The organism is Stenotrophomonas sp. 99219_Sma, from assembly GCF_056480785.1.
Map to the genome: position 1 here is coordinate 1,963,274 of NZ_CM151117.1, position 56,698 is coordinate 2,019,971.

Consider the following 56,698-nt stretch of genomic DNA (forward strand, 5'->3'; position numbering starts at 1 on the left):
GCCGCCCAGATAGTCCGAGACGATGCGCAGTTCGGTGCTGATCTGCAGTGGCTCGGACACGGCACGCAGGTTCTGCATCAGCTGTGCGGTGCAGGCGGCATCCGCGCGCGCCTCGTGGTCGAGCGCGGCGGCGATGCCGGCACCGCGCGCAAAGCCGTTGGCGATGTCGGTGGGATGCTGGGCGGTGGAGACCGCGACCAGATGGGCCTGCTGTGCCTGCGCCAGATGGGCGGCGATGTTGAGAACGCGGTCCCCGGTGTCGCTGGCGTCGAACAGCACAGCGATATCGCGTAGTGGATGCAGCATGGCGTTGTCTCCTTCGATGCCTGTGACGCGTTCCCTGCCGTGCACCGACCCGGGTGCACCGGACGCATCCCTGTTTTAGCGCACCGGTGATCCGAATGAATCATCTTTGATTCAGTTTATTAATTGGTGATTCATGCTAGCGTGAGGGCGAACCCATACCTCAGCGCTTTCATGCGACCTGCCGCAGCACGCACCCGCCGCGACCTGCCCCATGCGCTGGCGGCCACCCTGGTCAGCCATCCACGCTGCACCCTCAGCGAACTCGCGCGCGGGGCCGGTATCAGCCGCGCGACCCTGTACCGGTTTGCGCCCACCCGGGAGGCGATCGACGAGGCACTGTTCGCGGCCGGCTTCGAGCGCGTGGAAGCGGCGGCGGTCTGGTTCGATGAGGGCGGTGATGCACACCACGTGCTGGAGCAGGTCACCGCCACGCTGCTGGCGGACTGGGAACTGGTAACGCTGCTGTTCGCGCGGATGATGGAAGAGCAGCAGCGCCAGGGTGACCTGCATCTGCTGCCGGAGCGCTGGGCGCCGATCGGCGAGCGCTTCGAGGCCTTTTTCCTGAGAGGTCAGGCGGCCGGAGAGTTCAACGTCGGTTTCACCGCAGTGTGGCTCGCGGACTTCTACTGGACCTGCTTCTACGGCATCACCTGGTCACTGGCGCGCGGTCGGCTGGCGCCGGCAGCGGCAGCCTCTACGCTGCTGGCTTCGTTCCAGCGGGGGGCGATGACGGGTTGACCGCAGGGCCCTGCTGCCGGGGCACCGTGCCTTACGCCTGCTTCAACAACTGCACCAACTGGCGCAGCCGATACGGCTTGGGCAGGAATTCCACCTGTTCCGGCAGGGGCGGCAGTTGCGAGCGCGCATAACCGGACGACAGGATCATCCGCGCCTGCGGCTGTTCGCGCGCCACGTGCTCGCTCAGTTCGATGCCAGACATGCCGTTGGGCATGCTGACGTCACTGAACACCACGTCGAAACGCGCTTCGCCCTTCAGCAGGGCGGCGGCCTCATGCGCATCGGCGGTCGTGGCCACGTCGATGCCGAGGTCGCGCAGGGCCAGGCCGATCATTTCACGCAGATCGGTCTGGTCTTCCACCATCAATACGCGGATCGGGTCATCGGTCATCGGCAGGGTCCTCCATTGCGGGGAGCAGCAGGCTGACCGTGGTGCCGACACCGGGCGTGGTGGACACGTCGACGAAGCCGCCGCTCTGGGTAGTAAATCCGAACACCTGGCTCAGGCCCAGGCCGCTGCCTTTGCCGATGTCCTTGGTGGTGAAGAACGGCTCGGTCGCCCGTTCGGCGATGTCGGCCGCCATCCCGTGGCCCTCATCGCAGACGCTGAGGGTGACATAGCCACGTTGCAGCGTGGAGTCCGCATCCGGGTCGAGGCGATGCTCCAGCGCGGTGCCGATCAGGATGCGGCCGCCTTCAAGGGTAGCATCCGCGGCATTGGCGACCAGATTGGCCAGCGCCGTCTGCAGCTGCAGCGCATCGGTGTTGATCGCAGGCAGGCCGGGCGCCAGCTGGGCATCCAGCACCACCGTGGGCGGGCAGGCGCGTTGCAGGTCCGGCAGCCACTGCCGTATCAGCGCATTGATATCCAGTGGTTCGCGGATCAGGGTCTGGCCGGTGCTGAAGGCCAGCAGCTGGCGGGTCAGCAGCGCACCACGATCGGTCGCGGTCTGCGCCGCATCAAGCAGCTCGGCGGCGCGTGCATCGTCACCGTTCACGCGCAGGGACAGCAGGTCCAGGGCGTTGCCGATGGTGGTCAACAGATTGTTGAACTCGTGCGACAGCCCGCGGCTGAGGCGGCCGACGGTCTCGAACTGTTGGGTATTGCGCAGCGCACGCTGGGCATCACGCAGCAGCCGCTGTGCCTGCCACTGCTCGGTGATGTCGCGGGTGATCTTGACGAAGCCGAGCAGCTCGCCTGCTTCGACGACCGGCTCGATGACCACGCTGGCACGGAAAGACGAGCCATCGCGGCGCACCCGCCAGCCTTCACTGGCGACGTGACCGTGCTGCGCTGCGAGGCGGAGCAGGCGCTGCGGTTCCCCGGCTTCGCGATCGGCAGCCAGATAGAAACGGCCAAAGTGCGTGCCGACCACTTCACCGGCTGAATAGCCCTTGATGCGCTCCGCGCCCGGGTTCCAGCTGCAGACGATGCCATCAGGATCAAGCAGGTACAGCGCATGGTCGCGCACGCTGTCGATCAGCAGTCGCAGTTGGCGGGAAGGGTCCGTCAGCACGGACGTCGTAGAAGCAGCTGCGTCCACGTGGAAATGAGCATTACCCCTGGAAGGGACGTGAAGCTAGGCAGTGCAGTGTGAAGAGTGCGTGCAGGCGCGGCACGTGCCAATGGTCCTGTGCGGCTGAATACGACACGGAGTACCATCACCCACCCTTTGTGCTCTGGAACCGACCTGCATGCGTCCTGGTGCGACTACGCGTGACCGCTGGATCTGGATGACCTCCGCCGTACTGCTGGCAGCGACCATTGCGTTGGAACTGGTGGTTCCGCTGGGCTACGCCGTCTGGCTGGCGTACTTCCTCGCTGTTGGCGTCACGCTGTTCCAGCGCAGTGCACGCGCGCCGTTCATCGTGGCCGTCGTCGCCTGCATCCTGTTGATCATCGGCTACAACGTTGCCCCGGCCAGCTCCAACTCGGCGTTCTCGTTCGTCAACCGCAGCATTGGCGGGTGTGCGTTCCTGATGATCGCGCTGATCGTCTCCCGCGCCATCCAGGCGCGACGCGACGCGATGCGGGCGCTGTGGCTGCAGGAGGCCGAGAACGCGGTGGCGATGAGCCTGCGCGGTGACCTGGGTCCGGAGCAGATCGCCGAGGCGGCGGCAACCAGCCTGGGGGCCCAGCTGCAGGCCGACGTCGCCGCCGTCTACCGTCTGGAAGGGGGAAGACTGCAGCTGACCGGCGGTCTGGCATTGCCGTCCGGCATGCCGGCGTCGCTGGCATTGCAGGAAGGCGTGGCCGGGCAGGTGGCACGGGACGAGCGCATCCGCCACCTGCATGGGGGTGATGATGCGGTGCTTGAGCTGCAGACCAGCCTGGGGCGGTTGCCGGTGCGCGAGCGCATCCTGGCGCCGATCAGCAGCGATGGCGCGGTGGTGGGCATCATTGAACTGGGACGCACCCGCGCCGGCGAACAGGATCGACTCGATGTCGAGCTGCTGGAGCGCTGTGGGGAGACCATCGGCATGGCGCTGCGTGCATCGCTGCTGCGCGCACAGTTGGTGGTGCTGCTGGAGGAATCGCAGCGTCAGGGCGAGGAACTGCAGGCCCAGCAGGAAGAGCTGCGCGTGGCCAATGAGGAGCTGGAAGAGCAGAGCCGCAGCCTGCAGCACTCGCAGACCCATCTGGAAGAACAGCAGGCCGAGCTGGAACAGAGCAACGTCCAGCTGGAGGAGCGCACCCATGAGCTGGAAGCGCAGAAGCAGGCGCTGCTGGTCGCGCAGAGCCAGCTGGTGCGCAACAGCAACGAACTGGCCGCCACTTCGCGCTACAAGTCCGAGTTCCTGGCCAACATGTCGCATGAACTGCGCACGCCGCTGAACAGCTCGCTGATCCTGGCCAAGCTGCTGGCCGACAACAAGGACGGCACGCTCACCGAAGAACAGGTGAAGTATGCGCGCGCGATCCTGTCGTCCAACAACGATCTGCTGGCGCTGATCAATGACATCCTGGACCTGTCGCGTATCGAGGCCGGCCACGTCGAGCTGGCCGATGAAGTGGTGGTGACGGGCAGCGTACTGCAGCGCCTGCGTGAGACCTTCGAGCCGATGGCGCGGCAGAAGGGCCTGGCCCTGCAGATCGAGGCCGATGCGCTGGCCCCCAGCCAGCTGGTGGTCGACAGCCAGCGCCTGCAGCAGATCCTGAAGAACCTGCTGGCCAATGCGGTGAAGTTCACCGAGCATGGAAAGGTCAGCCTGCACGTGCGTGCCGGTGGCCAGGGGCGTGTTCGGTTCGAGGTCTGCGACAGCGGCATCGGCATTGCCCGCGAGCAGCTGCAGGTCATCTTCGAAGCCTTCCGCCAGGCCGATGGCAGCACCCGCCGCCGTTACGGTGGCACCGGCCTGGGCCTGTCGATCTCGCGCGATCTGGCCGAGCGCATGGGTGGCAGCATCCAGGTCGACAGTGAACCGGGTCGCGGCAGCTGCTTCATCCTGGAACTGCCGTTGCAGGGCGCGCCGGTTTCGGAACCGGGCGAAGTGCCTGCCGCCGCCTCAATAGCGCCTGCGCCGCAGCCTGCGCCGCCGATCGCTGCGCGTACCCCTGTCGCACCGACCGTTGCATCCGTGGCGCCCGTCACCGCCAGCGTGGCCGATGACCGCGGCCGTCGCCAACGCGCCGGCCGCTTGATCCTGGCCGTCGAGGACGACGCCACCTTCGCCGAAGCGCTGGTGGCCCTGGCCCATGAACTGGACTTCGACTGTGTGGTGGCCGGGACCGCCGAAGAGGCGCTGACCCTCGCCAGCGAACTGCGCCCCAACGGCATCCTGCTCGATATCGGCCTGCCGGACGTGTCCGGCCTGAGCGTGCTGGAGCGCCTGAAGCGCAACCCCGATACCCGGCATATCCCGGTGCACGTGGTTTCGGCGATGGACCGCAGCCAGGTGGCGCGCGAGCTGGGTGCGATTGGTTTCGCGATCAAGCCGACCACGCGCGAGCGGCTGGTGACGGCCATCGAACAGCTGGAACAGACCAGCCAGCGCGACGTGCGGCGCCTGCTGATCGTCGAGGACGACAGCGAGCTGCGCCACAACCTGGAACTGCTGCTGGGCCGTGATCAGCTGCAGATCGTTGCAGTGGGAACGCTGGCGGGGGCGCTGGAGCAGCTCAGCACGGTTACCTTCGACTGCATGGTGATGGACCTGTCGCTGCCCGACGGCAGCGGCTACGACCTGCTCGAGCACATGGCCGGCAATGATGATGTCGGCTTCCCGCCGGTGATCGTCTATACCGGTCGCGCGCTCGGCCGCGAGGAAGAGCAGCGCCTGCGCCGCTATTCGAAGAGCATCATCATCAAGGGCGCGCGTTCGCCCGAACGCCTGCTGGATGAAGTCACCCTGTTCCTGCACAGCGTGGAAGCCAGCCTGCCCACCGACCAGCAGCGCCTGCTGCGCGAGGCCCGCCGTCGCGACACCGTGCTCGATGGCCGTACTGTTTTGCTGGCCGAGGATGACGTACGCAACATCTTCGCGCTGTCCAGCGTGCTTGAGCCGCTGGGCGTGACGCTGGAGATCGCGCGCAACGGCCAGGAAGCGGTGGATCGCCTGGCTGAGCGCGAGGTCGACCTGGTGCTGATGGACATCATGATGCCGGAGAAGGACGGCCTGGCAGCGATGCGCGAGATCCGCGCGCAGCGTCACCTGCAGGACCTGCCGATCATCGCGCTGACTGCCAAGGCCATGCCGGATGACCGCGAGCGGTGCCTGCAGGCCGGTGCCAACGACTACATCGCCAAACCCATCGACGTCGACAAGCTGGTGTCGCTGTGCCGGGTCTGGTGCTCGCGGCAATGAACGAACAGGCGTTGTTCGACCTGGAACTGAAGGTCCTGCTGGAGGCGCTGTACCAGCGCTACCACTACGATTTCCGCAGCTACGCGGTGTCGTCGCTGCGCCGGCGCATGCGCCAGGCGATGCAGCGCTATGAGTGCGAACGGCTGGTTGACCTGCAGTACCGGCTGCTGCACGAGCCGGAGCTGTTCGCCCAGGCCATGCAGTTCTTCACCGTGCAGGTCTCGGAGATGTTCCGTGATCCCGCGTACTTCCGTGAACTGCGCGAGCAGGTGGTGCCGGTACTGCGCACCTATCCCTCGGTGAAGCTGTGGGTGGCCGGTTGCAGCACCGGTGAGGAAGTGTGGTCGCTGGCGATCCTGCTGCATGAGGAAGGTTTGCTTGACCGCAGCATCGTCTATGCCACTGACATCAATCCGGCCGCGTTGGCCACCGCCGAGGCGGGCGCCTATGGCATCGACCGGATGGCCCAGTTCAGCCGCAACTATCTGGCGGCCGGTGGCACGGCGTCGCTGTCCGACTACTACGCCACGGCCTACGATGGCGCGGTGTTCGACCGCCAGCTGCGTCGCAACGTGGTCTTCGCCGACCACAGCCTGGCCACCGATACCGTGTTCTCCGAAGTGCACCTGGTGTCGTGCCGCAACGTGCTGATCTATTTCAACCGCGACCTGCAGGACCGCGCGGTCGGCCTGTTCCGTGAGGCGCTGGTGCATCGAGGCTTCCTCGGTCTTGGCAGCAAGGAATCGCTGCAGTTCGGATGCCACCATGACGCCTTCGAGGTCTGTTCGCGCGAGCACCGCCTGTACCGGAAGGTGGCCTGATGGCGCTGCCGGCGCGTCCTGCCGTGCTGGTGATCGGCGCGTCTGCCGGTGGCGTGGCGGCCCTGCAGGCGGTACTCGGTGCGCTCCCGGCGACGCTGCAGGTGCCGGTACTGGCCGTGCTGCACCTGCCGCGTGACCGCACCAGCCGCATCGCCGAGGTGCTGGCGCCGTACTGCGCGCTGCCGGTGCGCGAAGCCGAAGACAAGCAGCCGTTGCAGCTGGGCACGGTGACGTTCGCGCCGCCGGATTACCACCTGCTGGTGGAGGACGAGGGGGCGGTGGCGTTGTCGGTGGATGCGCCGGTGCTGTTCTCCCGTCCGGCCATCGATCCGCTGTTCGACTCCGCTGCTGCGGTGTTCGGCAGGCGGGTATTGGCCCTGCTGCTGACCGGTGCCAGCAGTGATGGAAGCGAGGGCGTTGCCGCCGTGCGCCGTGCCGGTGGCCGTGCCTGGCTGCAATGTCCCGAGGAAGCCGAAGCGTCGATGATGCCGGCCTCCGCCCTGCAGTACGCCGGCGCCGATGCCGTGCTGCCCCTTGAACTGATGTGTCGTCGCCTGAAGGAGTTGTTTGCATGAACCTGCTGCCACCGGACCCTGCGCAGTCGCAGTCCCCGGTCAACCTGCTGATCGTCGATGACGTGCCGCAGAACCTGGTGGCCATGCAGGCGCTGCTGCAGCGCGAGGGCGTGAATCTGCTGCTGGCCGGTTCCGGCGCGCAGGCGCTGGAGCTGCTGCTCGAGCACGAGGTGGCACTGGCCCTGCTGGACGTGCACATGCCGGAGATCGATGGCTTCACCCTGGCCGAACTGATGCGCGGTTCGCATCGCAGCCGCGACGTGCCGATCATCTTCCTGACCGCCTCCCCGGATGATCCCCTGCGCGTGTTCAAGGGCTACGAGAGCGGTGCGGTCGATTTCCTGCACAAGCCGGTGGCGCCGCAGGTGATCCTGAGCAAGGTCAACGTCTTCATCGAGCTGTACCAGCAGCGGCAGCTGCTGAAGGCGCGCAACGAGGCGCTGGAACGCGCGCTCAAGCTCAACGAAACAATGGCGGCGGTGCTGACCCACGACCTGCGCACGCCGCTGTCGGCGATCCTGCTGTGCAGTGACAAGCTGGCGATGGAGATCCCGCAGGACAATGCGGGTGCGCAGCAGACCCTGCAGTACCTGGAGGCCAGCACCCTGCGCATGGCACGCATGGTCGAACAGCTGCTGGACTTCTCGCGGATCCGCAGCGGTGGCCTGCGGCTGCAGGCCAGTGCCTGCGATCTGGCCGACGTGACCCGCGCGGTGGTGGCCGAAGCGGGCAGCGCGCATGGCGCGGACCGGATCCATCTGGACATGCACGGCGATACGCGGCTGCAGGGCGATCTGGACCGTCTCGGCCAGGTTGCCGCCAATCTGGTCGGCAACGCGCTCACCCATGGCAGCGAGGCGAGGGTGGAGGTGGACGGTCGCGATCCGCGCAGCGTGCTGCTGCGGGTCAGCAATGCCGGCCGGATCGACGACGCGCTGCTGCCGCGGCTGTTCGAACCGTTCAAGGCCAGCTTCCACCAGAGCAAGGGCCTGGGGCTGGGCCTGTACATCGTCGATCAGTTCGTGCGTGCGCACGGGGGGCGCATCGCAGCGCGCAACGAGGCCGGGCAGGTGGTGTTCGAAGCCCTGCTGCCGAGACGCGCAGAAGGGCTGCCTGCAGCGGCATACTGAATTCTTCAGGAAACATCCACGGGCACTGAGACGGACTCGTCCGCAACTGCTACCGTGGGTGTACATCTTGTCAAGGAAGCACCATGCCACTGCGTGCCATCGCCTACGTCAGCCAGGCGTTGCCGGATCTTTCCGCTGAACGGTTGCAGGCGCTGGTCGACGATGCCGCCCGCTTCAACAAGATGGCGGGCGTGACCGGTGTGCTGCTGCATGACGGCGGGCGATTCCTGCAGTACATCGAGGGGCCGCCGGACGGTATCGATTCGGTGTACGAGCGCATCCTGCAGGCCGGCAGCCATGTCGACATCATCGAGCTGGCGCGCGGCCGCCTGGGCCAGCGTCAGTTTCCGTACTGGTCGATGCGCGCGTTGCCGGTGGATGCAGCGCTGCTGCGCCAGCTGTCGGCCAGCGACTGGTCGGGTTTCAGCCGGGCGCTGGAAGGTGATCGTTCGGCGCCGACCCCGGTGGATCTGCTCGACAACGTCGTGCAGCCCGCCCTGCACGCCGGCTGAGCGTCAACGCGAAGTGCCACCGCAGTAGGCGGCATGCAGCGCCTGCAGCACGCCCAGTGCGGGCCCTTCAATCACGCGGTAGTGGATGGCCTGTGCTTCGCGACGCGTCGCGACGATATCCAGTCCGCGCAGCACCGCCAGATGCTGTGACAGCGCTGATGCGCTGAGTCCGGTCAGTGCCTGCAGTTCCGGCACTGGTGCCTCACCTTCGACCAGGCGGCACAGCACGCGCAGCCGCGCAGGATGGGCCAGGCTTTTGAGCAGGGCTGCAGCCTCGGCGGTGTGTTCGGCCATGGCGGCGCTGTCGAGCGGGGTGCGGGCCATGGTTGACCTTTTTGTTTAGAAGTGTCTAATTTAGATAAATCTAAATCAAGGGGCAATCCCATGAGCGGCGTGAAAGAGGGCAGGGCATGAACCTGCCATGGACTGCGGTGGCTGGCGGAGCGCTGATCGGCGCCGCCGCGGTGTTGCTGCTCGCCACTGTCGGGCGCGTGGCGGGTATCAGTGGGATCGCTGCGGGCAGCCTGCGCGCAGCGGAAGGCGAGCGTGGCTGGCGCTGGGCATTCCTGCTGGGGCTGCTCGCAGCAGCGGGGCTGGTGCTGTGGTGGCAGTCGCTGCCCGAGGCCTCGCCACGTGTGCTGCTGCGCGATGCCTTGCCTGCCTGGCAGTTGATCGGCGCTGGCCTGCTGGTGGGCTTCGGCACGCGCCTGGGGAGTGGTTGTACCAGTGGTCATGGCGTCTGTGGCATGGCCCGCGGCTCGAAGCGCTCGCTGCTGGCAGTGCTGGTGTTCATGGCCTGCGCGATGCTGACCACGTTCCTGGTCCGTCACGGCGGAGGCCTGGCATGAGCCGCGCGGTCGTGGCCGCCGCGGTGGCAGGTGCGCTGTTTGGCGCGGGGCTTGCGCTCTCGGGCATGACCGACGCGCGTCGCGTACTCGGCTTCCTGGATGTGGCCGGTGATTTTGATCCGACGTTGATGTGGGTGCTGGGCTCGGCACTGCTGGTCAGTGCCGTCGGGCAGCGCTGGGTACTGCGACGCGCGCAGCCGTGGTTCGCGCTGCGCTTCCAGCTACCCAATGCACGTGATGTCGATGCTCGCCTGCTGCTGGGCGCTGCACTGTTCGGTATCGGCTGGGGATGGGCTGGTTACTGCCCCGGACCGGCCATCGCCGGGCTGGCTGTCGCATCGCGTGAAGCGCTGTGGTTCGTGCCTGCCATGGTGGTGGGCTTCTGGCTGCACGATCGCTTCGTGCGCTGAGGCTTCACCCCTGTGTCACCATGGATCGGGTCAGATCGACGGACCACGGGGAAAGGAGCGTAACGACATGGCACGGATGAAGTGGAAGGGAAAGGCAATGCTGGCCATGGCGCTGGCATCTGCGATCACGCCGGCACTGGCCTGCACGCGTGCGGTGTATCGGGGCGACAACGGCGATGTGATCACTGCGCGCTCGATGGACTGGAAGGTCGATGTAGCGACCAACCTCTACGTGTTGCCGCGTGGCATCGCACGCACCGGCCTGGCCGGTCCGAAATCGCTGGCCTGGACTGCGCGCTACGGCAGCGTGGTGGCCACCGGCTACGACGTGTCGACCACCGATGGCATGAACGAGAAGGGGCTGGTGGCCAACCTGCTGTGGCTGGTGGAATCGGAGTATCCGCAGCAGCGTGGCAACAAGCCGGGACTGGCGATCTCGCTGTGGGCGCAGTATGTGCTGGACAATTTCGCCACCGTGGACGAGGCGGTCGCGGCGCTCAAGCGTGAGCCGTACTCGATCGTCACCGACAAGGTGCCGGGCGAAGACCGCCAGGCGACGCTGCACCTGTCGCTGTCCGATGCCACCGGCGACAGCGCCATCGTCGAGTACATCGGCGGTCGCCAGGTGATTCACCATGACCGCCGCTATCAGGTGATGACCAACTCGCCGATCTTCGAGCAGCAGCTGGCCCTCAACAGTTACTGGCAGCAGATCGGCGGCACGGTGATGCTGCCGGGCACCAACCGCTCCGCCGATCGTTTCGCGCGCGCCTCGTTCTACATCAACGCCATTCCCAAGGCCGAAGATCCGGTGGAGGCGCTGGCCAGTGTGTTCAGCGTGATCCGCAATGCGTCGGTGCCGTATGGCATCACCACGCCGGGTGAGCCGAACATCTCATCCACGCGCTGGCGCACGGTGGCCGATCACAAGCGGCGGCTGTACTTCTTCGAGTCGGCGTTGACCCCGAACACCTTCTGGGTCGATCTGAACAAGGTCGATTTCGGCGGCCAGGTGCTCAAGCTCGATCTTGGCAAGGACCAGCGCAACACCTTTGCCGGCGATGCACTGGGCCAGTTCGTGCCCAGCGCACCGTTCACCTTCCTTGGCGTCGACGGTTAGTTCGACGCCTGGCTGGAGGCCGGGTAGACCGCCTGGATCGTGCAGCTGCCGCGGGTGTACTGCGGCAGTGGGGCGATGCTTTCACCGCGCAGATCGTCTGTCTCGAACTCGGCAGTCATGATCCGATCGCCGGGATTGCCACAGATCAGGCCGTTCTGCAGGCCCGAGTGGAAGCTCAGCTGCGGCGCACGGTCGAGCTGGCGGCAGTGGCTGCCGAGTTCGACCCGGTAGTAGCGGTGGCCGCCATTGCGGCGCGGATTGGTCTCCACCAGCATGCCCTGCGGGTCGGATGACCAGGCACGCACGTTGCGGGTGGCAAAGCAGTACGACGGTGAGCCGCCGAAGCTGCGGCGGATTTCCCTGCGCTCGCGGATGGTCACGGCGGGCAGGGTAGCCGTGCGCAGGCGGTCGCTGTCGCGGGCGACGCTGGCGTAATCGCGATCCTGCAGCGGGGTGACCGCGGTGATGCCGCAGTGGCGGCCGTCGACCACGACGCGTTCGCTGGGACGACCACAGGCCCAGCCGGCAGGTACTTCCAGCTTAAGCGAGGTGGCACCGCGGACGCCGGGGCAATCCTCGCTGAAGTCGATGCGATAGGCTTGTCCGGAGGCGGCGCGCAGTGCGATCGAGCGCGGTGATGCCTGCTCCACTTCCTGCACGCCGACCGCGTCCATGCAGTGCGGGGCCGGGGGCGTACGCTCCTGTGCGGAGACCGAAGCTGCGAGCGCCAAGCCGAGGCTGGTGGCGAGCATCAGTGACACCTGCCGATGGGTCATGTCCTGCACTCCCTGCGTTGGATGACGGCTCGACTATAGCAGCGGTTTGCACGGCCGTTGCTACACGCGCACACTGCGCGGATGGGCGCCATCTTCCATCTGCGGCACTACGGCCAGGCCACCGGCCTGGACCGCCATGACTACGCGCAATGGGTGCTGCCGCTGCAGGGCGAACTGCACTTCGAGATGGAAGGCCGCGGTGGCCGCCTGGACCTGCTGCAGGGGGTTTTCGTTGCGGCCGGCGAAGCGCATGACCAGATGGCCGATGGCCCGAACGGTTTCGTGATCGTCGATTGTCCTCCCGGCGTGCTTGATGACGGCACGCAGGAGCATCTGTGCCGGCAGCGCTGGCTGCACCTGCCGCATGCGCTGCGACAACGCCTGGCGGGCGTGCAGGACGGGCAGCCGATGCCGGCCCTGCTGCCGCAGCTGCTGCAGGTATTTGCACCGGCCGGCAGTGGCGCGCGCATGCAGGGACTGTGTGCGGCAGTGCAGGCCGATCCGGGCCAGGCGTGGCCGGTGGCGCGCATGGCCGCGTCTGTCGGGGTCAGCGAGAGCCGGTTGCACGCGCTGTTCCAGCGTGAGTTCGGGCTCAGCCCGCAGGCCTGGCTCAGTGCAAGCCGGTTGCGCTGGGCCAAGCACCAGCTGCGCACCAGCACGGCGCCGATCAGTGATATCGCGCTGGCCGCAGGCTATTCCGAGCAGAGCGCACTGACCCGCGCGCTGCGCCGTGAGTGTGGGCAGACCCCCGCCGCGTGGCGCAGGAACGCCGGACTGTAGCGTCGAGCCATGCTCGACTGCTTCTGCACCGACCACCTCGCGAACGGCAGTCGAGCATGGCTCGACGCTACAAAGGCGGGAGGGCAGTAGCCTCGGTCAAGAGCGCCCAGCGGCCAGCGCTTACACTGCGCGGCCTGTTCTCTCCCCCCGAAGAACCCGAATGCGCAACAACCCGATGGCCCTGGGCATCGCCAATGGCGTTGCCGCTGGCGCGCTGTGGGGCGTGGTCTTCCTCGCGCCCGCCGTGCTGCAGTCGTTCAATGCCCTGCAACTGTCGGCCGGCCGCTATCTGGTCTACGGTCTGATCGCTGTAGCCCTGCTGCTGCCGCGCTGGAAGCGGCTGGCACCACGGCTGGGCCGCGCCGAGTGGATCGGCCTGTTGTGGCTGAGCCTGGCCGGGAACCTGGTGTACTTCCTGCTGCTGGCGACGGCGGTGCAGTGGGCCGGCGGTGCGGCGGCGTCCTTGATTGTCGGCCTGATTCCGGTGGTGGTGACCCTGGTCGGTGTGCGCGAGCAGGGCGCGGTGCCGCTCAAGCAGCTGCTGCCGGCACTGGGCCTGTGCGTGCTGGGCGTGGCACTGGTTGGCTGGGAAGCACTGATGTCTGAGCACCTCGCGACACCGTGGCGGCAGCGCCTGATCGGCCTGCTGTGCGCGTTCGGCGCGCTGTTCTCGTGGGCGTTGTACTCGATCGGCAACAGCCGCTGGCTGGCGCGCCGACCGGATCTGTCCAGCCACGACTGGTCGCTGCTGACCGGTGTCACCACCGGCGGCCTGGCTCTACTGCTGGTGCCGATGGCCTTCATCGGCCACACCGGCGGGCACACGGCGGCGCAGTGGAGTGGTTTCTGGGCGATCAGCGCGGGTGTGGCGGTGGTCGCCTCGATCCTTGGCAATGCGTTCTGGAACCGTGCCAGCCGCCTGCTGCCGCTGACCCTGACCGGCCAGATGATCGTGTTCGAGACCCTGTTCGCGTTGCTCTACGCATTCGCCTGGCAGCAGCGCTGGCCCTCGCTGCTCGAAGCGCTGGCGATCGTGTTCCTGGTGGCCGGCGTGATGCTGTGCGCGCATGCGCATCGCACGCCCCGCGCGATCGCCGAACATGCCGGCTGAATGCGGCCGTCAAGCATACTGATGGCCGCTTTGTCTCAGATGCAACCAAATGTCGGCACGTTGGCCGATGATCGCGGCAACGACTTTTTGCACCGCAGCACTTGACAGCGGCCCGGCGCACGGTGTTTTCTGTGCGTCATGGTTCTTGATGCCGCCCACGCCAGCCTGATCGCCCCCGCTACTGCGGGCCGTTCGACTGCGCCGGTCGCCACCACCACCATTACCACCACCACCGTCACCACTGCCCTGGTGCGGCCCGTCGTCTTCGTGTAACTCCCGAAAACCACGGCCCCGCACCATACAGGTGGCGGGGAAACTCGACACCTGCATGCGACGGGGCCTCCTACCGAGGTCTGCATGTCTTCCCACGCCCCCGCTCATCCCGTTGCCCCGGCCGATCTGGCTGCACCGTCCATCGTCGTGCACAAGTTCGGCGGCACCTCGGTGGCCGATGCCGAACGCTACCGCCATGTTGCCGGCCTGCTGCTGGCCCGCCCCGAATCGCTGCAGGTCACTGTCGTCTCGGCGATGAAGGGCGTCACCGACGCACTGATCGATCTGGCCCAGCTGGCAGCCAAGAGGGACGAAGGCTGGCGCGAGGCCTGGCATGCGCTGCGCGCGCGCCATCGTGGCGCCGCTGTGGCGCTGCTGGGCGAGCAGGTGGGCGAGACCGTCGAATGGATCGACGCCCGCTTCGATCAACTGGCCGACGTGCTGGCAGCGTTGGCGGTGATCGGCGAGCTGCCACGCGAAGTACTCGACCGCGTGCAGGGCCTGGGCGAAGTGTTTTCCGCGCAGCTGCTCGGCACGCACCTGCAGGCGCTGGGCGCAGACTGTGCAGTGCTGGATGCGCGCGACGTACTGGTGGTGGGGCATGGCGAACTGGGCGTGGATGTCGACTGGGAAGCCAGCGCCGACCGCCTGGCCAAGTGGCGCCTGCAGCATCCGCAGCCACGCCTGGTCGCTACCGGCTTCGTCGCCCGTGACCGTCATGACCGCATCACCACGCTCGGCCGCAACGGCAGCGATTACTCCGGCGCGATCTTCGCCGCGCTGTTCAACGCCGATGAACTGCACATCTGGACCGATGTCGACGGCGTGCTGTCGGCCGACCCGCGGCTGGTGCCCGAGGCGGTGCAGCTGGAGTCGCTGAGCTACGACGAGGCCTGCGAGCTGGCTTATTTCGGCGCCAAGGTGGTGCACCCGCAGACGATGTCGCCGGCGATCCGCCTTGGCCTGCCGATCTTCATCCGCAATACGTTCCAGCCGGCGCATCCGGGGACGCGCATCAGTGCCGAGCGCTCGCCGCGTGGGCCGGTGAAGGGCCTGACCCTGAGCCCCGGCTTGGCCCTGCTGAACCTGGAAGGCACCGGGCTGATCGGTGTGCCCGGTACCGCCGAGCGTGTGTTTGCCGCCCTGCGTCAGGCGCAGGTGTCGGTGGTGATGATCTCGCAGGGTTCGTCGGAACATTCGATCTGCTGCGTGGTGCGTGCTGCTGAAGCCGGCCGTGGCCGCGAGGCACTGCTGCACGCGTTCGCGCATGAGCTGTCGGTGGGCCAGGTGCAGCGCGTGCAGGTCAGCGAAGGCGTCAGCGTGCTGGCCGCGGTCGGTGACGGCATGGCCGGCCAGCCCGGTGTGGCCGCACGTCTGTTCGAGGCGCTGGGCCGTGCGCAGGTGAACATCCTGGCGATCGCGCAGGGCTCGTCCGAACGCAACATTTCGGTGGCGGTGGACAGTGCCGATGCCACCCGCGCCTTGCGCGCTGCACATGCCGGCTTCTGGCTGTCGCCGCAGACCTTTGCGGTCGGTGTGATCGGGCCGGGCAACGTCGGTGCCGCACTGCTGGACCAGCTGCTGGCCGCACGCCCGCAGCTGCTGGCCAAGGCCAATGTGGATCTGCGCCTTCGCGCGCTGGCTTCGCGTTCGCGCATGCGCCTGGAAGTGGATGGCCTGCACGCCGACTGGCGGGAGGCCTTGCGCGAAGCGGGCGAGTCCAGCGATCTGGATCGTTTCACCGAACACCTGCTGGCCGCCCACCTGCCGCATGCGGTGGTGATCGACTGCAGTGGCAGTGCCGAGGTGGCCGAGCGCTATGAGGGCTGGCTGGCCGCCGGCATCCACGTGGTCACCCCGAACAAACAGGCCGGTGCCGGTCCGCTGGCGCGCTATCAGCGCATCCGCGCTGCCGCCGCTGCCAGCGGTGCGCGTTTCCGCTACGAGGCCACGGTCGGCGCCGGGCTGCCGGTGATCACCACGCTGCGCGATCTGGTCGATACCGGTGACGAGGTGCTGGCGATTGAAGGCATCTTCTCCGGCACGCTGGCCTGGCTGTTCAACCGCTTCGATGGCAGCCAGCCGTTCTCGCAGCTGGTCGCGCAGGCGCGGTCGATGGGCTACACCGAGCCGGACCCGCGCGATGATCTTTCGGGCGTGGATGTGGCGCGCAAGCTGGTGATCCTGGCCCGCGAAGCCGGCCACGCGCTCAGCCTGGAACAGGTACAGGTGGAAAGCCTGGTGCCGGCGCTGCTGCGCGATGGCAGCGTGGATGAGTTCATGGCGCGGCTGGGTGAGTCTGATGCCAGCCTGCTGCAGCGCCTGCAGGACGCGCGGGCGCGGGGGGCGGTGCTGCGCTATGTGGCACGGCTGGGTGCCGACGGCGCCTCGGTCGGCCTGCAGGAACTGCCGGCCGATCATGCCTTCGCCAACCTGCGGCTGACCGACAACGTGGTCCAGTTCCGCACCCGCCGTTACTGCGACAATCCGCTGGTGGTGCAGGGTCCGGGCGCCGGCCCGGAAGTCACCGCGGCGGGTGTGTTTGCCGACCTGCTGCGGGTCGCGGCCGGTGAAGGAGCGCGCCTGTGATCGCACGTGCGTTCGCGCCTGCCTCGGTGGCCAACGTGGCGGTGGGCTTCGATATTCTCGGCCATGCCATTGCCGGCATTGGCGATACCGTGAGCGTGCGCCGCATCGATGAGCCGCTGGTGCGCATCGAGGCGATCCGCGGCAGTGCCATTGAGTTGCCGCTGGATGCGGCTGGAAACACTGCGGGTGCGGCGTTGATGTCGCTGCGCGCAGGGCTGGGCCTGGACTTCGGTTTCGCGGTGGAGATCGACAAGGGCATTCCGTTCGGTTCCGGCATGGGCGGTTCGGCAGCGTCGAGTGTTGCGGCGCTGGTCGCCGCCAACGCGCTGCTGGATGTGCCGCTGTCGCGCGAGGCGTTGTATCCGTTTGCGCTGGATGGCGAGGCGGTGGCCAGTGGTGGCCGCCACGGTGACAACGTGGGGCCGCTGCTGCTGGGTGGTCTTGCGCTGTGCACGGCCGACCGGCTGCTGCCGATTCCGGTGCCGGCTACCTGGCACAGCCTGCTGGTGCATCCGCATGCGGTGCTGGAAACACGCCGCGCACGCCAGGCCCTGCAGGGCAGCTATGCGCTGGGCGAGTTTGTGGCGCAGAGCGCGAACCTCGCACTGGTGCTCAGTGGTTGCCATCGCAGCGATGCCGCACTGGTGCGCGCGGGACTGCGCGACGTGCTGGTGGAGCCGCGCCGGGCCGGATTGATTGCCGGCTTCGAAGCCGCACGTGATGCGGCGCTGTCGGCCAATGCAATGGGCGCGGGCATTTCCGGTGCCGGTCCCAGCGTGTTCGCCTGGTTCGAGGATGCCGACCAGGCGCGTACCGCCGCCACACCGGTGCAGGCCGCATTTGCAGCCGCAGGTTTCGACAGTGACGCCTGGGTGTCGCCGCTGGATGCACCGGGAGCTCGCTTGTGCTGAATCCTTCCCTTTTACTGGATACCGAACCCATGCAATTTGTTTCGACCCGCGGCCAGTCTCCGGCCGTTGGCCTCAGCGCGGCGATCGCCGCCGGATTGGCGCCCGATGGCGGGCTGTATGTTCCGCAGATGCTGCCGGCGCCACGCGAGCTGCAGGCCGGGGCGACCCTGGCCGATACCGCCGCCGATCTGCTGATGCCGTTCTTTGCTGGCGATGCACTCGAGACTGCGCTTCCGGCGATCTGTCGTGAGGCGTTCGACTTTCCGGTGCCGCTGCGTGCGCTCGGTGACGGCGACCACGTGCTGGAGCTGTTCCACGGGCCAACGGCGGCGTTCAAGGATATCGGCGCGCGCTTCCTGGCCGGTACGCTGTCGCGGCTGCAGGCCGGCAAGGACCGTGACCTGACCATTGTCGTGGCCACGTCCGGCGATACCGGTGCCGCCGTTGCGGCGGCGTTCCATCGCCAGCCCGGCGTGCGCGTGGTGGTGCTGTATCCGGATGGCCGCGTATCTCCGCGCCAGGCGCATCAGCTCGGTTGTTTCGGCGACAACATCCAGGCCCTGCGTGTGGCGGGTGCGTTCGACGATTGCCAGGCGATGGTCAAGCAGGCACTGGCTGACCGCGAACTGCAGGCGCAGGTGCCGTTGAGCTCGGCCAACAGCATCAGCCTGGGCCGACTGCTACCGCAGATAAGCTATTACGCGCATGCGGCGTTGAGCCACTACGCGGCGCATCGTCGCCGGCTCAATCTGGTGGTGCCGACCGGCAACCTGGGCAATGCGATGGCGGCCGTGCTGGCGCGCGCGCTGGGTGTGCCGATCGGCCAGATCGTGCTGGCCACCAATGCCAATGCCGTGCTGCCGGTGTACTTCAATGGCGGCGACTACCAGCCGCAGGCCAGTGTGGCGACGGTGGCCAATGCAATGGATGTGGGGGCGCCGAGCAACTTCGAGCGAATGCGCTGGCTCTACCACGGCGACGACGCGGAACTGCGTGCTGCGTTCCGTGCGTTCGCGGTGGATGACGTGACCATCCGCGCGACGATTGCGGCGGCGCATGCCAGCAATGGCGAGCTGTTCTGTCCGCACACGGCGACGGCGGTGAAGGTGCTGCAGGACCTGCGTGCACGCGGTGCCAAGGGCGACTGGGCGGTGGTGGCCACGGCGCATCCGGCCAAGTTCGAGGCCGTGGTCGAGCCGCTGATCGGCGAAGGGGTGGCGGTGCCGCCTGCGCTGGATGCGTTGCTGCAGCGGCCGGCGCACGCCGAGCCATTGGCGGCCGATTACGCGGCGTTGCGTGAGGTACTGCTGCGCTGATCGGAGAGGGACGCGGTTGCCGGCCAGCGGCCGGCACTACCAGGGAAATGCATTCGGGTAGTGCCGGCCGCTGGCCGGCAACCCCACGGACCGCGATACGGTCAGATCAACCCTTCACCGGCCAGCGTGCGCAGCCCATCCTCGTCGAGGATCTCCACCACGTTCAGGTGGGGCAGGGCGATCAACCCCTGCTGGCGCAGCTTGGTGAAGGTGCGGCTGACCGTTTCCATGGTCAGGCCCAGATGGTCGGCAATATCGCCGCGGCCCATCGGCAGCGATACGCGCAGGCCGTCGCCGCCCAGCTTGGCCTCGCGCGCGGCCAGGCGCAGCAGGAAATCAGCCAGCTTCTCGGCCGGCTGCAGGCGCGCCAGTGCCAGCGCGGCGTCCTGCGCGGCATCCAGTTCCTGGCAGGCACGCTGCAGCAGCTTGCGCTCCAGGTGCGGGAAACGGCTGCGCAGTGCCTTCATCTGTGGCAGCGCGACGCGGCATACGCGGCTGTCGGCGATAGCCTCGATGTCGTAGCGATGGTGGTCGCTGCCGCTCAGGCCCAGATAGTCGCCGGGCAGCACGAAGCCGTTGATCTGACGGCGGCCGTCGGCCAGGGTGCGCACCAGGCGAAGTGCGCCGCCGGTCAATGTATAGACATGGTCGCGCTCTTCGCCGGTGCGGGCCAGCGTGCTGCCCATGCTGACCTGCTGCGAGACGGTGACCTGCTCCAGCGCCTGCACTTCATCGGGCGACAGCGCCGAGCACACCGCAAGGTGGCGAACCGAGCAGTGCAGGCAGTCCAGCGTGGTGCAGGACGGCGAGGCGGGATCGTTGGTGGCGGGCGGAGCGCCGGAAGGCCGTGACATGTTGCGGGGGGCGTATCGCGGGCGGGGAGGGCCTTATGATACTTCAAGCGGCCGTTCGACCCTGCCCGTGGCGGGGGCGCTAGAATGTCGCCCCCTCCCACGTCCCGTTCCAGCAGGAGTTCCGCCCGTGATCAAGCCCCGTACCCCGCCCGGCACCCTTGAACTGCTGCCGCGCGAGCAGATTGCGTTCCAGCGCATGCTGGACGTCATCCGCCGCAACTACGAGCGCTTCGGGTTCCTGCCGGTGGAGACGCCGGTGTTCGAGCTGTCCGACGTGCTGCTGACCAAGTCCGGTGGCGAGACCGAGCGCCAGGTGTACTTCGTGCAGTCCACCGGGGCGCTGGCGAACGCGGCCGAGTCAGGCGATCGCTCGCTGCCGGAAATGGCGCTGCGCTTCGACCTGACCGTGCCGCTGGCGCGCTACGTGGCCGAGCACGAACACGAACTGACCTTCCCGTTCCGCCGTTACCAGATGCAGCGCGTCTACCGCGGCGAGCGCGCCCAGCGCGGCCGTTTCCGCGAGTTCTACCAGTGCGACATCGACGTGATCGGCAAGGACAGCCTGAGCGTGCGGTACGACGCCGAAGTGCTGGCGGTCATCCATGCGGTGTTCTCTGAACTGCGCATCGGTGATTTCAGTATCCAGTTGAACAACCGCAAGCTGATGCGCGGCTTCTTCGAGAGCCTGGGCGTGGCCGAAGGCGAGCGCCAGCTGGCGGTGCTGCGCGAAGTGGACAAGCTGGACAAGCGCGGCGCCGATTATGTGCGCGAGACGCTGGTGGGCGAGGGCTTCAACATCCCGGCAGAACAGGTCGAGAAGATTCTGGCGTTCGTCGCCGTGCGTTCGCAGGGCCATGCCGATGCGCTGGCGCAGCTGGCGACGCTGGAAGCCGACGCCGGTTCTTCGGAGATCCTGCGCACCGGCGTCGCCGAACTGCGCGAAGTGCTGCAGCTGGTGCAGGCGCTGGGCGTGTCGGAAACCGCGTACTGCCTGAACTTCTCCATCGCGCGCGGTCTGGATTACTACACCGGCACCGTCTACGAGACCACGCTGACCGACCACCCGCAGATCGGCTCGATCTGCTCGGGCGGCCGCTACGAAGACCTGGCCAGCCACTACAGCAAGTCGAAGCTGCCGGGCGTCGGTATCTCCATCGGCCTGTCGCGCCTGTTCTGGCAGCTGCGTGAGGCCGGCCTGATCGACGGCATCGAAGCCAGCAGCGTACAGGCGCTGGTTGCACTGATGGACGAGCAGGGCATACCGCAGTCGCTGGACATTGCCCGCCGCCTGCGTGCCGGTGGTATCAACACCGAAGTGCAGATGGAGCCGAAGAAGATCGGCAAGCAGTTCCAGTACGCGGCCAAGGCAGGCATCCGCTTCGTGGTGCTGGCGGGTGAGGATGAACTGGCGCGCGGTGTGGTTGCGGTGAAGGACCTGCTGCGCGAGCAGCAGTTCGAAGTGTCGCGCGACGAACTGGCCAGCACCCTTCTGGTGGAGCTGGAGCAGTCCAAGGCGATGGTGTGAAGCCTGCCGCCGCAGGAGTGCTGAGCGTGCTTCTGCTGGCGGGCTGCCAGAGTGATCCGGTGCTGCGCAGTGCGCGGATCGGGCCAGGGCAGTATCGGCTGGTGGTTGATCGCTGCCATGCGATCGATCGCGCGCAGCTGGAGGACGATCTGCAGGCCCTGGCCTCGCGGACGTGCCGGGCGGGAGCGGGGGCGTTGGAGAACATCCAGTCCCTGCCGAGCCGGCAGGGCAGCCTGTTCGGCGAATGCCTGCGGCGCGGAGCGCTGCAGGCCGAGGTGCGCTGCCTGCCCTGAGTCGGGCCAGGTTGTTGATTTGAAAGCAGAACGCCCGCCTTTTGGTGGGCGTTCTGCGTTTTAGGGCGAACAGCAGTCGAGCATGGCTCGACTCTACAAAAGCCGGTTTCGATCCGACCCACGCCGTTCTGAAAGATCACGGGAAACTGTCGAAGGCGGGGTGGGGCCGGTGGCAGGGGTGTGAGCGGCATGGATGCCGCGACCAAGCCCCCATGGACGGGTTTACGGCGTCCCCTGCCACCGGACCCTGCCCGCCAACGCTCAGGAAACCGGCTTTTGCTGTTGCTCTGGCTCTTGCCTCTGCGGGTGCAGGGCAGCAGCCCTGCCGCCCCCTCAACCCTCGATTTGACGCACTGCGCAAGAATGCGTTAATGTACTAACGCGCTATTACATTGATGCATGGAAACAACCCCGTGAAAGCCCGCCCCGAGATTGCCGCCAAAGACCCGAAGGCCGACCTGGAAGCCCTGGCCCAAGCCTTTGCCGCCCTGCGCGAGCCGGAACAGGTCGAAGCCTTCCTGCGTGACCTGTGCACCCCGGCCGAGCTGGAAGCCATGGCCGACCGCTGGAAGGTGGTGCCGCTGCTGCAGCAGGGCGTGCCGTACCGCGAGATTCACGAGCGCACCGGCGTCAGCGTGACCACCACCGGACGGGTGGCACGCACGCTTGAGCATGGCCATCGAGGCTATGCCGCCGCCATCGACCGCCTTGCTTCGCGCTGATCCGCGCCCCGTTCCGAACTTCGAGACCTCCCCCATGAGTGCAACCCAGGCAGCGCCGGCACGAGACCGGTTGCGTATCGCCATCCAGAAGAGTGGCCGGCTGGCCGAACCCGCGCGCAACCTGCTCAGCGCCTGCGGCCTGAGCTGGCGCGAGAGCCGCGACAAGCTGTTCTGCTACGGCGAATCGCTGCCGGTGGACCTGCTGCTGGTGCGCGACGACGACATCCCCGGCCTGATCGCCGACGGCGTCTGCGACCTCGGCATCGTCGGCCGCAACGAGCTGGACGAACAGGCCGCGGCACGCCGTCAGATCGGCCTGCCGGACGCCTACCAGGCGCTGCGCGGGCTGGGCTTCGGCCAGTGCCGGCTGATGCTGGCGGTGCCCGAGGAATGGCAGTGGCAGGGTCCGGCGCAGCTGGCCGGCACCCGCATCGCCACCAGCTACCCGGCCATCCTCAAGCAGTGGCTGGCCGAGCAGGGCGTGGACGCACAGGTGGTCGAGCTGTCCGGTTCGGTGGAAATCGCCCCGCGCCTGGGCACCGCCGACCTGATCTGCGATCTGGTCTCCAGCGGCGCCACCCTGCGCGCCAATCAGCTGACCCCGGTGCACAACCTGCTCGACAGCGAGGCGGTGCTGGCCGGCGCGGTGCGCGCGCCGGATGATGCACGTGCATCGCTGCGCGCGATGCTGCTGCGCCGCCTCGACGGCGTGGTTCAGCGCCAGGACCGCAAGCTGCTGATGTTCCGTGCCAGCGAGGACCGCGTCGACGCGCTGGCGCAGCTGCTGGCCGATGCCGAGCCGTTGGTGCGGTTGCCGGCCGATGGCGGTGCGCTGCGCCTGCAGACCATGTGCCCCGGCCCGCTGAGCTGGCAGCGCATGGAAGAACTCGAGCGCGCGGGTGCGCAGGGCCTGATGGTACTGAGCGTGGAGCGGTCGCTGGCATGAACCGTCTGATCTGGTCCCGACTTGATGAGGCCGCGCGCAGCGCGGCATTGACCCGCCCGGTGCAGACCGTGGCGCAGCAGACCCGTGACGCGGTGGCGGCCCTGATTGCACAGGTGCGCGCGCAGGGCGACGACGCATTGCGTGCGATTACTGCACGTTTCGACCGTGTCGAGCTGGCCTCGTTTGAAGTTTCCGAAGCCGAATTCGCCGCTGCCGAAGCCGCCGTGCCCGCCGAACTGCGACAGGCGATGGTCGAAGCCGCCGAACGCATCGCGCGCTTCCACGCCGCTGGCATGGGCAAAGGCTATGCAGTTGAAACCGCGCCGGGCGTGGTCTGCGAACGCATGTTGCGCCCGATCGGCCGGGTGGGCCTGTACGTACCGGCCGGCAGCGCGCCGTTGCCGTCCACCGCGTTGATGCTGGGCGTTCCGGCGCAGCTGGCCGGCTGCCCGCAGGTGGTGCTGTGCACGCCGCCGCGCGCCGATGGCAGCGCCGATCCGGCAGTGCTGGTGGCCGCGCGCCTGACCGGCGTGCAGCGCGTGTTCAAGCTGGGCGGCGCGCAGGCGATCGCCGCGATGGCCTATGGCACGGCCAGCATTCCGGCCTGCGACAAGCTGTTTGGGCCCGGCAACAGCTTCGTCACCGAAGCCAAGCAGCAGGTCGCACAGGATGGCGCCGCCGCCATCGATATGCCGGCTGGTCCCTCCGAAGTACTGGTGATCGCCGATGCCGGCGCCAATCCGGCGTTCGTTGCCGCCGACCTGCTGTCGCAGGCCGAGCACGGTCCGGATTCGCAGGTACTGCTGCTGACCGACGACCCCGCGATGCTGGCGGCGGTCGAGGCAGAGGTGGAGCGCCAGGTGGCCCTGCTGCCGCGCCAGCAGATCGCGCGACAGGCGTTGTCGGCGTCGCGGCTGATCCAGGTCGATTCGCTGGACGAGGCCTTCGCGATCAGCAACCGCTATGCGCCCGAGCACCTGATCCTGGCCCTGCGCGATCCGCGCGCGTGGCTGGACAAGGTGCAGGCGGCCGGCTCGGTGTTCCTGGGCGATTACACCCCCGAAGCGCTGGGCGACTACTGCAGCGGCACCAATCACGTGCTGCCCACTGCGGGTGCCGCGCGTGCCTACAGCGGCGTCAGCGTGGCCAGCTTCCAGAACCTGATCAGCGTGCAGAGCGCCAGCGCTGCCGGCCTGGCGGCAATCGGCGGCTGCGCACGCATCATCGCCAGCGCCGAAGGCCTGGATGCGCATGAGCGTGCGGTTGCGCTTCGCATGGAGGCGGCGGCATGAACGCGGATATCGATGATGTGCTGGCGCTGGTGCGCCCCGATCTGCAGGCCTTCGCCGGCTACAGTTCGGCGCGCAGCGCGGCGGTGCAGGGCGAGGTCTGGTTGAATGCCAACGAGTCGGCCTGGGCCAATCCGGCTGATGCGGCGGGCAACAGCCGGCGCTATCCGGAACCACAGCCGCTGGCGTTGCGTGAGGGCCTGGCGGCGCTGTACGGCGTGACGCCGCCGCAGCTGCTGATCGGCCGTGGCAGCGACGAAGCCATTGATCTGCTGGTGCGTGCCCTGTGCGTGCCGGGCCGCGATGGCGTGCTGGTCACGCCGCCGGTGTTTGGCATGTACGCGGTCTGCGCGCGCCTGCAGGGCGCCGCACTGATTGAAGTGCCCCTGGTGGATACCGAAGACGGCCTGCGTGCCGATCTGGATGCTGTGATCGATACGGCAAAGTCGCGCAACGCCAAGCTGGTGTTCCTGTGCGCACCGTCCAACCCGGCCGGCAGTGACATCGCCCTGGACGAGATCGAGCGCGTGGCCACTGCTCTGCGTGGGCAGGCGCTGGTGGTGGTGGACGAGGCCTATGTCGAGTATGCGCAGCGCCCGTCAGCGGCCACGCTGCTGGCCGCGCATGCCAACCTGGCGGTGCTGCGCACGCTGTCGAAGGCGCACGCACTTGCGGCCGCGCGCATCGGCACCCTGATCGCCGCGCCGGAACTGATTGCCGTACTGCGGCGCTGCCAGGCGCCGTACCCGGTGCCGACCCCGTGCGCCGAGCTGGCCGTGCAGGCGCTGCAGCCGGCCGCACTGGCACGCACCGCCGAGCGCGTGGCCACGGTCATCGCCGAGCGCGAGCGCCTGTTCGCGGTGCTGCCGGGCCTGCCTGGCGTTCGCCGCGTGTACCGCTCGGCCGGCAACTACCTGCTGGTCCGCTTCGCTGATGTGCAGGCAGCGTTCGACACCTTGCTGGATGCCGGTGTGGTGGTGCGCGACCAGCGCGCCGCGGCGCAGCTGGGTGATGCACTGCGCATCAGTATCGGCAGCCCCGAAGAGAATGACCGCGTGCTTGCGGCCCTGTCGGCGCGGAGGGCCGCAGCATGACACCGATCCTGTTCATCGACCGCGACGGCACCCTCATCGAGGAGCCGTCCGATTTCCAGATCGACGCCTACGAGAAGCTGCGCTTCGTGCCGCAGGTGATTCCGGCGCTGCTGAAGCTGCGCGATGCCGGCTACCAGTTCGTGATCGTCACCAATCAGGATGGCCTCGGCAGCGACAGTTACCCGCGCGCCAGCTTCGATGGCCCCAACGACCTGATGCTGCAGATCTTCGAAAGCCAGGGCATCACCTTCCGTGACGTGCTGATCGACTGCAGCTGGCCGCAGGACAAGGCGCCGACCCGCAAGCCGGGCATCGGCTTGATGACAGGCTACCTGCAGGACCGCAGCATCGACTGGGCGCGTTCGGGCATGGTTGGTGACCGCATCACCGACCTGCAGTTCGCCGACAACCTCAACATCCGTGGCTTCCAGCTGCGCACCGAACAGTTCGGTGGCGAGTGGGACTGGCCGGGCATCGCCCACGCACTGGCCGACGCGCCACGCACCGCGGTGGTCCAGCGCAACACCAAGGAGACGAAGATCCGCGTTGAACTGGATCTGGACCGTGCCGGTGATGCGCGCATCGCCACCGGACTGCCGTTCTTCGACCACATGCTGGAACAGATCGGCAAGCACGGCGGGTTCGCGCTGGACATCCAGGCCGAAGGCGACCTGCACATCGACGAGCACCACACCATTGAGGACACCGGGCTGGCGCTGGGTCAGGCCCTGCGCGAGGCGCTGGGCGACAAGCGCGGCATCGGCCGCTACGGCTTCACCCTGCCGATGGACGAGACCCTGGCCAGCGCTGCGCTGGATTTCAGCGGCCGCCCCTATTTCGTGTTCGAGGGCGAGTTCAAGCGTGAGCGCGTGGGCGATATGCCGACCGAGCTGGTGCCGCACTTCTTCCGTTCGCTGTGCGATGCCAGCGGCCTGAACCTCAACCTGCAGGTTCGCGGCGACAACGACCACCACAAGGTCGAGGCCTGCTTCAAGGCACTGGCGCGCGCACTGCGCCCGGCATTGGCCCGCCAGGGCACGGCACTGCCGAGTACCAAGGGGGCGTTGTGAGTGACGTCGCGCTGATTGATGCCGGTGGTGCCAACCTGGGCTCGGTGCGCTACGCATTGGAGCGCCTGGGTGCAACGGTGCGGTTGGTGCGTGATGCCGATGGCCTGGTCGGTGCGCAGCGGGTGATCCTGCCCGGCGTCGGCGCCGCTGGTCCCGGCATGCAGCGCCTGCATGCGCAGGGTCTGGTGGAACCATTGCAGCGGCTGGAAGTGCCGTTGATGGGCATCTGTCTGGGCATGCAGCTTCTGTTCGAGCGCTCCGAAGAGGCCGGCGTAGAAGCGCTGGGACTGATTCCCGGCGTGGTGCGCAAGCTGGTGCCGGCCTGCGGCATCCGTGTGCCGCACATGGGCTGGAACCGCCTGCTCCCGCTGCGCGAATCGCTGCTGCTGCAAGGCGTGCCGGAGCGCGCCAGCGCCTACTTCGTGCACAGCTATGCGGCGCCACTCAATACCCACACTGTTGCTGCCTGCGACCACGGTGGCCTGTTCACTGCCGTGGTGGAGCAGGGGCGTTACTACGGCGCACAGTTCCACCCCGAGCGCTCCGGTGAGACCGGTTCGCTGATGCTGCGCAACTTCCTCGAGGGCACTGCTGCATGAGTTTCATCGTCTACCCCGCGCTGGATATCCGCGACGGCCGCGTGGTGCGGTTGCGCCAGGGTGACTACGCGCAGGAAACCTCGTATGGCGACGATCCGCTGCCGCGTGCACAGGCCTTCGCTGCGCAGGGCGCGCAGTGGATGCATCTGGTCGACCTGGACGCTGCGCGTGCCGGTGGCTACACCCTTGCGGCACTGCTGGCGTCGATCCGTGCGCAGACGCCGCTGCAGGTGCAGACCGGCGGTGGCGTGCGCGGCCGCGACGACGTGGCGCGCATCCTCGATGCCGGCGCCGGCCGCGTGGTGGTGGGTTCGCTGGCAGTACGCCGCCCCGACGACGTGGTCGGCTGGCTGGAAGAGTTCGGTGCCGAGCGCATCACCATCGCGCTGGATGCCCGCCAGGATGCCCAGGGCCAATGGCAGCTGCCGGTGCACGGCTGGACCGAGAACGCCGGCGTGACCCTGGATGACCTGGCCCAGCGTTATGCGCGTGCCGGCATGCGCCACCTGTTGTGCACCGACATCGCCCGCGACGGCATGCTGGCCGGGCCCAACATCAGCCTCTACCAGCACCTGTCGGCGCTGCTGCCGGGCGTGGCCGTGCAGGCCTCCGGCGGTATCCGTGACGTGGCCGATGTGACAGAAGCCCGTGCCGCAGGTTGCGGCGGTGCGATCCTCGGCAAGGCGCTGCTGGAGCAGCGCATGGACCTGGCGGAGGCGCTGGCATGTTGAGCCGACGCATCATTCCGTGCCTGGACGTGCGCGATGGTCGCGTGGTCAAGGGCGTGCGCTTCCGCGACCACGTCGACATGGGCGACATCGCCGAACTGGCCCAGCGCTATCGCGACCAGGGCGCCGACGAGCTGGTGTTCTATGACATCGGTGCCAGCCCCGAAGCGCGTTCGGTGGACGTCGCCTGGATCGAGCGCATCGCACGCCTGATCGATATTCCGTTCTGCGTGGCCGGTGGCATCGACAGCGTGGAAACCGCGCGCCGCGTGCTGTTCGCCGGTGCCGACAAGGTGTCGATCAACTCGCCGGCGCTGGGTCGCCCGGAGCTGATCACCGAGCTGGCAGACGAGTTTGGCGTGCAGTGCGTGGTGGTCGGTGTCGATTCGGTGCGCGAGGCGGATGGCCAGTGGCGGGTTCGCCGTTTCAGTGGCGACCCGGACAAGACCCAAGCGGTGGCGCTGCGCACGCTGGACTGGATTGTCGAAGCACAACGGCGTGGCGCAGGCGAGATCGTGCTGAACTGCATGGACAGCGATGGTGTGCGCCGTGGCTACGATGTCGCGCAGCTGCAGCAGGCGCGGGCACTGTGCCAGGTGCCGCTGATCGCCTCCGGCGGTGCCGGTGCGATGGAGCACTTCGGCGAGGCCTTCGACCAGGCCGATGTCGACGGCGCGTTGGCGGCCAGTGTGTTCCACAGCGGCGCCATCGCCATTCCAGAATTGAAGCGCTACCTGCGCGGACAGCAGATCGAGGTGCGGGATGTCTATTGAAGTGAAGCCATCACTGGATGCACTGCAGGCGCTGGACTGGGGCAAGGGCGAAGGCCTGTTGCCGGCGGTGGTGCAGGATGCCGACACCCTGCAGGTGTTGATGCTGGGCTATGTCAGTGCCGAGTCGCTGGCGGCCACGCTGGCCATCGGTCACATGACCTTCTTCAGCCGCAGCAAGCAGCGGTTGTGGACCAAGGGCGAGCAGTCCGGCAACGTGCTGGTGGTGCAGTCGATCAGTGTCGACTGCGATGCCGACACGTTGCTGGTGATGGCACGCCCGGCGGGGCCAACCTGCCACACCGGCGCCGAGAGCTGTTTCGACCATGCGCCGAAGGACTTCCTGGGCGGGCTGGGCCAGCTGGTGGCGATGCGTGAGGTACAGCGCCCGCCAGGCAGCTACACCACCAGCCTGTTCGAGGGCGGCATCCGCCGCATCGCGCAGAAGGTGGGCGAGGAGGGCGTGGAGACGGCGCTGGCGGCGGTGGCACAGGACGACGAGGCGTTGCTGGGCGAGGCCTCGGACCTGCTGTATCACCTGCTGGTGCTGCTGCGCGCGCGCGGGTTGTCGCTGGATGATGCGCGGGCGGTGCTGGAAAAGCGCCATCGTTGAGGAACGGTAGTGCCGGCCTCTGGCCGGCAACCTCATGATCGTCGGGCATCGGCTGGATGCCGGCCAGCGGCCGGCACTACCGGCAATGCGCCACCGCGTGCGCGATGTCATCAACGGAATCTACAATAGGCGGTCTTTCTTTCCCGGACCGCCCATGAAACTGCCTGCCGCCTGGCTGTGCTGCCTGTTGCTGACCTCGCCGGCCTGGGCCGCGGACACCGTGGTCAGCGGCAAGGTCTACCTGGAGCGCGACGGCAAATCCGGGCGCGGTGCGACCGATCCGGGCCTGGCCGGGGTGCAGGTCTCCAACGGCGAGGCCATCGTCAAGACCGCCGCCGACGGCAGCTACAGCCTGCCGGTGCGCGACGGCCAGACCGTATTTGTGATCAAGCCTGATGCGTACGCCTTCCCGAAGGCCACCGACGGCCTGCCTTCGTTCTGGCGCCACTACCGCCCGAACGGTTCACCGGCACTGAAGTACGGTGGCATCGCCGCGACCAGCGACGTCACCCGCAACTGGGATTTCGCCCTGCAGTCGGATCGCCATGACAGCCGCCGTGGTTTCCAGATGCTGGTGTTCACCGATTCGCAGACCGCCAGCCTGAAGGACATCGGCTACTACCAGCAGTCGATCGTGGCGCCGCTGGTTGGCCAGACCAGGGCGCGCATGGGCACCACCCTGGGCGACATCGTCAACGACGACCTGGCCCTGTACCCGGCGATCAACAAGGTCACTACCCAGCTTGGCGTGCCGTGGTTCCACGTGCCGGGCAACCACGACCTCGACTTCGATGCGGCCAGCGATGAGCATTCGCTGGACAGCTGGCGCAACATCTACGGCCCGGACACCTACGCGGTGGAAGAGGGCGGCGCCAGTTTCGTGTTCCTGGACGACGTGGTGTATGACCCCAAGGCTAAGCCGAAGTATGTCGGTGGCCTGCGCGAAGACCAGTTCGCTTTCCTCGCCAGCTACCTGAAGGGCCTGCACAAGGACCGCCTGCTGGTGCTGGGCATGCACATCCCGCTGTTCGACGCGGCGCCGGGGCGCGAGACCTTCCGTCACGCCGACCGCCAGCGCCTGTTCGACCTGCTGAAGGACTTCCGCAACGTGCTGGTGCTCAGCGGCCACAGCCACACCCAGCAGCACGTCTACCACGGCAAGGCCGAGGGCTGGAACGGCGACAAGCCGCTGCACGAATACAACGTCGGTGCCAACTGCGGTGCGTTCTGGTCGGGCGTGAAGAATGCCGCCGGCGTGCCGGACAGCACCATGAGCGATGGCACGCCGAAGGGTTATGCGCTGCTCGACGTGGCTGGCAATGGCAGCTACAAGCTGCAGTACCGCGTGGCCGGCCAACCGGCCAGTGAGCAGATCGGCCTGCATGCCCCCAAGGTGCTGCGCCAGGGCGCCTACCCGGCGTGGGGTGTCTACGCCAATGTCTACATGGGTGAGGATGCCAGCGTGGTCGAGTACCGCGTGGATGGCGGCGCCTGGCAGCCGATGAAGCAGGTCAGCCAGCCCGATCCGCGCTTGATGGTGGAGAATGTGGCCGACGATCTTGCAAACAATCTGCGAGGCTACGACCGCTCGCCGGAGGCCACTGCATCGCCGCACCTGTGGCGTGGCGCGCTGCCGACCGATCTGGCGGTGGGCAACCACAAGGTCGAGGTACGCTCCACCCAGCCTGATGGTGCAGTGTTCACCGCCACCACCAGCTACAGCCTGCAGACTGCCCAGCCCTGATCCAGGGCGCCGCTGCCCAACGCGAAAGGACCCCGCATGGATATCCGCTTCATGGCCGGCACCACGCCGGTGACGCTGAGCCGCCACTGGTTCACCGGCGCGATGCTGCTGCAGAGCGCCACCGAGAAGGTCTGGGTGCAGCACCCGCTGCATCCGGGCACCCACTTCTCGTTCTCGCTGGTACAGTCGTGGCTGCGTCACATCGCCGGCCACGAAGTGCTGGTCGAGCGCACCCGGCCGCTGCTGTTTGCCGGCTTCCGCCCGCAGCGCCTGCGCGTGCTGGTGGATGGTGTGCAGGTGGCCGAACAGGAAGGCATGTAGGCCAACCTGAACCATCGGCGTGCTAGGCAAAGCCGCCCCGATGCCTGAGAATCGGGGCGATTCAATCGATCCAAGCAGGCCAGCGTGACCATCGCAGCAGCGTCCCCGGTTTCCACCGACTCCGCCCGCGGCGGTCTTCCGCGCAGTCTCGTTGTCGCCGATGTCGGCGGCACCTTCGCCCGTCTGGCCTTGGCTGAGACCCAACCCGGCCAGGCGCCGCTGCTGGGCAGCCATCGCACCTATGCCTGCGCCGAGCACCCCAGCCTGGCCGCGATCCTGGCCGATTTCACCGCTGGTCTCGGCCAGCCGGTGCAGACCGCAGTGGTGGCCATCGCCGGTCTGCTCGATGGCGATGTGCTGATCAATGCCAACCTGCCGTGGACGGTCTCGCTGTCGACCACGCGCGAACAGTCCGGCCTGCGCGAACTGCAGCTGATCAATGATTTCGAAGCGGTGGCGCTGGCCATCCCGTACCTGCAGCCGGAAACCCTGGTGCCGCTGAACGGCGACGCCGATCCAGCCCAGGCCTTCCCGGCGCTGGTGCTGGGTGCCGGTACCGGCCTGGGTGCCGCGCTGCGTTTCGCCGATGGCGAGCGCCCGGTGCTGGCCAGCGAGATCGGCCATGCCGCGCTCGGCGCCGGCAACGCGCTGGAACTGCAGGTGCTGGGCAAGCTGCTGCAGCGCTGGCCGCACGTGGACAACGAGCGCGTGCTGTCCGGTAGTGGCCTGATGAACCTGTACCCGTGCCTGTGCGAACTGCGCGGTGTCACCCCGGTGTGGACCAGCACCGAGGCGCTGATTGGCGCCGCGCGTAGCGGCGAGGATGCACTGGCGGTGGAAACGCTGCAGGTGTTCTGTGCCTGGCTGGGCAGCCTGGCCGGCGACGCGGCGATCGCCGTCGGCGCGCGCTCGGTGTATCTGGCCGGGGGCATTTCCGCGCATGTGCAGGATTTCCTGGCCGATGGCCGCTTCCGTGAGCGATTCCTCAACAAGGGTGTGCTGACCGAAGTGCTGCGCCAGGTACCGGTGTGGCGGGTGGAGCACGGCCAGCTGGGTGTGCTCGGTGCAGCGGTCTGGCACGCAGCGCGGCAACCCACGCACGACTGATCGGCAGGGCCGGCATCGGGCCGGCCATGCATTGCAGACTGGGAGGGGACGATGGTGGATCGCAGGCAGTTCCTGCAGGCCGGTGCACTGGCCGCAGGCATGGCGGCATTGCCGGGCGTGCAGGCGCGCACGCAGGGTGGGGCCAGGGTGGTTTCGACCTGGGACTTCGGCGTACCGGCCAACCAGGCCGCATGGAAGGTGCTGGCGCAGGGCGGCAGCGCGCTGGATGCGGTCGAAGCTGGCGCACGCTGGGCCGAGAGCGAGTTGTGCAACCCCACCGTCGGCCATTGCGGCAATCCGGATCGCGACGGCGTGCTGAGCCTGGACGCCAGCATCATGGACGGCGATGGCCGCTGTGGTGCGGTGGCGGCGCTGGTCGACATCCTGCATCCGGTGTCGGTCGCCCGCAAAGTGATGGAAAACAGCCCGCATGTGTTGCTGGTGGGCGAGGGCGCGCAGCAGTTCGCGGTGCAGCAGGGCTTCGAACGCAAGCACCTGCTGACGCCGCAGGCCGAAGCCGCCTGGCGCGAGTGGCTGAAGACCGAGAAGTACCAGCCGCAGATCAATGCCGAGCGCCGCGGTATTCCCGGCAACAGCGACAACCACGACACCATCGGCATGCTGGCACTGGATGCCAAGGGCCACCTGGCCGGTGCCTGCACCACCAGCGGCATGGCCTGGAAACTGCACGGTCGCGTTGGCGACAGTCCGATCATCGGTGCCGGCCTGTACGTCGACAACGACGTGGGCGCGGCCACTGCTTCGGGCGTGGGTGAAGAGATGATCCGCAACGCCGCCTCGTTCCTGGTGGTCGAGCTGATGCGCCAGGGGCGCTCGCCGGCGCAGGCCTGCCGCGAAGCGATCGACCGCGTGGTGCGCAAGCGCCCGGAAGCGAGCAAGACACTGCAGGTCTGCTTCCTGGCCATGAACAAGCAGGGCGAGGTCGGCGCTTACGCGCTGCATCGCGGCTTTGTCTACGCGGTCTGCGATGGGCAGCGCCAGGATGACCTGCGCGACTCGCCATCGATCTACACGAGCACCCAGACGTGAGCACGCGGCTCACCCTGGAGATCGCCAGCAATTCGCTGGCATCGGCGCTGGCCGCGCAGGCCGGCGGTGCCGACCGCATCGAGCTGTTCGACAACCTGGCCGAAGGCGGCACCACACCGTCGTTCGCCAGCATTGCGATTGCCCGCGAACGCCTGTCGATTCCGCTGTTCGTGCTGGTGCGGCCGCGCCCGGGCGACTTCCACTACGACGGGCTGGAAGCCGAACTGATGCTGCGTGACATCGCGCAGTGCCGCGCACTGGGCTGCGATGGCGTGGTGATCGGCGCGCTGGATGTACAGGGCGGGATCGACGTGGCGCTGTGCCGCGAGCTGGTGCAGGCTGCCGGGCCGTTGCAGGTGACCTTCCATCGCGCCTTCGATGCCGCCCGCGATCTGCCCGCCGCGCTGGAGCAGGCGATCGGGCTGGGCTGCCAGCGCGTGCTGACCTCGGGCGGTCAGGTCAGTGCCGAGGCGGGTGCCGATGTGCTGGCAGGCCTCGTTACCCAGGCAGCAGGCCGCATTACGGTGATGGCTGGTGCCGGATTGGCACCGGGCAACATCGCTACCGTGGCAAGGCAGACCGGCTGCACCGAACTGCACGCCTCGGCCAAGGGCCTGCGGCGCTCGGCCATGCAGTTCCAGAACCCGGCTTTGCGAGGGCTGGACCCGGACTGGAGCCAGACCGCCACCGCCACCGTAGCCGCGCTGCGGCAGGCGCTGGACGCCTGATCGCAAGCCCCGGGTCGGATCCCTTCGCAGAAGGGCTCTGACTCCATCTGGATGCAGTCGGGTCAGGGCCCCTCCTTGAGGGGATCCGACCCCGTATGCCGGCCCGCCACGGACAAAATAGTTCCGCGCACGATTGTCGCGATCGTGTCATCGACGTGTGCGCCGTCTTCTCAGCGATGTTTCGCAACCCGTTGATTGTTTTGGATACCTGCAGCCGATAACGGCATTGCGCCAGGTGTTGCTGCGTCGCCGCATGCCCGGCGTGGTTCAGCTGTGCTTTAGTTTGGATCGATCCACAGGGGAGGGCGCCGTATCGGTCTTGAACCGATCCAGGTGCCCGGATCAGCCGTAGTGCCGCGCCACCACCCGTCCGTGCGTCCACACTTTCGAAGAGCAACCACCCATGGCTCAGATCGTCCGCAAGCGTCGTCACCTGCTGTCCCAGGCCCTGGTCCTGGCCCTGTTGCCCCTGGCGGCCAGCGCGCAGGAGGCCGCCAGTTCGTCCACCAAGGATCTCGACGCGGTCACCGTCACCGGTTCGCGCATCAAGCGCGCCAGCGTTGAAGGCCCGGCGCCGGTCAACGTGATCACCGCCGCACAGATCCAGAAGGAAGGCTTCGTCAGCGTTTACGACGCACTGAAGACGCTCACTGAAGCCACCGGTACCGTCGAGGCGGCCTCGCAGTGGGGTTCGCACACGCCCAATGCCAGCGGCCTGAACCTGCGCGGGATGGGCCCGAACCGTTCGCTGCTGCTGGTCAACGGGCGTCGCGTAGCGGACTACCCGCTGCCCTACGGCGGCGAAACCAACTTCTCCAACTACGGCAACATTCCCGCTGCCGCGGTGGAGCGCATCGAAGTGCTGACCGGTGGCGCCTCGGCCATCTATGGCTCGGATGCGATCGCCGGCGTGGTCAACGTCATCCTGAAGACGAACTACGACGGCGACGAAGTGCGCGTGCGCGGCGGCACCTCCACCGAAGGCGGTCGCGATACCTGGGATCTGTCCTGGGCCGGCGGCAGGACCGGCGACAACTGGAGCGTGACCTACGCGCTGCAGTACACCAAGCGCGATCCGCTGTTCGGCCGTGACCGTCCGCAGATGGACGATGCCGACGATGCGCCGTACCCGTCCTGGAACATGGAACAACGCAAGGTCGGCTTCCGTCCCACCGCCGGCCTGGCGCTGATCGATCCCACCACCGGCCAGCGCCTGGCGCCGCCCACCGGTACCTGCGAGAAGTTCGATGGCGAGTACTACACCGCCGATCGCCTGGTCTACAACTACGCCGCCAACACCATCACCAACACCGGCCGCCTGTGCGGCATGAGCGCCGACTACGCCAACTGGCTGCTCACCGGCGGTGCCGAGAACGTGTCCGGCAACCTGTATGCCACCTTCGATTTCAGCAACGACCTGCAGGCCTGGACCAACCTGGCGGTATACCGTTCCGAAGCGATCTGGGGCACCAATCCGCCCGGCGTGTCGCTGATCGACGATGACAACGGCTACTACTGGGATGCCAACCGCAACCGCCCGATCCTCGGCGTGCGCCAGTTCACGCCGAACGAGGTGGGCGGCCTGGATACGCTGCGTAACACCAACCGCGAACTGTCCTGGGACTGGAGTGTGGGCCTGCGTGGTCGCCTGGCCGATCGCTTCGACTGGAGCGCCACGGTGGGGCGTTCCTACTACCGCGTTGAAGAGCGGCAGAACGTGGTCGACAAGCAGAAGTCGTACGACTATTTCCTCGGCCCGAAGCTGGGCACTACCGCCGACGGCGAGGCGATCTATGCGTTGAACGAATCGCGCTGGTGGAACCCGCTGACGCCGGATCAGTACTGGCAGATGGGCACCGTGGCGAATAACCGTGCGTCCTCATGGGTCAATCAGGCTTCGGCGGATATCACCGGCGAGTTGTTCCAGGGCTGGGCCGGCCCGATCTCGTTCGCGGCGGTGGCCGAGGTTGCGCAGCAGGGCTATCACCTCAGTCCCGATCCGCGCGCCGGCATCGATTTCGACCTGCAGAACGTCGATCGCGGTGGCGGCGAGCGTACCCGCTATTCGGCCGGCGTCGAGTTCAAGATCCCGCTGCTGGAAAGCGTGACCGCCACTGCGGCCGCGCGCTATGACCGCTATGGCAGCTACAAGGCTGACAACAGCGGCGAAGCGCTGGACATCGGCAGCCAGAAGGAGACCACCTGGAATGTCGGCCTGGAATGGCGCCCGGTGGAGTCGCTGCTGGTGCGCGGCTCCTATGCCACCAGCTTCCATGCGCCGGACATGCACTACCTGCTGGGCCAGCCGAGCAGCTCCGAAGTGCAGACCTATGACCGCCTGCGCTGCATCCAGAGCGGCGCGTACCTGGTCAACAACTGTGGCGTGGGCAATACCGATGTCTGGTACACGTTCGATGTGAACCGGCGTGGCACGCCGCTGCTGCGCTCGGAGACCGGTGATTCGTGGACGGTCGGTTTCGTCTGGGACGTGATGCCCAATCTCTCGGTCAGTGCCGACTACTGGGCAATCAAGCTGGAAGACATGATCGTCGACGTTGGCGCCGACGAGGTGCTGGCCAGCGAAGCGGGCTGCCTGACCGGCAAGAACATGGACGGTACGCCGTGGGCCAATCCGGCCGGTGGCGAGTACTGCGCCGGCATCCTGGCCCGCGTGAACCGTGACAGCAACGGCCGCCTGGTATCGATCGAGCGCGGCCCGTTCAACCTGGCCAGCCGCGAAGTGCGCGGCATCGACCTGACCGCGCGCTATCGCCTGGAAACCGCGCAGTGGGGCAGCTTCCAGCTCGGCCTGAACTACACCAACCAGATCTCAACCAAGGAACAGCGTTACGCCAACGATCCGAACCCGGAGCGTCGTGACCGTGACCTGCGCAGCAAGCTGCGCGCGAGCCTGGCCTGGCAGCGTGGCAATTGGAATGCCAATGTCTATGCCGATCGCATCGGTTCGGTGCCGGGCGTGCGCTACCACTGGGGCACCGATCGCCTGAACAATCCTGGCGGCTGCCTGCCGTTCGCCGATGGTTACGTGCCCAGCGACAGCCCGTCGCTCAACTGCCTGGAGCCGGCGACGCGTCCGGACGGCTCGCCGAATCCGAATCCCAACGCCGGCCAGCAGACGGCGCGCTACTACGGGCGGGTCGGGCCGTTCATCACCTGGAACTTCAACGTGGGCTACCAGGTGACCGAGCACGCCAAGGTCAACGTCTACGTCAACAACGCGTTCAACTCGGCCAGCTGGAACCACAAGGACCCGTACAAGCTGGACTACGATTTCGCCCCGACCCGCCTGCTCGGCGCGGTTGGCCGCGAGTTCGCGTTGGAGTACGTGTTCACCTTCTGAGGCGGACAGCGGGGGCGTCGGGCCTTGATCCGCAAGGCGCCCCCGTCCGCCCGGTAGATCCACGCCATGCGTGGATGAATCCCTTCATGAACCCCGGGGTGGCTGGATTTGACCTTCCCACGATGGCAAGGTTTAGCCTGTCCGCATCCAGAAGGAACCCCGGGAATCCGATCATGAGCACGCCCCGCGCCACTGCAGTCCCCGCAAGCCCGTCCACCATCAGCCTGCCCATCGAGGGCATGACCTGCGCCAGCTGCGTCGGCCGTGTCGAAGCGGCGCTGTCCAAGGTCGAGGGCGTCGGCAGTGTTTCGGTCAATCTGGCCACCGAGCGCGCGGATATCCGCCCGTCCGGTCCGGTCGATCGCGCCGCGCTGATCCAGGCGGTGGAGCGGGTGGGCTATGACGTGCCGGCCGGCACCATCGAGCTGGCAGTGGAAGGCATGACCTGTGCCTCCTGCGTCGGTCGCGTCGAGCGCGCGCTGCTGGCGGTACCGGGCGTCAGCCAGGCCAGCGTCAACCTGGCCACCGAACGCGCCACGGTGCGCGGCGTGGCCGCTGTGGATGCGCTGGTAGCGGCCATCGACAAGGTCGGTTATGCCGCCCATGCCATCGAAGCGGGCGTTCAGTCCGATGACGAAGCGGCGGAAAAGAAGGATGCCGAGCGCGCCGAACTGAAGCGCGACCTGATCGTGGCCACCGCACTTGCACTTCCGGTGTTCGTGCTGGAAATGGGGTCGCACCTGATTCCCGGCATGCACGAATGGGTGATGGCCACCCTCGGCATGCAGACCAGCTGGTACCTGCAGTTCGTACTGACCCTGCTGGTGCTGGCCATTCCCGGCCGCCGTTTCTACCAGAAGGGTTTCCCGGCACTGCTGCGGCTGGCGCCGGACATGAACTCGCTGGTGGCGGTGGGTACCGCCGCAGCGTTCGGTTACTCGGTGGTGGCGACCTTTGCACCGCGGTTGCTACCGCCGGGCACGGTGAACGTCTACTACGAAGCAGCGGCGGTGATCGTCGCGCTGATCCTGCTCGGCCGCTTCCTTGAGGCGCGCGCGAAGGGCCGTACCTCGGAGGCGATCAAGCGCCTGGTCAACCTGCAGGCCAAGGTCGCGCATGTGATCCGTGACGGCCGCACGATCGAGATCCCGGTCAACGAGGTTCTGAGCGGCGATGTGGTGGAAGTGCGCCCGGGCGAGCGCGTGCCGGTCGATGGCGAGGTGATCGAGGGGCGCAGCTACATCGACGAGTCGATGATCAGTGGCGAACCGATTCCGGTCGAGAAGCAGCCGGGCAGCAGCGTGGTCGGCGGCACGGTCAACCAGAAAGGTGCATTGACCGTGCGTGCCACGGCGGTGGGCGCGCAGACCATGCTGGCGCAGATCATCCGCATGGTCGAACAGGCACAGGGCTCGAAGCTGCCGATCCAGGCGGTGGTCGACAAGGTTACCCTGTGGTTCGTGCCGGCGGTGATGCTGGCCGCACTGGCGACCTTCGCGGTCTGGTTGATCTTCGGCCCATCGCCGGCGCTGAGCTTCGCGCTGGTCAATGCGGTGGCGGTACTGATCATCGCCTGCCCGTGTGCAATGGGTCTGGCCACGCCGACGTCGATCATGGTCGGTACCGGCCGTGGCGCCGAAATGGGCGTGCTGTTCCGCAAGGGTGAAGCACTGCAGTTGCTGAAGGACGCGCAGGTGGTGGCGGTGGACAAGACCGGCACGCTGACCGAAGGCCGCCCGCGCCTGACCGACCTGGAGATCGCCGACGGCTTCGATCGCGCCACGGTACTGGCCGCGGTTGCTACCGTGGAGTCACGTTCGGAGCATCCGATCGCCCGTGCCATTGTCGATGCAGCCACCGAGCAGGGCCTCGCATTGCCGGCCATGGTCGACTTCGAATCGGTCACCGGTATGGGTGTACGCGCCAGCGTGGAGGGTGCGCGTGTGGAGGTCGGCGCCGATCGTTTCATGCGCGATCTTGGCGTGGATATCACCGCGTTTGCAGCGCTGGCGGCCGAACTCGGCGCGCAGGGCAAGTCGCCGTTGTACGCGGCCATCGATGGACGCCTGGCAGCGATCATCGCAGTATCCGATCCGATCAAGCCGAGCACGCCGGCCGCGATCGCGGCACTGCACCAGCTGGGCCTGAAGGTGGCGATGATCACCGGCGACAATGCCGGCACCGCGCAGGCGATCGCACGCCAGCTGGGTATCGATGAAGTCGTTGCCGAGGTGCTGCCGGAAGGCAAGGTCGAAGCGGTGCGTCGCTTGAAGGCCACGCACGGCCATGTCGCCTTCGTTGGTGACGGCATCAACGATGCGCCGGCGCTGGCCGAGGCCGATGTCGGCCTGGCGATCGGGACCGGCACCGATATCGCGGTGGAGTCGGCCGATGTGGTGCTGATGTCGGGCAACCTGCAGGGCGTGCCGAATGCCATCGCGCTGTCGAAGGCAACGCTGGGCAACATCCGGCAGAACCTGTTCTGGGCCTTTGCCTACAACACCGCGCTGATTCCGGTGGCTGCCGGCGTGCTGTACCCGGTCTGGGGCGTGCTGCTGTCGCCGGTGTTCGCCGCCGGTGCGATGGCGCTGTCCAGCGTGTTCGTGCTGGGCAACGCGCTGCGCCTGCGCCGCTTCCAGGCGCCGATGGCGGATACCCCCGCCGCGAGCCACTGAAGGAGAACCGCATGAACATCGGTGAAGCCGCCAAGGCCTCCAGCGTTTCGGCGAAGATGATCCGCTACTACGAACAGATCGGCCTGATTCCCGCGGCCGATCGCACCGAGTCCGGCTACCGGGCGTACTCGCAGGCGGACATCCACCGCCTGCGCTTCATTCGGCGGGCGCGCGATCTTGGCTTCCAGGTGGCCGAGATCACCGATCTGCTCGGCCTGTGGAACGACACCTCGCGGCACAGTGCCGACGTCAAGCAACTTGCCGAACAGCACATCGCCGACCTGGAGCAGCGTATCGAAAGCATGCGGCAGATGGCCGACACGCTGAAGTCGTTGATCAGCTGCTGTGCGGGCGATGAGCGCCCGGAATGCCCGATCCTGCAGCGGCTGGGCGAGGACGAAGAGACCCTGGCACCGCCGGAGACCGCGAAGACCGGTGCAGTACGGCGCCGCACGCACAAGCACTGACCTGGCGTTGCATACATGAAAAACCCGCCCGGTGCAGCTGCACCGGGCGGGTTTTTCGTTGCAGGCGCAGGCTAGGGGATCAGGCCGTGCGCGGCGGGAAGCCTGCATCGGTCAGCGCCGCCACGATCTGCGCTTCGCTGGCCGAGGTCTGTACCTGCACGCGACGGCTGGCGGGATCTGCCTGCACGCTGGCCTGCGGATCGACCAGCTCGATCGCCTTGGTCACGCTGCGTGCGCAGCCGCCGCAGGTCATGCCTTCCACGTGGAATTCCATCTGTAGCTCCTTCGGTGCTCTTGGGGTGGCGCCAGTGTGCACCTTCCAACATTGGCAGGGTCAAGCGCAGGGCTGAACCGAAGACAAAGCACCAATGAAAACGGCAGCCACCTGTACCAGCGCGGCTGCCGTGGAGGAACGTCCCCGCCAGGGCGGGGCGTGGGTTGCACCGGGGCGGGCCCGGGCAACCCGGTGTTGCCTTAGAACTTCCAGGTAGCGCCGAAGTACAGCTGGCGGCCTGCGTAGGTATTGGAGATCAGGCGTGCCTTGGTGTCGCTTCCCAGGTGCACGCGCTGCTCGGACTTGGTGGCATTGATCACCGAGGCGGTCAGGGTCCAGTCCGGGGTCAGGTTGTAGGCCACGTTCAGATCCAGCTGGTCATACGGCTCGGTGTAGACGGTGAGGCCATTGTTGAGCCCACCGACAACCTGACCGCGACGGTTGAACGAGGCGCGCGCGAGGAACTTCTCGTTCTCGTAGAACACCGTCACGTTGGCTTGGTTCTTGGCGCTGCCGACCAGTGGCGAGGAGCCGATTTCCTGACCGTCCAGAACAATGGAGGCCAGGTTGGTGTCGTTGTAGGTGTAGTTGGCCTGCACGCCGAAGCCGAAATCGAAGGTGTACTGGCCATACAGCTCGACGCCCTGCGAGACACCATCGCGGCCATTGGCCTGGGTCTCGTAGCGCTGCACGTTCACCGCTTCACCGTTGATGACCATCGGCGTGTCGCGCACCACCGGCAGGGTGAAGTTGTCCACGTTCTTGCGGAACAGGCCGACGCCGGCGACCGCGCCCGGCTGGAAGTACCACTCCAGGCCCAGGTCGAACTGGGTGGCCTTGAACGGTTCCAGCTGCTTGTTGCTGCCCTGGCCGACCCAGCCTGCGGTCGATGCGCCACCGGCAACGCGGCGATCATTGACGTACTCTTCGCTGTAATAGCTCAGTGCGCCCGGTGCTGCGATGTCGGTGTAGCCAGGGCGGGCGATCACCTTCGATGCGGCACCACGCAGCACCAGCGTGTCAGTGATGTCCCAGGCGATATTGAAACTCGGCAGTACGTCAGTGTAGGTGCGATCCACGCCGATGAGGCTGTAGGTCTTGCTCTGCGCCAGATCGTGCGGCAGGCGCACGAAGCCGCTCTCGCAGCTGTAGGTCGGGTAGGCCGCAGCGGCCGGATCGGTGCACGCCATCGGTGCGCCGGACGCGTTGTCCAGGAAGTAGTCGTTGAACTTCTCGATCGAGTCGGAGGACTGCGCGAACTGCTTGGTGCGCACCACGCGCACGCCGACATTGCCGCGCACGCGTTCGGTGCGGAAGTTGGCCTGGAAGTAGCCCGAGTAGATCTTCTCGTTGACGTTGTAGACGAAGTCTTCCTCGGTGCGGTTGTGCGAACCACCGTAGGTCTTGTTCAGGTAATCGATGTAGGCCGGGTAGTTGATGCCCGGGAACACGTTGGCATTGAAGCCGCCCGCGATGTTGCTGATCGGATTGGACAGGAAGAAGCCCGGCTGCGCGTCGCCCGCAGTCGGATCGCAGCCACTCTGGTAGCGGCTGTTGTCATAGTCGGCCGGGTCGCGGCCCGGGCAAACCCAGTAGGTGTTGCCGGTATTGCGATGGACCTTGCCGTCACGGTACTTGGCGCCGAACTGGATCGAGTCCAGCCAGCCGGACTCGAACAGCTTGGTGACGTCGGCCTGGAAGTAGTTCTGCTTGACCTCGGTGCGCTTCCACGACGAATCGGTCGAGCCGGTGTCGACTTCGGCGATGCCGTTCATCAGCTGCTGCTGCAGGTCGGGCGAGAAGGTGGCCGACGGCGTACCGGTCAGGTCCCAGGCGCTGTACAGGTTGCCCGACAGGTAATCGTTGCCGACCTTGCGGCGCGGCTTGGCCGACATCCGGAAGTTCATCGACGGACCACCTTCGGACCAGGTGCGGCCACCGGTGAACGAGGCCTTCCACAGCGGGCTGATGTCCCAGTCGATGGTCAGGTCAGCGGTCTGCGAGAGTGCCTTTTCCTTGCTGTAGCCACCGGTCAGCTGCGGCGTCGGAACCGTGCAGTCGTCCGGGCCCCAGCCGCCGGGCTTGAGGCCGGCGGCCTTGGCCTGGTCTTCGCTGCAGTAGTAGGTCTTTCCAGCCAGCTTTTCGAACTGGGCGCCGGTAACGGTGTTGCCGCTGGGATCGAAATCCAGGCCGTTGAGCAGGCGGCCGCCGGCCCAGTTTCCATCGCCGTTGAAGCGGGCCATGCTCCATTCCGGAATCTTCAGCATGTTCTGGGTGTAGTCACCCTGCAGCTCGAAGCGGAAGTAGTTGGCCGTCATCGTAACGTTGTCGACCGGCTTGAACTGGAAGGTCAGCTGGCCGCCCTTGCGCTCGCGCTTCTCTTCCTTCACCGCGAAGTTGACCGACGTCGGCATGAAGAAGTCGCTGTAGTTGCCCCCGGTCTGGTTGTTGAAGCCGGACTTGCCCCACCAGTAGTGGATGCCATCCTGCGCCTGCACGTTGCCATAGGCATCGCGCGCCTTGCCGGAGCCATACCACTGGTAGTCCTCGGTGCTGGCTTCCATGGTGCGGGTGGTGCGCTTCTGCTGCGTCACGCCGATCAGCACGCCGAAACGCTCGTCCTTGCTGTGCCACGAATACAGGGCCGACGCCTGCGGGTCGATATCGTGGTGGGTATCGGAGGAGGTGCCCTCGAGCGTGACGAAGCCCGAGTTGGATTCCATGTCCAGCGGGCGACGGGTGTGCAGGATGACCGTGCCGCCGATGCCGCCTTCGTCGATGCGGGCTTCCGGCGACTTGAACAGCTCGGCGCTGGACAGCATGTTCGACGGCAGCAGGGTGTAGTTGAACGAACGGGTGGCTTCGTCGTTGGTTTCCGACGTGGCCACGTAGTTGCCGTTCAACTGGGTCAGGGTCAGGTCGGGTGCCAGGCCACGCACGCTGACGCTCTTGCCTTCGCCGCCACTGCGGGTGATGACCACGCCGGGCACGCGCTGCAGTGCGTCGGCCACGTTCTTGTCGGGGAACTTGCCGACGTCTTCGGCGGTGATCACTTCGACCACGGCGTTGGCGTCGCGCTTCTGCTCAAGACTCTTTTCAATGGCGTAGCGGTAGCCGGTGACCTGGACGCTGTCCAGGTTGGTGGCTTCCTGCGAGCCGGTGGAAGCGGCCTGCTGCGCGGCGGCGCCAGCCGGAATGACGGCGGCGGCCAAGGCCAGCGCGATGGCCAGCGCCAGTGCGTCCTGGCTATGCGTACGTGTTGAATGCTTCATTCCCATCTCTCCCTCTCTCCTGGATTGATCCGGTGATGTGGCACGGACAACTTGAATCGATCTAATTTGAAGTGACATTGTCGCTATTGCCATGCAGTGGCAGTAGCACCGTGCGCGTGGCCTGGTACGTCCTGTTGCTGCTCCCCCAACTCCCGGCCATCGCAGTGTCGTTCTTGGATCGATCTAAGCGATGGGCGGGCGTTTTTTAGCATGGGTCGCCCGCGGGCGCATGCTGCTCCGCAATATGGTACTGGCGTGGCGAAGGCATGACGGTTTGCTGAAATCAGTGAAATCGTTTTCGTGCGCAGGGGAGGGTGGGGCGGCAGGGCTGCGCCCTGCACCTGCTTGACGCCAAAGCCAAAGCCAAAGCCAAAGCGGCTCTGGGTCGTCTGTGGTTTGGCGGGGCGGTGTGGGCTGGCAGGACACGCCGTAAACCCGTCCATGGGGGCTCGATGGCGCCATCCATGGCGCCAACGGTCCTGCCAGCCCACACCGCCCCGCCTTTGACAGTTTCCCGGTGACGGTTGGATAGGTCCTGGAATCACGCGGGGTCATGGGATCAGATCCGTTTTCCGTTGGAAAACGGATCTGATCCCGATTGATTTCGTTATCCGACAGAGATTGATCCACGCATGGCGTGGATCTACTGCAGATCGCGAGAAACTGTCGAAGGCGGGGTGGGTCCGGTTGCGGGGGCGTGAGCCGCATGGGCCCGAGGCATGCCTTGGGCGGGTTGGGCAGGACGCCCAACCCCGGTCTTGCCGTGTGCGCAGGACTGCGCACACGAGCAAGCGGCGACCGAGCTTACATGGACGTACTTGCAGCGGCCCCCGCAACCGGACCCACCCCGCCTCCCCACAGGAAATCAGCTTCTGCTGTTGGTGTTGCTGTTGCTCCAGCTCGGAGCGGGTGCAGGGCGCAGCCCTGCCGAACACCCCCTCTCATGCTGCGCCGCAGAATGCATTCGGCTGAACCTGCATGCTCTACTTGAATCGATCTAAATTCACGGTCTGGTGGGTCGGGCGTCATTCCAGGGGGAGCTTTCTGCCAGTCATGGCGGGGCTCAGCGGAACGGTGCCGGACGGCCCCGGCCGTCTGCCTCCGCCTCATCGACTACAGGAACCCGACATGCGTCCAGTGCCGTCCGCTCCCGCCGTCCCAGTGTCCTCGCGCCCGCTGCTGCGCCTGGCCTGCCTGCTCGCACTGTCGTCAGTGCCGGTGCTGCTGCAGGCCGCGCCGGCTGCGCTGGAGCGCGAGGTCAACACCTTCATCGGCAGCAAGGACGACGGCAACACGTTCCCGGGCGCGTCGGCACCGTTCGGCCTGATCCAGGTCAGCCCGATCGGCAGCCACTATTCGGGCTGGCGCTACGACGACGAGAAGATCCGCGGTTTCGGCCACTCCTTCATCTCCGGCGCAGGTTGCTGGGAGCAGGGTGGCCAGGTGTCGGTGCTGCCGGTGACCGGTTCGATCGGTCCCGGCGGCGATTTCGATACCGGCAACGCGAAGAAGTTTGACCACAAGGCCTATGCCGCGTCGTACACGCATGACGGCGAGATCGGCCAGGCGGGCTATTACAAGGTGCGGCTGACCAGCTACGGCGGCATCGATGCCGAGACCACCGCGCGTACGCGTGCCGCGGCCGAGCGCTACACCTTCAGCCAGCGCAGTGGCGATGGCCACGTGCTGGTCAATGTTGGCCAGGCCAACGAGCGCCACTCGGTGATCGGCAGCGTGGTTGATGTGGTCGGCGACCGCGTGGTGGAAGGCAAGCTGGTCACCAAGAGTTTCTGCGGCGGCCATCAGTACACCACCTGGTTCCGCATCGAGTTCGACCGCCCGTTCAAGGCGCATGGCACCTGGGGTGAGGGCGGTGGCCTGCCCGGCGCGCGCCACAGCATGGAAGGCGAGCAGAAGCCGAACGGTGCCTGGCTCAGCTTCGACCTGGCCAAGGGCCAGTCGGTGACGGCGGTCAGCGCGATCTCGCATGTGGACGCCGAAGGCGCGCGCATCAATCTGCGCGCAGACGGCATGCAGGGTGGGGCGCTTCTCGGTTTCGACCGCATGCGCACACTGTCCCAGCAGGCGTGGCGCGAGCAGCTGGGTCGGGTGCGTGTGCAGGGCGGTACGGCCGATGACCGCACCGTGTTCTACAGCGCGGCCTACCACGCGCTGCTGCAGCCGATGACCGGCAACGATGCCGACGGCCGCTATCGCGGCTATGACGATGGTATCCACCGCGCCGATGGCTGGACCTATTACGAGTACTTCTCGCTGTGGGATACCTACCGCGCGCAGAACCAGTGGCTGGCACTGACCCGCCCGGACGTGGCGCGTGACATCGGCCGTACCCTGCTGGCGATCGACGAGCAGGGTGGCTGGCTGCCGCGCTGGGGCTATGCCAACTTCGAGACCAACATCATGACCGGCGATCCAGTCACGCCGTTCATGGTCGATCTGTGGCGCTTCGGTGCGCTCAAGGGCCGTGAATTGCAGGCGTGGGATGCGCTGCGCCGCAACGCGTTCGGCACGCCGCCGCTGAACTCGCGCATGGCCGGCCGTTCCGGCAACCCGACCTACCTGGACAAGGGCTACGTGGTCTACGACCGTGCGTTCCCATCCAAGGGCATGGACGTCGATCCGCACCACGGTGGTTCGGCCACCTTGGAATACGCGCTGGCCGACTGCGCGCTTTCGCAGATGGCCGATGGCCTCGGCCACGCGCAGGACGCGGCGACGCTGCGTGAGCGCGGCCGCAACTGGCGCAAGGTGTGGGACCCGCAGGTGCGCGATGCCGAGACCGGTTTCACCGGTTTCCCGCGCCCGCGTACCGAGGACGGCCAGTGGTACACGCCGGCCGATGGCCATTACAGCCCGCGCTCGCACCATGGTTTCCATGAGGGGACGGCGTGGCAGTATCAGTGGCTGGCGCAGCAGGACGTGCCGGGCCTGGTCGAAGCGATGGATGGCCGCGAACAGGCTGGCCGCCGCCTGGATGCGTTCTTCGCGATGGACGCGCTGCAGGCCGACCCGCTCAATGCAGCCCGCAAGGAGTGGGTGGTCGGGCCGTACAGCTACTACAACCAGTTCCGCTACAACCCGAACAACGAGCCGGACCTGCACTCGCCGTGGCTGTACACGCTGATCGGCCAGCCGTGGAAGACCGCCGCCGTGGTGCGTGCCGCGCAGCAGTTGTTCACCAATGCCCCGAATGGCGTGACCGGCAATGATGATCTCGGCACGATGTCGGCCTGGTACCTGTTCAGTGCCATCGGCGTGTATCCGGCGGTGCCCGGCAGCGGCCAGTTCCTGCTGCACACCCCGCGTTTCAGCAAGGTGGAAGTGGACATGGGCAATGGCCGCACGCTGCGCATCGATGCGCCGGGCGCCGATGGCCGCCGCCTGCAGTACGTGCAGGGCGTGCAGGTCGATGGCCAGGTGCATGCACCGGTGTGGCTGGACTGGAACCGCCTGCAGCAGGGCCCGCGCCTGCAGTTCGCGCTCGATGCGAAGGCGCCCGAGCAGGGCTGGGGCACGGCGGTGAAGGACCTGCCGGTATCCTGGTGCGCGGCACCGGGGAGCCAGCTGCGCTGAGACGGACTGTGCCGTTCGCGGTGACCCAGCGAACGGCACGGCACGACAGGGCCCTGATCCATTAGGCTTGAGCCTCCAGCGGAGTCCGGGAAGACGATGAACGACAACGGCAGCAGTCCCAGCAAGCGCGCCGGCAAGGCGGTGACGGTGACCGACATCGCGCGTGCCATCGGCGTGTCACGGGCAACCGTGTCGCTGGTGCTGCGCGGCAGCCCGCTGGTCAACGTCGATACCCGCGCCAAGGTCGAGGCCGAACTGCGCCGCCAGCGCTATGTCTACAACCGCGCGGCGGCCAACCTGCGCCGGCGGACCTCGTCGAGCATCGCGCTGGTGATCAACGATCTGTCCAACCCTTTCTTCGCCGAATTCGCGTCCGGCGTGGACGAGGCGCTGGGCGGACGCGGTTACGTGACCCTGCTCGGCAGCACCGGCGAATCGCCGGAGCGTCAGCAGGCAGTGCTGTCCACGTTGATGGAGCACACGCCGGCCGGCCTGATCCTGTCGCCGGCCGAGGGCAGCGATACCGCGCTGCTGCGGCAGGCACTAGGTGCCAATGCCAACGTGCTGCTGTTCAACCGCGAGCTGGACGGGGCCGACTGGGATTTCCTGACCCTGGACAACCAGCATGGCGCCTATCTGGCCACGCGCCACCTGATCGAGCGCGGCCATCGCCAGATCGCCTTCTTCGGCGGCCACGCTGCATCGAGCTCGTGCCACCAGCGCCGTGCCGGTTTCCAGCAGGCGCTGGCCGAGGCCGGTCTGTCGCTGCCGCCGGGCTGGATGATCGAGTCGGCGCCGAACCGCCTGGAAGCTGCGGCGCGCACCGATGAGCTGTTTGCCGACGGACATCGCCCGAGTGCAGCGGTCTGCTACAACGACACCGTCGCGCTGGGCCTGATGCTGGGCTTGAACTCGCGTGGCATCCGCCCGGGTGGCGACTTCGCCGTTACCGGTTTCGATGATATTTCCGAGGCGTCGGTCGCGGTGCCGCCGTTGACCACGCTCACTGCCGATCCGCGCGAGCGGGGCCGGCAAGCTGCCGCGCTGCTGCTGCAACGACTGGACGAACCGGATGCGCCGCCACGGCGCACGGTCGCGCCGGTGCAGCTGCGCATCCGCGAAAGCAGTGCCGCACGACCGAACTGATTCCTTCCATATACCCCTTCCACGCAACAACGACTTTCCGCGCATCGAGGCGCGTACCGCATGCCGATCTCCGCAACGCCCCGTCCATCGGGTACCTCCAGCAGCCAGGCGCCGGTCATGAATGTCCGTGCTGCTCTGGCGGTTGCCACCACCATATTCTTCATGTGGGGCTTCCTGACCAGCCTCAACGACGTGCTGATTCCGCACCTGAAGGCGGTGTTCGAACTGAATTACACCCGCGCGATGCTGGTGCAGTTCACCTTCTTCGGCGCGTACTTCCTGATGTCGGTGCCGGCCGGTCGGCTGGTGGCCCACCTGGGCTACAAGAAGGGCATCATCGCCGGCCTGCTGATCGCCGGCGTGGGCGCGCTGGGCTTCTGGCCGTCGGCCGCATTGCGCACCTATGAAGCGTTCCTTGGTTCGCTGTTCGTACTTGCTACCGGCATTACCGTGCTGCAGGTGGCAGCCAATCCCTACGTTGCGCTGCTGGGCCCGGAACAGACCGCATCGAGCCGTCTGACCCTGGCGCAGGCACTCAACTCGTTGGGTACCACGCTGGCGCCGCTGTTTGGTGGTTTCCTGATTCTGAGCACCGCAGTGAAGAGCGGCGACGAGATCAACGCGCTGCCCGTGGCCGAACAGATTGCCTACCGTACCGCCGAAGCGCAGTCGGTGCAGGGCCCGTACGTGGGCCTGGCCATCGCACTGGTGCTGCTGGCAGTGTTCGTCTACCTGTTCCGCCTGCCCAGCCTGACCGAGACAACCGAGCAGGCCGACAGCGGCCACCACACGCTGCTGGATGCACTCAAGCATCCGCACGTACTTTTCGGCGTGCTGGCTATTTTCTTCTACGTCGGTGCTGAGGTGTCCATCGGCAGCCTGATGGTGAACTACCTGGCACTGCCGGAGATCGGCGGCATGACTGAACAGCAGGCCACGCACTATGTGTCGGCCTACTGGGGCTGCGCCATGGTTGGTCGCTTTGCAGGTGCGTGGCTGCTGGCCAAGTACTCGCCGCGCGGCCTGCTGGCCGGATTCGCAGTGGCCAATGTGGTGCTGCTGGGCGTCACGCTGGCGTCGGGTGGCAAGGTCGCGCTGTACGGCATCGTGGCGACCGGTCTGTTCAATTCCATCATGTTCCCGACCATCTTCTCGCTGGCCATCGAACGCCTGGGCCCGCTGACCAACAAGGCGTCCAGCCTGTTGATCATGGCCATTGTCGGCGGCGCGATCATCCCGCTGCTGCAGGGCATGCTGGCCGACCGCATCGGTCTGCACCTCAGCTTCGTGCTGCCGGTGGTCTGCTACGTCTACATCATCTTCTACGGTCTGGTGGGTTCGCGCCCGCCGGCTTCCGCAACGCAGGGAGGCTGAGTCGGAAATGGGTGCCATTGTCTGCTTCGGCGAAATTTTGATCGATCTACTAGCGCAGCCGCCGGCCTCGGCCGATACCCCGCGCGCGTTCCTGCAGTACGCCGGCGGTGCGCCGGCCAACGTCGCGGTGGCGGCTGCGCGGCTGGGGGCGAAGACCCAGTTCGTCGGCATGCTTGGCCGCGACATGTTCGGTGACTTCCTGGCCGACAGCCTGGTCGAGCACGGCGTGGGCACGGATTACATCGTGCGCACCGACGCCGCCAAGACTGCGCTGGCCTTCGTCGCGCTGGATGCCAGTGGCGAGCGCAGCTTCAGTTTCTACCGCCCGCCGGCGGCTGACCTGCTGTTCCGTGACAGCGATTTCCAGGCCGCGTGCTTCGACAGCGCGCAGTGCTTCCACGTCTGTTCCAACAGCCTGACCGAGCCGGCCATCGCCGAGGCGACCTTCGCCGGCATGGAGCGCGCCCGTGCCGCCGGTGCGGTGGTCAGCCTGGACCTCAACCTGCGCCCGGCTCTGTGGCCAGCCAACGAAGATCCGACGCCGCGCCTGTGGCAGGCGCTGGAGCGCGCCGACCTGGTCAAGCTGTCGCGCGAGGAGCTGGATTACCTGGCGGCACCGCTGGGTGCCGATGGCGAGTCAGTGGTGCTCAAGCGCCTTCTGGCCGCGCAGGCGCGCTGGGTGATCGTCACCGACGGTGCGGCCACGCTGCACTGGTACACGCGCGACAACCACGGCACGGTCACCAGCTTCCGCGTGGCCACCGTCGATACCACGGCCGCCGGCGATGCCTTCGTCGGTGGCGTGCTGGTCGGCCTGCTGGAGCGTGGTGGGGCGGGCGCAGGCTTTGCCGCGTTCTGCCAGGACCCGGAGGCGATCACCGCCACGCTGCGCTTCGGTGCCGCCGTGGGTGCGCTGGCTGTTACCCGCAAGGGCGCGTTCGCCGCGATGCCCTCGCTCGATGAAGTGCAGCAGCTGCTGCAGGCCCAGGACATTACCGCATGAGCACCTCGCCCGATTTCCGTTCGCCCGCGTTCCTGCGCGCGCATATCGCCGACACGATGGCGTTCTACCACCCGCGCTGCATCGATCCGGACGGCGGTTTCTTCCACTACTTCCGTGATGACGGCAGCATCTACGATGCCAGCCACCGCCACCTGGTGAGCAGCACCCGCTTCGTCTTCAACTATGCGATGGCCTACCGCGAGTTCGGCAATGCCGAATACCGGGAGGCTGTCGAGCATGGCGTGCGCTATCTGCGCGAGGTGCACCGCAACCCGGCCACCGGCGGTTATGCCTGGACCCTGCGCGACGGCAAGGTCGAGGACGATATGAACCACTGCTACGGCGTGGCCTTCGTGCTGCTGGCCTACAGTTGCGCGCTGAAGGCGGGCATCGAGCAGGCGCGCGACTGGATGGACGAAACCTGGCAGCTGCTGGAAGCACGCTTCTGGGAGCCGCAGCATGGCCTGTACAAGGACGAGGCTGACGGCCAGTGGAGCTTCACTGGCTACCGCGGCCAGAACGCCAACATGCACATGTGCGAGGCGATGCTGGCCGCGTTCGAGGCCAGTGGCGAGCAGCGCTATGTCGAGCGCGCGCTGCAGCTGGCCGACAACATGACCCGCCGCCAGGCCGCCAAGGCCGGTGGCCTGGTCTGGGAACATTACGATGTGAACTGGGAAATCGACTGGGACTACAACCTGGACGATCCCAAGCACCTGTTCCGCCCGTGGGGCTTCCAGCCGGGGCATCAGACCGAGTGGGCCAAACTGCTGCTGATCCTCGATCGCCACGTGCAGGCCGACTGGCTGGTGCCGACCGCGCAGCATCTGTTCGACGTCGCCGTCGCACGCAGTTGGGACGACACCCGTGGTGGCCTGTACTACGGCTTCGCACCGGAATCGCGCCGGCAGCCCGGTATGGACGGCGCCCCGATCGGCGGCGACAGCTTCGTCTGCGACGACGACAAGTATTTCTGGGTGCAGGCCGAAACGCTGGCGACCGCCGCACTGATGGCCAAGCGTACCGGCGACGACCGCTACTGGCAGTGGTACGACCGCTTCTGGGCGTACTCCTGGGAGCATTTCGTCGACCACCAGTACGGTGCATGGTTCCGCATCCTCGATGCCGACAACCGCAAGTACAGCGACGAGAAAAGCCCTGCCGGCAAGGTGGATTACCACACCATGGGCGCGTGCTACGAAGTGTTGAACGTCGTGCGTTGAAGATCGTTCGAATGCAGTAGTGCCAGGCCATGCCTGGCAATCCGAAATCGGTAGCGCTGGGTCACGCCCGGCGGAAAAACAGGAGCGCCACGTGCATCGCCTTTCCCTCGTTGTCCGTCTGCTCCTGCTGCTGGTCGCAGCCTCCGCTTTCCCGGCAACTGCAGCGCCTCTGCAGGCGCAGTGGGAATTCCGCATGCTGCCCGGCGACGCCGAGGGTGCAGCCCACCCGGGCCTGCAGCAATGGCGGGCGGCGAAGATGCCGGGCAGCGTGCACACCGACCTGCTGGCGCATGGGCTGATCCGCGATCCGTACGTCGGTGCACCCGAGGCCGAGCTGCAATGGATCGGCCTGGCTGCCTGGGAGTACCGCGCCCGCTTTGACGTGGATGCGGCGACGCTGGCCAAGCCGAATGCCGAGCTGCGTTTCGACGGGCTGGATACCTTCGCCGAGGTCAGCCTCAACGGCAAGCCGCTGCTGCGCGCGGACAACGCGCACCGCACGTGGCATGCACGTGTGGACGGGCGCCTGCGCGCGAACGGCAATGAACTGCAGATCGTGTTCCGCTCACCGATCCGCACGCTGCTGCCGGGCGTGCAGGCAATGCCGCACAAGATCGCTGGCAATTACCCGTCGCCCTATGGCGATGAGCCGAAGGAGGCGATGGTCGGCAACTTCGCGCGCAAGCCGGCCTACCACTTCGGCTGGGACTGGGGCCCGCGTTATGTCACCGCCGGGGTCTGGCGCGGGGTCGACCTGCAGGCCTGGGACGCGCACCGCCTGACCGATCTTGCCGTGCGTACCGATGCATTGAGCGCGGAGCAGGCGAAGCTGGCGGTGTTGCTGCAGGTGGAGCAGGGCAGCACTGCCGGTTCTGCGATGGTCACTGTGGATGTGCAGGATCCGGAAGGCCGCAACGTGGCCCAGGTGCAACGCACGGTGTTGCTGAAGCCGGGCCAGAATACGGTTGAGCTGCCGGTTGAGCTGGCCACGCCGCGGCGCTGGTGGCCGGTGGGCCATGGTGCGCAGGATCGCTATACCGTGAAGGCTGGCCTGGATGGTGGCGGCGATGCAACGCTGGCGCGCGAGCAGCGCATCGGCCTGCGCACGGTCGAACTGCGCCGCGAGGAAGACGGCAAGGGAGGGCAGGGCTTCGCCTTCGTCATCAATGGTGTGGAGATCTTTGCCAAGGGCGCCAACGTCATTCCGTTCGATGCCTTCCCCGCACGCGTCGATGCCGCACGCCTGCGCCAGGTGCTGACCGCCGCGCGCGATGCCAACATGAACATGCTGCGCAACTGGGGCGGTGGCTACTACGAGGACGACGCGTTCTTCGACATCGCCGACGAGCTGGGCCTGCTGGTCTGGCAGGATTTCATGTTCGGCGGCGGCATGCAGCCGGGCTACGATCCGGCATTCCGTACCAGCGTGGTGGCCGAGGCGCGCGACAACGTGCGCCGGCTGCGCCATCACCCCAGCATCGTGCTGTGGTGTGGCAACAACGAGGAGGAAACCGCCTGGAAGGACTGGGGTCACGGCCGTGACCTGAAGGCAGCTGACCCGGCATTTGCGGCGAAGGTCTGGCAGGGCTACGTCGACCTGTTCGGCAACGACCTGCGCCAGGTGGTGGGCGAGGAAGGGCTGGGCGTGCCGTACTGGTCCAGCTCGCCCAGCAACGACCTTGACGAGAAGGCCAACGATTCAACGCGTGGCGACAAGCACTACTGGCAGGTCTGGGGCAATCCGGCGTTGCCGGTGCAGGCCTACCTGCGCGAGACCCCGCGCTTCATGTCCGAGTACGGGCTGCAGACGTGGCCGTCGGTGGCGACGGTGGACCAGATCGCCACCCGCGCCGAGCAGCGCATCGACAGCCCGGTGATCCGCGCGCACCAGAAATTCATGGCCGGCGAGGGCAACAGCCGCCTGCTGCACTACATCGAACTGGGCTACGGCACGCCGAAGGACTTCGAGGACTTCGTCTACCTCAGCCAGGTGATGCAGGCCGATGGCATCGCACTGGCGGCGCTGCATCATCGCGCCTCGCGGCCGTACACGATGGGCTCGCTGTACTGGCAGCTCAACGACGTCTGGCCAGGTGCTTCATGGTCCAGCGTGGACTACTTCGGTCGCTGGAAGGCGCTGCACTTCGCCGCGCGGCGTTTCTTCGCGCCGGTGGCGGTGGCGGCGCTGCGCGACGAAGGCAGCACGCGGGTGCGCCTGATCAATGATGGCGCCGCGTTGGATGCACGTTGGCGGTTGCGGGTGATGGATGTAGACGGCAAGGTGCTTCGCCGCCGCGAGGAAGCGGTGTCGCTGGCTGCCGCCGGTGTCACCTCGATCGGTGATTTCCGCGACGCCGAATTGCTGGCCGGTGCCGATCCAAAGCGCACGGTGGCCGTGTTCGAACTGCTGCAGAACGGGGCGGTGAGTGCCCGCCAGGTGGTCGGCTTCGTTGAGGCCAAGGATCAGATCCTGCCGCGGCAGAAGCTCAAGGCCAGCCTGTCCATTGAATGCGACCACTACCGTCTGCGATTGGAAAGCGCGGCCTACATGCGTTCGGCGTGGATCGACTTCGGTGCATTGGACGTGCAGGTGGAAGACAACCTGCTGGATCTGCTGCCGGGCGAAACCCGCGACATCGCAGTGCGTGGCCCGGTGGATCTGACGACGCTGCGCGAAGCGCTGAAGGTAAAAACCCTCAACGATCGTTGAGCAAAAAAGGGGACGGAGGGGGATTAAGTCGTTTGTGGCCCATGTGTGCCACAAACGACTTAATCCCCTCCGTCCCCTTTTTCTTGCTTACAGCTGGATCTGCTGGAAATTCTCGACCCGCTCGTGGCCGTTGGCGGCCTGGCCGGTGCGCGGCAGCGGGTAGTCATCCAGGCGATCAATCAGGCGGGTCTGCAGGCCGGCTTCGCGGGCAGCATCCAGTTCTTCCACCACATCCGACAGGAACAGGATCTCGCCGGCCGGCACGCTAATGGCCTGCACGATGCGGCGGTAGCTGTCGGCCTCGCGCTTGCCGCCGACTTCGGTGTCGAACCAGCCCGACACCAACGGGCTGAGGTCACCGGCGTCGCTGAAGCCGAAGAACAGCTTCTGCGCCGGCACCGAGCCGGAGGAGTACACGTACAGCGGCAGGCCGGAGGCGTGCCAGCCCTTCAGCACCGGCGCCACTTCCGGGTAGAAGTGCGCGGTGTAGTCGCCGCGGCGGTAGCCTTCGTCCCAGATCAGGCCCTGCAGCGCCTTCAGTGCGGTGTGCTTGCGGTCCTGGTCGATCCAGCCCTGCAGCGTCTCGGCTACCAGGCTGTCCTGGCAGGCGCCGCCGATCTCGGTGGCCACCGCATCCAGCCAGCGGCGGACTTCCGGCTGCTGGCCGTGCTCGGCGACGAACGCGGGCAGCGCCTTGCGGGCATAGGGGAACAGCACGTTCTTGACGAACGAGATGCTGCTGGTGGTGCCTTCGATATCGGTCAGGATGACGCGGGGCTGCATGGATCAGGACGCCTGGGTGGGTACGTAACGGGGGAACTTCTGCGCGATGTCGGTGCCGGTGAAGTGACCGACCCAGCCATCCGGCTCGGTGAAGAAGCGGATCGCCACGAAGCTGGGCTCGTCGCCCATGTCGAACCAGTGGGTGGTGCCATCGGGTACGGCGATCAGGTCGTCCTTCACGCACTCGATCTCATAGACCTTGTCACCCACGTGCAGGGTGAACAGGCCGGAGCCTGCCACGAAGAAGCGCACCTCGTCTTCCTTGTGGAAGTGTTCGTCGAGGAACTTCCTGCGCAGCTCGGCGCGGTTCGGGTTGTCCGGGGCGATCGAGGCCACGTCCA

The 56,698-nt window shown here is 66.9% G+C and carries 50 protein-coding genes (2 of these 50 cut by a window edge); 39 read left to right on the plus strand and 11 right to left on the minus strand.

The features are described 5' to 3' along the window. A protein-coding gene (locus ACZK13_RS09065; RefSeq protein ID WP_329914377.1) for a universal stress protein crosses the window boundary here: on the minus strand, positions 1 to 306 show its beginning. 525 nt of this gene lie to the left of the window's left edge; 306 of the gene's 831 nt are visible here — the first part of the coding sequence; it begins with the start codon at positions 304 to 306; its stop codon lies off the left edge, out of view. Between the two features lie 171 nt (positions 307 to 477). On the opposite strand from ACZK13_RS09065, the gene ACZK13_RS09070 reads away from it, so the two are divergent. Then, positions 478 to 1,044: a TetR/AcrR family transcriptional regulator gene (locus ACZK13_RS09070; RefSeq protein ID WP_049421338.1), complete on the plus strand. Its 567-nt coding sequence runs from the start codon at positions 478 to 480 to the stop codon at positions 1,042 to 1,044. Positions 1,045 to 1,075: 31 nt separating this feature from the next. On the opposite strand, the gene ACZK13_RS09075 is transcribed toward ACZK13_RS09070, so the two are convergent. Beyond that, positions 1,076 to 1,435 (minus strand): response regulator, encoded by a 360-nt coding sequence (locus ACZK13_RS09075; protein WP_010482617.1) that lies wholly within the window; start codon positions 1,433 to 1,435, stop codon positions 1,076 to 1,078. After that, positions 1,425 to 2,588, minus strand: coding sequence for a two-component system sensor histidine kinase NtrB (locus ACZK13_RS09080; protein ID WP_423162771.1), 1,164 nt, complete (start codon positions 2,586 to 2,588; stop codon positions 1,425 to 1,427). The genes ACZK13_RS09075 and ACZK13_RS09080 overlap by 11 nt, the downstream gene beginning before the upstream one ends. Positions 2,589 to 2,739: 151 nt before the next feature. Between ACZK13_RS09080 and ACZK13_RS09085 the strand changes: the two genes are divergently transcribed. The 5 genes from ACZK13_RS09085 (at position 2,740) to ACZK13_RS09105 (ending at position 8,888) form a co-directional block, all read left to right on the plus strand. Beyond that, positions 2,740 to 5,850: a response regulator gene (locus tag ACZK13_RS09085; protein ID WP_253143641.1), complete on the plus strand. Its 3,111-nt coding sequence runs from the start codon at positions 2,740 to 2,742 to the stop codon at positions 5,848 to 5,850. Then, positions 5,847 to 6,671, plus strand: coding sequence for a CheR family methyltransferase (locus ACZK13_RS09090; RefSeq protein ID WP_032127427.1), 825 nt, complete (start codon positions 5,847 to 5,849; stop codon positions 6,669 to 6,671). Before ACZK13_RS09085 ends, ACZK13_RS09090 begins: the two co-directional genes overlap by 4 nt. Further along, positions 6,671 to 7,246, plus strand: a complete 576-nt coding sequence (locus ACZK13_RS09095) for a chemotaxis protein CheB (protein ID WP_032127501.1) — start codon at positions 6,671 to 6,673, stop codon at positions 7,244 to 7,246. Before ACZK13_RS09090 ends, ACZK13_RS09095 begins: the two co-directional genes overlap by 1 nt. Beyond that, on the plus strand, positions 7,243 to 8,376 hold the full coding sequence (locus ACZK13_RS09100) for a hybrid sensor histidine kinase/response regulator (RefSeq protein ID WP_478482466.1): 1,134 nt from the start codon (positions 7,243 to 7,245) through the stop codon (positions 8,374 to 8,376). The genes ACZK13_RS09095 and ACZK13_RS09100 overlap by 4 nt, the downstream gene beginning before the upstream one ends. An 83-nt stretch (positions 8,377 to 8,459) precedes the next feature. Next, complete coding sequence (locus ACZK13_RS09105) at positions 8,460 to 8,888, plus strand: BLUF domain-containing protein (protein ID WP_032127425.1); 429 nt, start codon at positions 8,460 to 8,462, stop codon at positions 8,886 to 8,888. 3 nt (positions 8,889 to 8,891) lie between these two features. On the opposite strand, the gene ACZK13_RS09110 is transcribed toward ACZK13_RS09105, so the two are convergent. Further along, positions 8,892 to 9,212, minus strand: coding sequence for an ArsR/SmtB family transcription factor (locus ACZK13_RS09110; protein WP_180844078.1), 321 nt, complete (start codon positions 9,210 to 9,212; stop codon positions 8,892 to 8,894). Positions 9,213 to 9,298: 86 nt separating this feature from the next. Here ACZK13_RS09110 and ACZK13_RS09115 point away from each other — a divergent pair, with 86 nt between their 5' ends. The 3 genes from ACZK13_RS09115 (at position 9,299) to ACZK13_RS09125 (ending at position 11,266) form a co-directional block, all read left to right on the plus strand. After that, positions 9,299 to 9,736, plus strand: coding sequence for a YeeE/YedE family protein (locus ACZK13_RS09115; protein WP_032127423.1), 438 nt, complete (start codon positions 9,299 to 9,301; stop codon positions 9,734 to 9,736). After that, complete coding sequence (locus ACZK13_RS09120; RefSeq protein WP_478482467.1) at positions 9,733 to 10,146, plus strand: DUF6691 family protein; 414 nt, start codon at positions 9,733 to 9,735, stop codon at positions 10,144 to 10,146. Before ACZK13_RS09115 ends, ACZK13_RS09120 begins: the two co-directional genes overlap by 4 nt. Positions 10,147 to 10,213: 67 nt before the next feature. After that, entirely contained in the window at positions 10,214 to 11,266 is a 1,053-nt protein-coding gene (locus ACZK13_RS09125) for a linear amide C-N hydrolase (RefSeq protein WP_032127421.1), read from the plus strand. Here ACZK13_RS09125 and ACZK13_RS09130 read toward each other — a convergent pair. After that, on the minus strand, positions 11,263 to 12,042 hold the full coding sequence (locus tag ACZK13_RS09130; protein WP_253143646.1) for a DUF6491 family protein: 780 nt from the start codon (positions 12,040 to 12,042) through the stop codon (positions 11,263 to 11,265). The genes ACZK13_RS09125 and ACZK13_RS09130 overlap by 4 nt on opposite strands. An 81-nt stretch (positions 12,043 to 12,123) precedes the next feature. Here ACZK13_RS09130 and ACZK13_RS09135 point away from each other — a divergent pair, with 81 nt between their 5' ends. After that, on the plus strand, positions 12,124 to 12,822 hold the full coding sequence (locus ACZK13_RS09135) for a helix-turn-helix domain-containing protein (RefSeq protein WP_049462025.1): 699 nt from the start codon (positions 12,124 to 12,126) through the stop codon (positions 12,820 to 12,822). Positions 12,823 to 12,982: 160 nt separating this feature from the next. Continuing rightward, positions 12,983 to 13,933, plus strand: coding sequence for a DMT family transporter (locus ACZK13_RS09140; RefSeq protein WP_049462024.1), 951 nt, complete (start codon positions 12,983 to 12,985; stop codon positions 13,931 to 13,933). A 9-nt stretch (positions 13,934 to 13,942) separates the two neighbouring features. On the opposite strand, the gene ACZK13_RS09145 is transcribed toward ACZK13_RS09140, so the two are convergent. Beyond that, positions 13,943 to 14,263: a hypothetical protein gene (locus ACZK13_RS09145; RefSeq protein WP_162292257.1), complete on the minus strand. Its 321-nt coding sequence runs from the start codon at positions 14,261 to 14,263 to the stop codon at positions 13,943 to 13,945. Between the two features lie 27 nt (positions 14,264 to 14,290). On the opposite strand from ACZK13_RS09145, the gene thrA reads away from it, so the two are divergent. The 3 genes from thrA to thrC are packed head-to-tail and all read left to right on the plus strand — an operon-like array spanning position 14,291 to position 19,022. Continuing rightward, entirely contained in the window at positions 14,291 to 16,795 is a 2,505-nt protein-coding gene (gene thrA / locus ACZK13_RS09150) for a bifunctional aspartate kinase/homoserine dehydrogenase I (RefSeq protein ID WP_478482468.1), read from the plus strand. Continuing rightward, on the plus strand, positions 16,792 to 17,706 hold the full coding sequence (locus ACZK13_RS09155; RefSeq protein ID WP_201118982.1) for a homoserine kinase: 915 nt from the start codon (positions 16,792 to 16,794) through the stop codon (positions 17,704 to 17,706). The genes thrA and ACZK13_RS09155 overlap by 4 nt, the downstream gene beginning before the upstream one ends. A 29-nt stretch (positions 17,707 to 17,735) precedes the next feature. Beyond that, the gene (gene thrC, locus ACZK13_RS09160; RefSeq protein WP_253143648.1) at positions 17,736 to 19,022 is read left to right on the plus strand and encodes a threonine synthase; all 1,287 of its coding nucleotides are present in this window, start codon (positions 17,736 to 17,738) and stop codon (positions 19,020 to 19,022) included. Positions 19,023 to 19,123: 101 nt separating this feature from the next. Here the strand turns inward: thrC and ACZK13_RS09165 are convergent, their stop codons facing one another. Continuing rightward, positions 19,124 to 19,876 (minus strand): Crp/Fnr family transcriptional regulator, encoded by a 753-nt coding sequence (locus tag ACZK13_RS09165; RefSeq protein ID WP_032127414.1) that lies wholly within the window; start codon positions 19,874 to 19,876, stop codon positions 19,124 to 19,126. Between the two features lie 127 nt (positions 19,877 to 20,003). Between ACZK13_RS09165 and hisS the strand changes: the two genes are divergently transcribed. The 19 genes from hisS to cueR all read left to right on the plus strand — a co-directional run bounded on the left by hisS (position 20,004) and on the right by cueR (position 40,978). Further along, positions 20,004 to 21,401, plus strand: coding sequence for a histidine--tRNA ligase (gene hisS / locus ACZK13_RS09170; protein ID WP_253146080.1), 1,398 nt, complete (start codon positions 20,004 to 20,006; stop codon positions 21,399 to 21,401). A 26-nt stretch (positions 21,402 to 21,427) separates the two neighbouring features. After that, on the plus strand, positions 21,428 to 21,694 hold the full coding sequence (locus ACZK13_RS09175) for a hypothetical protein (RefSeq protein ID WP_253146079.1): 267 nt from the start codon (positions 21,428 to 21,430) through the stop codon (positions 21,692 to 21,694). Between the two features lie 413 nt (positions 21,695 to 22,107). Next, positions 22,108 to 22,416 (plus strand): YerC/YecD family TrpR-related protein, encoded by a 309-nt coding sequence (locus ACZK13_RS09180; protein WP_088025802.1) that lies wholly within the window; start codon positions 22,108 to 22,110, stop codon positions 22,414 to 22,416. Between the two features lie 34 nt (positions 22,417 to 22,450). Next, complete coding sequence (gene hisG / locus ACZK13_RS09185) at positions 22,451 to 23,362, plus strand: ATP phosphoribosyltransferase (protein WP_032129944.1); 912 nt, start codon at positions 22,451 to 22,453, stop codon at positions 23,360 to 23,362. Continuing rightward, the gene (hisD, locus tag ACZK13_RS09190) at positions 23,359 to 24,654 is read left to right on the plus strand and encodes a histidinol dehydrogenase (RefSeq protein ID WP_478482469.1); all 1,296 of its coding nucleotides are present in this window, start codon (positions 23,359 to 23,361) and stop codon (positions 24,652 to 24,654) included. Before hisG ends, hisD begins: the two co-directional genes overlap by 4 nt. Further along, entirely contained in the window at positions 24,651 to 25,745 is a 1,095-nt protein-coding gene (hisC, locus tag ACZK13_RS09195) for a histidinol-phosphate transaminase (RefSeq protein WP_478482470.1), read from the plus strand. The genes hisD and hisC overlap by 4 nt, the downstream gene beginning before the upstream one ends. Then, positions 25,742 to 26,815, plus strand: a complete 1,074-nt coding sequence (gene hisB / locus ACZK13_RS09200; RefSeq protein ID WP_180847202.1) for a bifunctional histidinol-phosphatase/imidazoleglycerol-phosphate dehydratase HisB — start codon at positions 25,742 to 25,744, stop codon at positions 26,813 to 26,815. The genes hisC and hisB overlap by 4 nt, the downstream gene beginning before the upstream one ends. Next, positions 26,812 to 27,414 carry an imidazole glycerol phosphate synthase subunit HisH gene (hisH, locus tag ACZK13_RS09205; RefSeq protein WP_049424731.1) on the plus strand — a complete coding sequence of 201 codons (603 nt, stop codon included), beginning with the start codon at positions 26,812 to 26,814 and terminating at the stop codon, positions 27,412 to 27,414. The genes hisB and hisH overlap by 4 nt, the downstream gene beginning before the upstream one ends. After that, complete coding sequence (gene hisA / locus ACZK13_RS09210; RefSeq protein ID WP_125892826.1) at positions 27,411 to 28,145, plus strand: 1-(5-phosphoribosyl)-5-[(5-phosphoribosylamino)methylideneamino]imidazole-4-carboxamide isomerase; 735 nt, start codon at positions 27,411 to 27,413, stop codon at positions 28,143 to 28,145. The genes hisH and hisA overlap by 4 nt, the downstream gene beginning before the upstream one ends. Further along, positions 28,139 to 28,915 carry an imidazole glycerol phosphate synthase subunit HisF gene (gene hisF, locus ACZK13_RS09215; RefSeq protein WP_478482471.1) on the plus strand — a complete coding sequence of 259 codons (777 nt, stop codon included), beginning with the start codon at positions 28,139 to 28,141 and terminating at the stop codon, positions 28,913 to 28,915. Before hisA ends, hisF begins: the two co-directional genes overlap by 7 nt. Then, complete coding sequence (hisIE, locus tag ACZK13_RS09220) at positions 28,905 to 29,525, plus strand: bifunctional phosphoribosyl-AMP cyclohydrolase/phosphoribosyl-ATP diphosphatase HisIE (RefSeq protein WP_478482472.1); 621 nt, start codon at positions 28,905 to 28,907, stop codon at positions 29,523 to 29,525. The genes hisF and hisIE overlap by 11 nt, the downstream gene beginning before the upstream one ends. Positions 29,526 to 29,679: 154 nt before the next feature. Further along, positions 29,680 to 31,269, plus strand: a complete 1,590-nt coding sequence (locus ACZK13_RS09225; RefSeq protein WP_478482473.1) for a calcineurin-like phosphoesterase C-terminal domain-containing protein — start codon at positions 29,680 to 29,682, stop codon at positions 31,267 to 31,269. 36 nt (positions 31,270 to 31,305) lie between these two features. Further along, a complete protein-coding gene (locus ACZK13_RS09230) occupies positions 31,306 to 31,590 on the plus strand; it encodes a hypothetical protein (protein ID WP_005409434.1) in 285 nt (94 codons plus the stop codon). A gap of 84 nt (positions 31,591 to 31,674) precedes the next feature. Further along, complete coding sequence (locus ACZK13_RS09235; protein ID WP_478445763.1) at positions 31,675 to 32,697, plus strand: glucokinase; 1,023 nt, start codon at positions 31,675 to 31,677, stop codon at positions 32,695 to 32,697. A 51-nt stretch (positions 32,698 to 32,748) separates the two neighbouring features. Beyond that, positions 32,749 to 33,747 carry a glycosylasparaginase gene (locus ACZK13_RS09240; protein WP_423162788.1) on the plus strand — a complete coding sequence of 333 codons (999 nt, stop codon included), beginning with the start codon at positions 32,749 to 32,751 and terminating at the stop codon, positions 33,745 to 33,747. Continuing rightward, on the plus strand, positions 33,744 to 34,475 hold the full coding sequence (locus ACZK13_RS09245) for a copper homeostasis protein CutC (protein WP_478482474.1): 732 nt from the start codon (positions 33,744 to 33,746) through the stop codon (positions 34,473 to 34,475). Before ACZK13_RS09240 ends, ACZK13_RS09245 begins: the two co-directional genes overlap by 4 nt. A gap of 403 nt (positions 34,476 to 34,878) precedes the next feature. Continuing rightward, positions 34,879 to 37,836 carry a TonB-dependent receptor plug domain-containing protein gene (locus tag ACZK13_RS09250; RefSeq protein ID WP_478482475.1) on the plus strand — a complete coding sequence of 986 codons (2,958 nt, stop codon included), beginning with the start codon at positions 34,879 to 34,881 and terminating at the stop codon, positions 37,834 to 37,836. A 173-nt stretch (positions 37,837 to 38,009) separates the two neighbouring features. Next, positions 38,010 to 40,511, plus strand: coding sequence for a heavy metal translocating P-type ATPase (locus tag ACZK13_RS09255; protein WP_253145917.1), 2,502 nt, complete (start codon positions 38,010 to 38,012; stop codon positions 40,509 to 40,511). 11 nt (positions 40,512 to 40,522) lie between these two features. Further along, positions 40,523 to 40,978, plus strand: a complete 456-nt coding sequence (gene cueR, locus ACZK13_RS09260; RefSeq protein WP_125892811.1) for a Cu(I)-responsive transcriptional regulator — start codon at positions 40,523 to 40,525, stop codon at positions 40,976 to 40,978. 79 nt (positions 40,979 to 41,057) lie between these two features. Here cueR and ACZK13_RS09265 read toward each other — a convergent pair whose 3' ends face one another. Together ACZK13_RS09265 and ACZK13_RS09270 are read right to left on the minus strand one after the other, a co-directional pair. After that, positions 41,058 to 41,252: a heavy-metal-associated domain-containing protein gene (locus tag ACZK13_RS09265; protein ID WP_021204511.1), complete on the minus strand. Its 195-nt coding sequence runs from the start codon at positions 41,250 to 41,252 to the stop codon at positions 41,058 to 41,060. 200 nt (positions 41,253 to 41,452) lie between these two features. Beyond that, the gene (locus ACZK13_RS09270) at positions 41,453 to 44,530 is read right to left on the minus strand and encodes a TonB-dependent receptor (protein ID WP_478482476.1); all 3,078 of its coding nucleotides are present in this window, start codon (positions 44,528 to 44,530) and stop codon (positions 41,453 to 41,455) included. 1,122 nt (positions 44,531 to 45,652) lie between these two features. Between ACZK13_RS09270 and ACZK13_RS09275 the strand changes: the two genes are divergently transcribed. The 6 genes from ACZK13_RS09275 to ACZK13_RS09300 all read left to right on the plus strand — a co-directional run bounded on the left by ACZK13_RS09275 (position 45,653) and on the right by ACZK13_RS09300 (position 55,574). Next, the gene (locus ACZK13_RS09275) at positions 45,653 to 48,118 is read left to right on the plus strand and encodes a GH92 family glycosyl hydrolase (RefSeq protein ID WP_478482477.1); all 2,466 of its coding nucleotides are present in this window, start codon (positions 45,653 to 45,655) and stop codon (positions 48,116 to 48,118) included. 96 nt (positions 48,119 to 48,214) lie between these two features. Beyond that, positions 48,215 to 49,264: a LacI family DNA-binding transcriptional regulator gene (locus ACZK13_RS09280; RefSeq protein ID WP_049424705.1), complete on the plus strand. Its 1,050-nt coding sequence runs from the start codon at positions 48,215 to 48,217 to the stop codon at positions 49,262 to 49,264. Positions 49,265 to 49,381: 117 nt separating this feature from the next. Continuing rightward, positions 49,382 to 50,638, plus strand: coding sequence for an L-fucose:H+ symporter permease (fucP, locus tag ACZK13_RS09285; protein ID WP_373695424.1), 1,257 nt, complete (start codon positions 49,382 to 49,384; stop codon positions 50,636 to 50,638). Positions 50,639 to 50,645: 7 nt separating this feature from the next. Beyond that, complete coding sequence (locus ACZK13_RS09290; protein WP_100468324.1) at positions 50,646 to 51,641, plus strand: carbohydrate kinase family protein; 996 nt, start codon at positions 50,646 to 50,648, stop codon at positions 51,639 to 51,641. Further along, entirely contained in the window at positions 51,638 to 52,864 is a 1,227-nt protein-coding gene (locus ACZK13_RS09295; RefSeq protein ID WP_253146056.1) for an AGE family epimerase/isomerase, read from the plus strand. Before ACZK13_RS09290 ends, ACZK13_RS09295 begins: the two co-directional genes overlap by 4 nt. 91 nt (positions 52,865 to 52,955) lie before the next feature. Next, positions 52,956 to 55,574 (plus strand): beta-mannosidase, encoded by a 2,619-nt coding sequence (locus ACZK13_RS09300; RefSeq protein ID WP_478482478.1) that lies wholly within the window; start codon positions 52,956 to 52,958, stop codon positions 55,572 to 55,574. Positions 55,575 to 55,661: 87 nt separating this feature from the next. Here ACZK13_RS09300 and mtnC read toward each other — a convergent pair whose 3' ends face one another. Further along, positions 55,662 to 56,357, minus strand: coding sequence for an acireductone synthase (mtnC, locus tag ACZK13_RS09305; protein WP_478445770.1), 696 nt, complete (start codon positions 56,355 to 56,357; stop codon positions 55,662 to 55,664). Positions 56,358 to 56,360: 3 nt separating this feature from the next. Continuing rightward, positions 56,361 to 56,698, minus strand: partial view of a 1,2-dihydroxy-3-keto-5-methylthiopentene dioxygenase gene (locus ACZK13_RS09310; RefSeq protein ID WP_014037028.1) — the 3' portion only. Its footprint extends 220 nt past the window's final position; 338 of the gene's 558 nt are visible here — the last part of the coding sequence; its start codon lies off the right edge, out of view; the stop codon is at positions 56,361 to 56,363.

What these genes read in the sequence shown, in the direction of transcription:
- ACZK13_RS09165 (WP_032127414.1), bottom strand. Translation starts at nt 19,876, where the DNA reads ATGTCACGGCCTTCCGGCGCTCCGCCCGCCACCAACGATCCCGCCTCG.
- ACZK13_RS09240 (WP_423162788.1), top strand. Translation starts at nt 32,749, where the DNA reads ATGGTGGATCGCAGGCAGTTCCTGCAGGCCGGTGCACTGGCCGCAGGC.
- hisIE (WP_478482472.1), top strand. Translation starts at nt 28,905, where the DNA reads ATGTCTATTGAAGTGAAGCCATCACTGGATGCACTGCAGGCGCTGGAC.
- ACZK13_RS09130 (WP_253143646.1), bottom strand. Translation starts at nt 12,042, where the DNA reads ATGACCCATCGGCAGGTGTCACTGATGCTCGCCACCAGCCTCGGCTTG.
- ACZK13_RS09145 (WP_162292257.1), bottom strand. Translation starts at nt 14,263, where the DNA reads ATGCAGGTGTCGAGTTTCCCCGCCACCTGTATGGTGCGGGGCCGTGGT.
- cueR (WP_125892811.1), top strand. Translation starts at nt 40,523, where the DNA reads ATGAACATCGGTGAAGCCGCCAAGGCCTCCAGCGTTTCGGCGAAGATG.
- hisB (WP_180847202.1), top strand. Translation starts at nt 25,742, where the DNA reads ATGACACCGATCCTGTTCATCGACCGCGACGGCACCCTCATCGAGGAG.
- ACZK13_RS09090 (WP_032127427.1), top strand. Translation starts at nt 5,847, where the DNA reads ATGAACGAACAGGCGTTGTTCGACCTGGAACTGAAGGTCCTGCTGGAG.
- ACZK13_RS09095 (WP_032127501.1), top strand. Translation starts at nt 6,671, where the DNA reads ATGGCGCTGCCGGCGCGTCCTGCCGTGCTGGTGATCGGCGCGTCTGCC.
- ACZK13_RS09100 (WP_478482466.1), top strand. Translation starts at nt 7,243, where the DNA reads ATGAACCTGCTGCCACCGGACCCTGCGCAGTCGCAGTCCCCGGTCAAC.
- ACZK13_RS09230 (WP_005409434.1), top strand. Translation starts at nt 31,306, where the DNA reads ATGGATATCCGCTTCATGGCCGGCACCACGCCGGTGACGCTGAGCCGC.
- ACZK13_RS09265 (WP_021204511.1), bottom strand. Translation starts at nt 41,252, where the DNA reads ATGGAATTCCACGTGGAAGGCATGACCTGCGGCGGCTGCGCACGCAGC.
- ACZK13_RS09115 (WP_032127423.1), top strand. Translation starts at nt 9,299, where the DNA reads ATGAACCTGCCATGGACTGCGGTGGCTGGCGGAGCGCTGATCGGCGCC.
- thrA (WP_478482468.1), top strand. Translation starts at nt 14,291, where the DNA reads ATGTCTTCCCACGCCCCCGCTCATCCCGTTGCCCCGGCCGATCTGGCT.
- ACZK13_RS09120 (WP_478482467.1), top strand. Translation starts at nt 9,733, where the DNA reads ATGAGCCGCGCGGTCGTGGCCGCCGCGGTGGCAGGTGCGCTGTTTGGC.
- ACZK13_RS09070 (WP_049421338.1), top strand. Translation starts at nt 478, where the DNA reads ATGCGACCTGCCGCAGCACGCACCCGCCGCGACCTGCCCCATGCGCTG.
- ACZK13_RS09110 (WP_180844078.1), bottom strand. Translation starts at nt 9,212, where the DNA reads ATGGCCCGCACCCCGCTCGACAGCGCCGCCATGGCCGAACACACCGCC.
- ACZK13_RS09280 (WP_049424705.1), top strand. Translation starts at nt 48,215, where the DNA reads ATGAACGACAACGGCAGCAGTCCCAGCAAGCGCGCCGGCAAGGCGGTG.
- hisD (WP_478482469.1), top strand. Translation starts at nt 23,359, where the DNA reads ATGAACCGTCTGATCTGGTCCCGACTTGATGAGGCCGCGCGCAGCGCG.
- ACZK13_RS09105 (WP_032127425.1), top strand. Translation starts at nt 8,460, where the DNA reads ATGCCACTGCGTGCCATCGCCTACGTCAGCCAGGCGTTGCCGGATCTT.
- ACZK13_RS09085 (WP_253143641.1), top strand. Translation starts at nt 2,740, where the DNA reads ATGCGTCCTGGTGCGACTACGCGTGACCGCTGGATCTGGATGACCTCC.
- ACZK13_RS09250 (WP_478482475.1), top strand. Translation starts at nt 34,879, where the DNA reads ATGGCTCAGATCGTCCGCAAGCGTCGTCACCTGCTGTCCCAGGCCCTG.
- thrC (WP_253143648.1), top strand. Translation starts at nt 17,736, where the DNA reads ATGCAATTTGTTTCGACCCGCGGCCAGTCTCCGGCCGTTGGCCTCAGC.
- hisC (WP_478482470.1), top strand. Translation starts at nt 24,651, where the DNA reads ATGAACGCGGATATCGATGATGTGCTGGCGCTGGTGCGCCCCGATCTG.
- ACZK13_RS09270 (WP_478482476.1), bottom strand. Translation starts at nt 44,530, where the DNA reads ATGGGAATGAAGCATTCAACACGTACGCATAGCCAGGACGCACTGGCG.
- hisF (WP_478482471.1), top strand. Translation starts at nt 28,139, where the DNA reads ATGTTGAGCCGACGCATCATTCCGTGCCTGGACGTGCGCGATGGTCGC.
- ACZK13_RS09290 (WP_100468324.1), top strand. Translation starts at nt 50,646, where the DNA reads ATGGGTGCCATTGTCTGCTTCGGCGAAATTTTGATCGATCTACTAGCG.
- ACZK13_RS09255 (WP_253145917.1), top strand. Translation starts at nt 38,010, where the DNA reads ATGAGCACGCCCCGCGCCACTGCAGTCCCCGCAAGCCCGTCCACCATC.
- hisG (WP_032129944.1), top strand. Translation starts at nt 22,451, where the DNA reads ATGAGTGCAACCCAGGCAGCGCCGGCACGAGACCGGTTGCGTATCGCC.
- ACZK13_RS09125 (WP_032127421.1), top strand. Translation starts at nt 10,214, where the DNA reads ATGGCACGGATGAAGTGGAAGGGAAAGGCAATGCTGGCCATGGCGCTG.
- ACZK13_RS09225 (WP_478482473.1), top strand. Translation starts at nt 29,680, where the DNA reads ATGAAACTGCCTGCCGCCTGGCTGTGCTGCCTGTTGCTGACCTCGCCG.
- ACZK13_RS09135 (WP_049462025.1), top strand. Translation starts at nt 12,124, where the DNA reads ATGGGCGCCATCTTCCATCTGCGGCACTACGGCCAGGCCACCGGCCTG.
- ACZK13_RS09295 (WP_253146056.1), top strand. Translation starts at nt 51,638, where the DNA reads ATGAGCACCTCGCCCGATTTCCGTTCGCCCGCGTTCCTGCGCGCGCAT.
- ACZK13_RS09275 (WP_478482477.1), top strand. Translation starts at nt 45,653, where the DNA reads ATGCGTCCAGTGCCGTCCGCTCCCGCCGTCCCAGTGTCCTCGCGCCCG.
- hisA (WP_125892826.1), top strand. Translation starts at nt 27,411, where the DNA reads ATGAGTTTCATCGTCTACCCCGCGCTGGATATCCGCGACGGCCGCGTG.
- ACZK13_RS09140 (WP_049462024.1), top strand. Translation starts at nt 12,983, where the DNA reads ATGCGCAACAACCCGATGGCCCTGGGCATCGCCAATGGCGTTGCCGCT.
- fucP (WP_373695424.1), top strand. Translation starts at nt 49,382, where the DNA reads ATGAATGTCCGTGCTGCTCTGGCGGTTGCCACCACCATATTCTTCATG.
- mtnC (WP_478445770.1), bottom strand. Translation starts at nt 56,357, where the DNA reads ATGCAGCCCCGCGTCATCCTGACCGATATCGAAGGCACCACCAGCAGC.
- ACZK13_RS09075 (WP_010482617.1), bottom strand. Translation starts at nt 1,435, where the DNA reads ATGACCGATGACCCGATCCGCGTATTGATGGTGGAAGACCAGACCGAT.